This window comes from Streptacidiphilus anmyonensis (assembly GCF_000787855.1).
In the GTDB taxonomy this organism is placed as follows: Bacteria; Actinomycetota; Actinomycetes; order Streptomycetales; family Streptomycetaceae; genus Streptacidiphilus; species Streptacidiphilus anmyonensis.
Window position 1 is genome coordinate 36,604 of sequence record NZ_BBPQ01000036.1, and the last position, 44,398, is coordinate 81,001.

Annotated in this window: 39 protein-coding genes and 1 pseudogene; 26 read left to right on the forward strand and 14 right to left on the reverse strand. The window is 72.5% G+C overall.

What is annotated here, in order from left to right:
• The 9 genes and pseudogenes from TR50_RS26225 to TR50_RS26265 all read left to right on the forward strand — a co-directional run.
• Nucleotides 1-280: pseudogene (locus TR50_RS26225) on the forward strand (hypothetical protein); the annotation flags it as partial.
• A 160-nt stretch (nucleotides 281-440) separates the two neighbouring features.
• Nucleotides 441-2,120 (forward strand): LPXTG cell wall anchor domain-containing protein, encoded by a 1,680-nt coding sequence (locus TR50_RS26230; RefSeq protein WP_042426922.1) that lies wholly within the window; start codon nucleotides 441-443, stop codon nucleotides 2,118-2,120.
• A 275-nt stretch (nucleotides 2,121-2,395) separates the two neighbouring features.
• Nucleotides 2,396-2,758, forward strand: a complete 363-nt coding sequence (locus TR50_RS26235; RefSeq protein WP_042426924.1) for a hypothetical protein — start codon at nucleotides 2,396-2,398, stop codon at nucleotides 2,756-2,758.
• 95 nt (nucleotides 2,759-2,853) lie between these two features.
• Nucleotides 2,854-4,383 (forward strand): bifunctional lysylphosphatidylglycerol synthetase/lysine--tRNA ligase LysX, encoded by a 1,530-nt coding sequence (gene lysX, locus TR50_RS26240; RefSeq protein WP_084700995.1) that lies wholly within the window; start codon nucleotides 2,854-2,856, stop codon nucleotides 4,381-4,383.
• 10 nt (nucleotides 4,384-4,393) lie between these two features.
• Nucleotides 4,394-4,552, forward strand: coding sequence for a hypothetical protein (locus tag TR50_RS47645; protein ID WP_042426933.1), 159 nt, complete (start codon nucleotides 4,394-4,396; stop codon nucleotides 4,550-4,552).
• 84 nt (nucleotides 4,553-4,636) lie between these two features.
• Nucleotides 4,637-5,044 carry a BlaI/MecI/CopY family transcriptional regulator gene (locus tag TR50_RS26250; RefSeq protein WP_042426937.1) on the forward strand — a complete coding sequence of 136 codons (408 nt, stop codon included), beginning with the start codon at nucleotides 4,637-4,639 and terminating at the stop codon, nucleotides 5,042-5,044.
• Between the two features lie 9 nt (nucleotides 5,045-5,053).
• Nucleotides 5,054-5,557, forward strand: a complete 504-nt coding sequence (locus TR50_RS26255) for an amino-acid N-acetyltransferase (protein ID WP_042426940.1) — start codon at nucleotides 5,054-5,056, stop codon at nucleotides 5,555-5,557.
• Nucleotides 5,558-5,648: 91 nt separating this feature from the next.
• A complete protein-coding gene (locus tag TR50_RS26260; protein WP_042426943.1) occupies nucleotides 5,649-5,999 on the forward strand; it encodes a histone-like nucleoid-structuring protein Lsr2 in 351 nt (116 codons plus the stop codon).
• Between the two features lie 810 nt (nucleotides 6,000-6,809).
• Entirely contained in the window at nucleotides 6,810-9,332 is a 2,523-nt protein-coding gene (locus TR50_RS26265) for an ATP-dependent Clp protease ATP-binding subunit (RefSeq protein ID WP_042426945.1), read from the forward strand.
• A gap of 80 nt (nucleotides 9,333-9,412) precedes the next feature.
• Here TR50_RS26265 and TR50_RS26270 read toward each other — a convergent pair whose 3' ends face one another.
• Nucleotides 9,413-12,640 carry a serine protease gene (locus tag TR50_RS26270; RefSeq protein ID WP_052441334.1) on the reverse strand — a complete coding sequence of 1,076 codons (3,228 nt, stop codon included), beginning with the start codon at nucleotides 12,638-12,640 and terminating at the stop codon, nucleotides 9,413-9,415.
• A gap of 8 nt (nucleotides 12,641-12,648) precedes the next feature.
• Nucleotides 12,649-12,966: a trypco2 family protein gene (locus TR50_RS26275; RefSeq protein ID WP_042426948.1), complete on the reverse strand. Its 318-nt coding sequence runs from the start codon at nucleotides 12,964-12,966 to the stop codon at nucleotides 12,649-12,651.
• 154 nt (nucleotides 12,967-13,120) lie between these two features.
• Here TR50_RS26275 and TR50_RS26280 point away from each other — a divergent pair, with 154 nt between their 5' ends.
• Nucleotides 13,121-14,083 carry a hypothetical protein gene (locus TR50_RS26280; RefSeq protein WP_042426951.1) on the forward strand — a complete coding sequence of 321 codons (963 nt, stop codon included), beginning with the start codon at nucleotides 13,121-13,123 and terminating at the stop codon, nucleotides 14,081-14,083.
• 37 nt (nucleotides 14,084-14,120) lie between these two features.
• On the opposite strand, the gene TR50_RS26285 is transcribed toward TR50_RS26280, so the two are convergent.
• The 5 genes from TR50_RS26285 to TR50_RS26305 all read right to left on the reverse strand — a co-directional run bounded on the left by TR50_RS26285 (nucleotide 14,121) and on the right by TR50_RS26305 (nucleotide 19,336).
• Complete coding sequence (locus TR50_RS26285; protein WP_042426953.1) at nucleotides 14,121-15,233, reverse strand: ferritin-like domain-containing protein; 1,113 nt, start codon at nucleotides 15,231-15,233, stop codon at nucleotides 14,121-14,123.
• A gap of 163 nt (nucleotides 15,234-15,396) precedes the next feature.
• Nucleotides 15,397-16,008 carry a TetR/AcrR family transcriptional regulator gene (locus tag TR50_RS26290; protein ID WP_042426956.1) on the reverse strand — a complete coding sequence of 204 codons (612 nt, stop codon included), beginning with the start codon at nucleotides 16,006-16,008 and terminating at the stop codon, nucleotides 15,397-15,399.
• Between the two features lie 112 nt (nucleotides 16,009-16,120).
• The gene (locus TR50_RS26295) at nucleotides 16,121-17,002 is read right to left on the reverse strand and encodes an HhH-GPD family protein (RefSeq protein WP_042426961.1); all 882 of its coding nucleotides are present in this window, start codon (nucleotides 17,000-17,002) and stop codon (nucleotides 16,121-16,123) included.
• A 151-nt stretch (nucleotides 17,003-17,153) separates the two neighbouring features.
• Nucleotides 17,154-18,650 carry a sensor histidine kinase gene (locus TR50_RS26300; RefSeq protein ID WP_236654599.1) on the reverse strand — a complete coding sequence of 499 codons (1,497 nt, stop codon included), beginning with the start codon at nucleotides 18,648-18,650 and terminating at the stop codon, nucleotides 17,154-17,156.
• Nucleotides 18,647-19,336, reverse strand: a complete 690-nt coding sequence (locus TR50_RS26305) for a response regulator transcription factor (RefSeq protein ID WP_042426963.1) — start codon at nucleotides 19,334-19,336, stop codon at nucleotides 18,647-18,649. Before TR50_RS26305 ends, TR50_RS26300 begins: the two co-directional genes overlap by 4 nt.
• A 155-nt stretch (nucleotides 19,337-19,491) precedes the next feature.
• On the opposite strand from TR50_RS26305, the gene TR50_RS47040 reads away from it, so the two are divergent.
• Nucleotides 19,492-20,379 (forward strand): hypothetical protein, encoded by an 888-nt coding sequence (locus TR50_RS47040; protein ID WP_042427045.1) that lies wholly within the window; start codon nucleotides 19,492-19,494, stop codon nucleotides 20,377-20,379.
• A 103-nt stretch (nucleotides 20,380-20,482) separates the two neighbouring features.
• A complete protein-coding gene (locus TR50_RS26315; RefSeq protein WP_084700999.1) occupies nucleotides 20,483-21,883 on the forward strand; it encodes a chloride channel protein in 1,401 nt (466 codons plus the stop codon).
• Here the strand turns inward: TR50_RS26315 and disA are convergent.
• From disA to TR50_RS26330, 3 genes are all read right to left on the reverse strand, one after another.
• Nucleotides 21,874-22,980 carry a DNA integrity scanning diadenylate cyclase DisA gene (gene disA / locus TR50_RS26320; RefSeq protein ID WP_042426969.1) on the reverse strand — a complete coding sequence of 369 codons (1,107 nt, stop codon included), beginning with the start codon at nucleotides 22,978-22,980 and terminating at the stop codon, nucleotides 21,874-21,876. The genes TR50_RS26315 and disA overlap by 10 nt on opposite strands.
• 211 nt (nucleotides 22,981-23,191) lie before the next feature.
• Nucleotides 23,192-24,736: a DNA repair protein RadA gene (radA, locus tag TR50_RS26325; protein ID WP_084701001.1), complete on the reverse strand. Its 1,545-nt coding sequence runs from the start codon at nucleotides 24,734-24,736 to the stop codon at nucleotides 23,192-23,194.
• 61 nt (nucleotides 24,737-24,797) lie between these two features.
• Nucleotides 24,798-26,183 carry a hypothetical protein gene (locus tag TR50_RS26330; RefSeq protein WP_042426973.1) on the reverse strand — a complete coding sequence of 462 codons (1,386 nt, stop codon included), beginning with the start codon at nucleotides 26,181-26,183 and terminating at the stop codon, nucleotides 24,798-24,800.
• A 244-nt stretch (nucleotides 26,184-26,427) separates the two neighbouring features.
• On the opposite strand from TR50_RS26330, the gene TR50_RS26335 reads away from it, so the two are divergent.
• Nucleotides 26,428-28,083, forward strand: a complete 1,656-nt coding sequence (locus TR50_RS26335; protein ID WP_042426976.1) for a BACON domain-containing protein — start codon at nucleotides 26,428-26,430, stop codon at nucleotides 28,081-28,083.
• 43 nt (nucleotides 28,084-28,126) lie between these two features.
• Here the strand turns inward: TR50_RS26335 and TR50_RS26340 are convergent, their stop codons facing one another.
• The gene (locus TR50_RS26340; protein ID WP_042426979.1) at nucleotides 28,127-28,957 is read right to left on the reverse strand and encodes a DUF3109 family protein; all 831 of its coding nucleotides are present in this window, start codon (nucleotides 28,955-28,957) and stop codon (nucleotides 28,127-28,129) included.
• A 105-nt stretch (nucleotides 28,958-29,062) separates the two neighbouring features.
• Between TR50_RS26340 and TR50_RS26345 the strand changes: the two genes are divergently transcribed.
• The 4 genes from TR50_RS26345 (at nucleotide 29,063) to TR50_RS26360 (ending at nucleotide 33,396) form a co-directional block, all read left to right on the forward strand.
• Entirely contained in the window at nucleotides 29,063-29,992 is a 930-nt protein-coding gene (locus TR50_RS26345) for a Ppx/GppA family phosphatase (protein WP_042426982.1), read from the forward strand.
• Nucleotides 29,993-30,091: 99 nt separating this feature from the next.
• Nucleotides 30,092-30,958, forward strand: coding sequence for a sugar phosphate isomerase/epimerase family protein (locus tag TR50_RS26350; protein WP_439654245.1), 867 nt, complete (start codon nucleotides 30,092-30,094; stop codon nucleotides 30,956-30,958).
• A 39-nt stretch (nucleotides 30,959-30,997) separates the two neighbouring features.
• Nucleotides 30,998-32,848: a dihydroxy-acid dehydratase gene (ilvD, locus tag TR50_RS26355; RefSeq protein WP_042426989.1), complete on the forward strand. Its 1,851-nt coding sequence runs from the start codon at nucleotides 30,998-31,000 to the stop codon at nucleotides 32,846-32,848.
• Between the two features lie 35 nt (nucleotides 32,849-32,883).
• A complete protein-coding gene (locus TR50_RS26360; protein WP_042426991.1) occupies nucleotides 32,884-33,396 on the forward strand; it encodes a hypothetical protein in 513 nt (170 codons plus the stop codon).
• Here TR50_RS26360 and TR50_RS26365 read toward each other — a convergent pair whose 3' ends face one another.
• Entirely contained in the window at nucleotides 33,397-34,503 is a 1,107-nt protein-coding gene (locus tag TR50_RS26365) for an SCO2583/SCO2584 N-terminal domain-containing protein (RefSeq protein ID WP_042426994.1), read from the reverse strand. It lies immediately after the preceding gene.
• Between the two features lie 129 nt (nucleotides 34,504-34,632).
• Nucleotides 34,633-35,088, reverse strand: coding sequence for a hypothetical protein (locus tag TR50_RS26370; protein WP_152648648.1), 456 nt, complete (start codon nucleotides 35,086-35,088; stop codon nucleotides 34,633-34,635).
• A gap of 179 nt (nucleotides 35,089-35,267) precedes the next feature.
• On the opposite strand from TR50_RS26370, the gene TR50_RS26375 reads away from it, so the two are divergent.
• The 3 genes from TR50_RS26375 (at nucleotide 35,268) to TR50_RS26385 (ending at nucleotide 37,768) form a co-directional block, all read left to right on the forward strand.
• Nucleotides 35,268-36,197, forward strand: coding sequence for a proline dehydrogenase family protein (locus tag TR50_RS26375; protein ID WP_439654244.1), 930 nt, complete (start codon nucleotides 35,268-35,270; stop codon nucleotides 36,195-36,197).
• 85 nt (nucleotides 36,198-36,282) lie between these two features.
• On the forward strand, nucleotides 36,283-37,092 hold the full coding sequence (gene proC, locus TR50_RS26380; RefSeq protein WP_042427000.1) for a pyrroline-5-carboxylate reductase: 810 nt from the start codon (nucleotides 36,283-36,285) through the stop codon (nucleotides 37,090-37,092).
• A 34-nt stretch (nucleotides 37,093-37,126) separates the two neighbouring features.
• Nucleotides 37,127-37,768: an HAD family hydrolase gene (locus tag TR50_RS26385; RefSeq protein ID WP_042427055.1), complete on the forward strand. Its 642-nt coding sequence runs from the start codon at nucleotides 37,127-37,129 to the stop codon at nucleotides 37,766-37,768.
• Nucleotides 37,769-37,871: 103 nt separating this feature from the next.
• Here TR50_RS26385 and TR50_RS42955 read toward each other — a convergent pair whose 3' ends face one another.
• A complete protein-coding gene (locus TR50_RS42955) occupies nucleotides 37,872-39,425 on the reverse strand; it encodes a M23 family metallopeptidase (RefSeq protein WP_152648649.1) in 1,554 nt (517 codons plus the stop codon).
• Between the two features lie 165 nt (nucleotides 39,426-39,590).
• Here TR50_RS42955 and TR50_RS26395 point away from each other — a divergent pair, with 165 nt between their 5' ends.
• From TR50_RS26395 to TR50_RS26415, 6 genes are all read left to right on the forward strand, one after another.
• Nucleotides 39,591-40,799 (forward strand): MFS transporter, encoded by a 1,209-nt coding sequence (locus tag TR50_RS26395; RefSeq protein ID WP_042427003.1) that lies wholly within the window; start codon nucleotides 39,591-39,593, stop codon nucleotides 40,797-40,799.
• On the forward strand, nucleotides 40,796-41,956 hold the full coding sequence (locus tag TR50_RS26400) for an acetoin utilization protein AcuC (RefSeq protein WP_042427006.1): 1,161 nt from the start codon (nucleotides 40,796-40,798) through the stop codon (nucleotides 41,954-41,956). Before TR50_RS26395 ends, TR50_RS26400 begins: the two co-directional genes overlap by 4 nt.
• Nucleotides 41,953-42,801 carry a phosphatase gene (locus tag TR50_RS26405; protein ID WP_042427008.1) on the forward strand — a complete coding sequence of 283 codons (849 nt, stop codon included), beginning with the start codon at nucleotides 41,953-41,955 and terminating at the stop codon, nucleotides 42,799-42,801. Before TR50_RS26400 ends, TR50_RS26405 begins: the two co-directional genes overlap by 4 nt.
• Before the next feature lie 125 nt (nucleotides 42,802-42,926).
• On the forward strand, nucleotides 42,927-43,136 hold the full coding sequence (locus tag TR50_RS26410) for a helix-turn-helix domain-containing protein (protein WP_037602249.1): 210 nt from the start codon (nucleotides 42,927-42,929) through the stop codon (nucleotides 43,134-43,136).
• A gap of 168 nt (nucleotides 43,137-43,304) precedes the next feature.
• Nucleotides 43,305-43,403: a 30S ribosomal protein bS22 gene (locus TR50_RS44630; RefSeq protein ID WP_003948845.1), complete on the forward strand. Its 99-nt coding sequence runs from the start codon at nucleotides 43,305-43,307 to the stop codon at nucleotides 43,401-43,403.
• A gap of 120 nt (nucleotides 43,404-43,523) precedes the next feature.
• Nucleotides 43,524-44,398 (forward strand): NAD-dependent epimerase/dehydratase family protein (locus TR50_RS26415; RefSeq protein ID WP_042427011.1); only part of this gene is annotated, 875 nt, incomplete at its 3' end.

Below are 44,398 nucleotides of genomic sequence, written 5' to 3' on the forward strand. Positions count from 1 at the left end.
CGCCAACCGCCCGACCAGGCTGCGCGAGCCGGGCTCGGTCGAGCACGGCCGCGTGGAGTCGTATCCCCTGCCCATCCGACGTGGAGGAACGAGCGACATGAGCAGCAGCAACGAGCACCCCGCCCCGGCCCCGGCCGCCGCGCAGGGCAAGCCGAAGCCGAAGCCGAAGCCCGCGGGCGACCGCCCGGTCCGGCCGATCCCCACGCCGGGCGACCTCTTCCCGCGCGGCGTCCGCCCCGCGGGCGGCGAGGACGAGGAGCTCGCCACCGGTACGGGCTGATTGATCCGGTTTCAGGCCGGGGCCGGTCCCGGGCGGTGCGCCGTACGCAGATAACGTTCGGGCCACCGCCGGGGACCGGCCCTAGCCTGTGCGTTTCCCAGGTGCTTGGATCTTGCTCGATTCACACCTCTCGTACTCCGTCCTCACCTGGGAACCACATATGGCCTTCGCCCGTGCGCGAGGGGCGGTCCGTCTCGGAGCCGTCGCCGCTGCCGTCCTGATATCCGGGGGCCTGACCGCCCTTCCCGCCACGGCGTCCGGAGGCAACACCTTCGCCGCGCTGGTCACCACCTCGGACGCGACGCTGCTGCCGCAGACCGACGGCGCCGCAGCGCAGCGCTACCACCAGGTCGGCGTGATGGTGATGGCCGAGGACGCGCCGCTGAGCGGCGTCGTCGTCGCGGTCGACGCGAGCGGCGCGACCGGGGTCGTCGAGCTGTCCCTGCCCAAGGGTTGCACCTACACCGACGCCGCCAAGCTGCACGAGCGCTGCGTCCTCGGCTCGGTGGACTCGATCAGCCAGCTGGACGTCGGCCTGCGCTCGGCGGCCGGCGCGGCGGTCGGCGCCAAGGGGACGGTCCGCTTCACGGTGACCGCCGCGAACGCGACCGCCGACAAGCAGGCCCCGCCGACCGTCACCACCGTCACCGTCGGCTCCGGCCCGGACCTCGCCGTCGGCGCGCTGCCCGCGACCCTGGACGTGAAGCCCGGTCAGGCCACCCCGCTGAACCCCGTCGTGCAGAACGTCGGCGACCAGGCGGCCGCCGACGGCGTCACCCTCATCCTGGACACCATGAGCGGTGGCGAGGGCGGGTACGACCTCGGCGGCGACTTCGGCAACTGCCTCTACGGCGGCAAGGCTGCCGTGGTCTGCCACTTCGACACCGTCATCAAGCCGGGCGAGTCCTACGAGCTGTCCGCCCCGGTGCCGCTGACCGCCGGTCAGCAGGCGACCGACGACGCGCTGGCCTACGGCTGGGACGTCAAGGGCGGCGAGCTCGACACCCAGCTCGGCGGCGGCACGCCGGGCAAGGGCGCTCCGCTGACCCTGGTGCCGGCCCCCGCGTCGCAGCTCGCGCGTACGCCGGTCGACATCAACTACGACAACAACGTCCGCATCTCCGACCTGCACCTGGTGACCCAGGACGACGTGGCGGTCGTGGCCCCGCGCACGATCACCGGCACCGTCGGGCACACCGTCGCGGCCACCTTCGGCGTCCGTAACGCGGGCCCGGTGCCCACGCGTCCCCTCGACGGCGCACCGGGCATCACCGCGGGCGTCCTCGTGATCGTTCCCAAGGGCGTCTCCGTCGGCACGCTGCCCAAGGGCTGCGAGTCCGTCGCACCGCCCACCGTCCAGGGCGGTGCGGCCGGCAACCTGCGCGGGCTGATCGCCCACGGGGGCTTCGGCGCCCACGCCCTCGTCCCCTCCACCACGCAGGAGCCCCCGGCGGCGGACGACGGCACCCCCTACGCCTGCGCCGTCGAGCGTGTGCTGCAGCCGGGCCAGCAGGCCGACTTCACCTTCTCGCTGAAGCCCGTCAAGGCGCTGAAGCAGGCGCCCGGCATCGCCGTCGCCATCGGCCAGGAGGACGACAACACCCCGGACAACAACATCGCGGAGTTCGCCGTCACCGCCACCAAGGCGAGCGCCACGGCGACGCCCACCCCGACCCACTCCGCCCCGGCCACCCCGTCCCCGTCCCCGACGGGCGGCCTGGCCCACACCGGTGGCGGCTCCGACGCGCTCCCGCTCACCGCGGCCGGCCTCGGCGCGGTCCTGCTCGGCGCGGGCGCGGTCCTGCTGACCCGCCGTCGCCGCAAGGGCGTCCACGCCTGACCCGTCGTCACGCACACTCCGAAGGGCGGCCCGCGGGGCCGCCCTTCTCCGGCCCCGCGGCGGCACGACTGAATCCGGTAAGAATCCGCCCCCGTTTGGTGCCGCCGTCCTCCGGTGGCCCATTGGCGCCCCTGGTCCGGCCGTCGCGGCGCTCACCTTCGGCCTCGGCGCGGGTGCCGCCGAGGCGTCGGAGCTGAACCGCCAACGCCGAGCACGTCGACGCTCCGGACGTCACGCTGACCATCGACGCCCGCGGCCTCGCCAAGGTCGCCAAGGTGACGTTCTCCGACAACTGCAGCGTCCACGGGATGATCGCCACCTGCTCGGAGCTGTCCCAGGGCGACTCGACCACGCTGCCGCTGCGCATCGGCAGCGCGAGCGAGATCACGCTCGGTGCGGGCGTGACGGCGAAGAACACCGCCGACTTCGGGACCACCGCCTCCTCGGCGAAGGCGACCGCCGGTCAGCAGGTCACCGTGAAGCTCACCCCTGACCCTGCGCGTGGACAAGATGATCGCCTGCGCCACCGGAACCGCCGGGTGCGCTACTGGCCGAGCGTCCCGGCGGACCGGAACCCGTACACCGTCTGGTACGACGCGGACACCCGCAACGACACCGCGGCGATCCACGTCAACTGACCGCCCGCCACCCCACGTGATCACCGCCGTGCCCCGCCACCCGCGCGCCTTTAACGAGTGGCGGGGCACCGCCGCGCGGTCGATACCCTGGTGGGGTGAGCGATCAGCAGACCCCCGCAGCCCCGGCCGTAGCAGGCGCCGACGACCTTCCCGAGCAGATGCGGGTGAGGCGCGAGAAGCTGGAGCGGCTCAAGGCCGCCGGCGTCGACCCGTACCCCGTCGGCTTCCCGCGCACCAGCACGCTGGCCGACCTGCGGGCCGCCTACCCGGGTCTGGAGCCGGACACCGCCACCGGCGACCGCGCCGGGGTCACCGGCCGCGTCATGCTGAACCGCACCGGCGGCAAGCTCTGCTTCGCGACGCTGCGCGACGGCACCGGCGACCTCCAGGTCATGCTCTCGCTCGACAAGCTCGGCGAGGAGCGCCTCGCGGCCTGGAAGGCGGACGTCGACCTCGGCGACCACGTCGGCGTGGAGGGCGAGGTGATCACCTCCAAGCGCGGCGAGCTGTCGATCATGGTCGACCGCTGGGAGCTCACGTCCAAGTGCCTGCGCCCGCTGCCGGAGAAGCACAAGGGCCTGGCCGACCCGGAGGCCCGCGTGCGCCAGCGCTACGTGGACCTGATCATGAACCCCGAGGCCCGCGAGATGATGCAGCTGCGCGTCCGCGTGCTGCGCTCGCTGCGCGACACCTTCGAGCGCCGCGGCTTCCTCGAGGTCGAGACGCCGATGCTGCAGCCGATCCACGGCGGCGCCAACGCGCGTCCGTTCACCACGCACATCAACGCCTACGACATGACGCTGTACCTGCGCATCGCCACCGAGCTCTACCTCAAGCGGCTCATGGTCGGCGGCGTGGAGAAGGTCTTCGAGATCAACCGGAACTTCCGCAACGAGGGCGCCGACGCGACCCACAACCCGGAGTTCACCGCGATCGAGTCCTACGAGGCCTACGGCGACTACGACACCCAGGCCGAGCTGACCCGCGACCTGATCCTGAACGCGGCCAAGGACGCGCTCGGCACCACCGTGATCCGGGGCCTTGACCAGCACGGCGAGGAGGTCGAGATCGACCTGGCCGAGCCGTGGGAGCAGGTCAGCGTCTACCCCGGCATCAGCGCCCACCTCGGCGTGGAGGTGACCCCGGAGACGTCCGTCGAGGAGCTGCGCAAGCTCGCCGACGAGCACGGCGTGCCCTACGAGAAGAAGTGGGGCCACGGCCAGCTGATCCTGGAGTTCGTGGAGCGCCTGCTGGAGCACAACGCGGTCCGGCCGACCTTCATCCGGGACTACCCGACCGAGGTCTCGCCGCTGACCCGCAAGCACCGCTCGATCGACGGCGTCGCCGAGAAGTGGGACCTGGTGATCTTCGGCAAGGAGATCGCGACCGCCTACTCCGAGCTGATCGACCCGGTCGACCAGCGCGAGCGGCTGACCGCGCAGTCCCTGCTGGCGGCCGGCGGCGACGTCGAGGCGATGCAGGTGGACGAGGACTTCCTGCGGGCGCTCGAGTACGGCATGCCGCCCACCGGCGGCATGGGGCTGGGCGTCGACCGCCTGGTGATGCTGCTCACCAACAAGTCGATCCGGGAGACCCTCCTCTTCCCGCTCGTGAAGCCCGAGTAGAGTCGCCCCCATGCAGTACATCGAGGCTCTGACTCCGCCGGTCGTGATGGCCATCGCCTTCGGCTTCATGATCCGCACGCTCTTCCGCAACCAGGGCGGCGCGAACGCGTCCAAGGAGGACGCGGCGGCCGAGGCGATGACGACCGCGCAGCTGGGCTCCCAGGAGTAACGCGAGCGGACCGGGGTGTGGGGTTTGACCCCACACCCCCTTCTGTCGTGGATTAATTCGGGCAAAAGTGATATTTGCACTGTCATGGTGCGCCCGCTCGGTGAACTCGAGAACGCGGTCATGACCCGGCTCTGGCAGTGGACCCGGCTCGTCACCGTTCGCGAGGTACTGGAGGATCTCCAGCAGGAACGGGAGATCGCATACACCACGGTGATGACCGTGATGGACAAGCTGTTCCAGAAGGGCTGGCTGCGCCGGGAACAGGAAGGGCGCGCGTATCGATATGCGCCCGTCTCCACCCGCGAGGCCTATACCGCGGCGCTGATGAACGACGCGTGGGAGACGAGTGACAACCCGGCGGCGGCTCTGGTGCACTTCTTCGGCATGATGTCGCCGGAGCAGCAGGAGGCGCTGGGCGACGCGCTTCGCATCTTCGCTCCTTCCATCTTCCCGCCCGTTATCGATGCGCAGGACGACGACGAGGCGCGGTAGCGTCTGCGCATGCAGGTCACCATCCGCCGGGCGCGGACCGCCGATGTCCCCTCGATCCGACGTCTGGTGGACGGGTACGCCCGCGAACGGATCCTGCTCAACAAGCCCACGGTGACCCTCTTCGAGTCGCTCCAGGAGTTCTGGATCGCCGAACGCGACGACAACGCGGAGGTCGTGGCGTGCGGCGCGCTGCACGTCATGTGGGAGGACCTGGCCGAGGTCCGCACCCTGGCCGTGGACCGTTCCTGCCGCGGCACCGGCATCGGGCACGCGCTGCTGCGGAAGCTGGTCGACACCGCCCGTTGGATCGGCGTGCGTCGTATTTTCTGCCTGACGTTCGAAGTCGAGTTCTTCGCCAAACACGGCTTCCAGGAGATCGCCTCGACTCCGGTGGACGCTGCCGTGTACGACGAGCTGTTGCGCAGCTACGACGAAGGCGTCGCGGAGTTCCTGGATCTGGAACGCGTCAAGCCGAACACCCTCGGCAACACCCGGATGCTCCTGCATCTGTGAGAGATGAGTTCTCGGGGGCCGGTTGAATTTTTCGCGGAAAGACGGTTTGCTTTCCTACGAGTAATCCAGGCTTTTGAGGAAAGGGACGCCCGTGGCGCAGAAGGTCCAGGTCCTTCTTGTCGACGATCTCGAAGGCGGCGAGGCGGACGAGACGGTGACGTTCGCTCTCGACGGGGTTGCCTACGAGATCGACCTCACCCATGCGAACGCGGGCAAGCTGCGCGAGCTGCTGACCCCGTACACCGACAAGGGCCGCAAGCAGAGCGGTCGCTCCGCCGGCGGTCGCGGCCGCGGTCGGGCCGCCGTCGCGGCCCGTCCGGTCGGCGGCAACCCGGACACCGCCAAGATGCGGGCCTGGGCCAAGGAGCAGGGCTACGAGGTCAACGAGCGCGGCCGTGTGCCGAGCAACATCCGTGAGGCGTACGAGAAGGCCCACGGCTGAGACGCCGCCTCCAGTCGGCCGTCCTCGAGCTGGACGCGGGCGCACGCGTCGGCGCAGGTGTCGAGCAGGCGGGCCAGCGGCTCGGGGCCGGGGTGACCGGCCGGGGCGCAGGAGTCGCCCCGAGCCCCCGCCGGCCCGGGCGTCCAGGACGCCGTGCAGGTGGCCCCAGCCGAGCCAGAGGAGCAGCTCCGGCAGCTCCTCGGCCGCTCCTTGCGGCACCGCCAGCAGCAGGCGGTCGCCGCGCGTCCAGGCGGCGCCGGTCTCGCGGTCGCGCAGGTCCATCCGGGCCAGCGCGAGCAGGCCGCCGGCGAGTGGCATGTCGAGCAGGTCGCAGCTCCCCGGCAGGGGAATCGCGGCCTGCTCTGCTGCGCCGACGGGGAGCGGGGGCACATATCCACCAACCAGAAGACTCTGCTTCCGGTTACGCTCGAGATAGGGAATCGCCGGATTCCTCGGTCAGCGAACACCGGACGACGTCACCCCGGGAGTCACCGAGCTCGGGACGGGGTACGCCACTGGGTATGAATGCCCAAGTGGGAAGCCGGGTGTGCGGTGGTGTCGCGGCGTGTCGGTGACGCCCTTCGGGGGGCGTTCGCCGTCGGCGTAGCGATTCCAGGTGGATCTGCCTGGCCTGCGGGAACACCATCCCGCAGCATTCGGTTTGAGTCATTGTCGGCCGTCGCACGGTCCCCCACCAGCGGGTGTCGACGGTTGGAGTGAGGAGCTGTTCCGGCCTCCGGGACTAGCATGCGGTAGGACAGGGAGGGGATTTTCCCTCACTGCCCCGACCGCTCTGAGGAGCGATTAACGATGTTCGAGAGGTTCACCGACCGCGCGCGGCGGGTTGTCGTCCTGGCTCAGGAAGAAGCCCGGATGCTCAACCACAACTACATCGGCACCGAGCACATCCTCCTGGGCCTGATCCACGAGGGTGAGGGTGTCGCCGCTAAGGCCCTGGAGAGCCTCGGGATCTCGCTCGAGGCGGTTCGCCAGCAGGTCGAGGAGATCATCGGCCAGGGCCAGCAGGCCCCGTCCGGTCACATCCCCTTCACCCCCCGGGCGAAGAAGGTCCTGGAGCTGTCGCTCCGCGAGGCACTTCAGCTGGGCCACAACTACATCGGCACCGAGCACATCCTGCTCGGCCTGATCCGCGAGGGCGAGGGCGTCGCCGCCCAGGTCCTGGTGAAGCTGGGCGCCGATCTCAACCGGGTGCGCCAGCAGGTCATCCAACTGCTCTCCGGTTACCAGACTTCCGGCGGCAAGGAGTCCGCCACGGCCGGGGGCCCGGCCGAGGGCACCCCGTCGACCTCCCTGGTCCTCGACCAGTTCGGCCGCAACCTGACGCAGGCCGCCCGCGAGGCCAAGCTCGACCCGGTCATCGGGCGCGAGAAGGAGATCGAGCGGGTCATGCAGGTGCTGTCCCGCCGCACCAAGAACAACCCGGTCCTGATCGGCGAGCCCGGCGTCGGCAAGACGGCCGTCGTCGAGGGCCTGGCCCAGGCGATCGTCAAGGGCGAGGTGCCCGAGACGATCAAGGACAAGCAGCTCTACACGCTGGACCTCGGCGCCCTGGTCGCCGGCTCCCGCTACCGCGGTGACTTCGAGGAGCGCCTGAAGAAGGTCCTCAAGGAGATCCGCACCCGCGGCGACATCATCCTGTTCATCGACGAGATCCACACCCTGGTGGGTGCGGGCGCCGCCGAGGGCGCGATCGACGCCGCCTCGATCCTCAAGCCGATGCTGGCCCGCGGCGAGCTGCAGACCATCGGCGCCACCACGCTGGACGAGTACCGCAAGCACCTGGAGAAGGACGCGGCCCTGGAGCGCCGCTTCCAGCCGATCCAGGTCGCCGAGCCGTCGCTCGCCCACACCATCGAGATCCTCAAGGGTCTGCGCGACCGCTACGAGGCGCACCACCGCGTCTCCATCACGGACGCCGCCCTGGTCGCCGCCGCCACCCTGGCCGACCGCTACATCTCGGACCGCTTCCTGCCGGACAAGGCGATCGACCTGATCGACGAGGCCGGTTCGCGGATGCGCATCCGCCGGATGACGGCTCCGCCGGACCTCCGCGAGTTCGACGAGAAGATCGCGGACGTGCGGCGCGAGAAGGAGTCCGCGATCGACGCGCAGGACTTCGAGAAGGCCGCGTCGCTGCGTGACAACGAGAAGCAGCTCCTGACCGCCAAGGCCAAGCGCGAGAAGGAGTGGAAGGCCGGCGACATGGACGTCGTGGCCGAGGTCGACGAGGAGCTCATCGCCGAGGTCCTGGCCACCGCCACCGGCATCCCGGTCTTCAAGCTGACCGAGGAGGAGTCCTCGCGTCTGCTGCGCATGGAGGACGAGCTGCACAAGCGCGTCATCGGCCAGAAGGACGCGATCAAGGCCCTGTCGCAGGCCATCCGCCGTACCCGCGCGGGTCTGAAGGACCCGAAGCGTCCCGGTGGCTCGTTCATCTTCGCCGGCCCCTCGGGCGTCGGTAAGACGGAGCTGTCCAAGACGCTCGCCGAGTTCCTCTTCGGCGACGAGGACGCGCTGATCCAGCTCGACATGTCCGAGTTCAGCGAGAAGCACACCGTCTCGCGGCTGTTCGGCTCCCCGCCCGGCTACGTCGGGTACGAGGAGGGCGGCCAGCTGACGGAGAAGGTGCGCCGCAAGCCGTTCTCGGTCGTCCTCTTCGACGAGGTCGAGAAGGCCCACCCGGACATCTTCAACTCGCTGCTGCAGATCCTGGAGGACGGTCGCCTGACCGACTCCCAGGGCCGGGTCGTGGACTTCAAGAACACGGTCATCATCATGACCACCAACCTCGGCACCCGGGACATCTCCAAGGGCTTCAACCTCGGCTTCGCGGCCGCGGGCGACGTCCAGACCGGCTACGAGCGGATGAAGGCCAAGGTCGGCGAGGAGCTCAAGCAGCACTTCCGCCCCGAGTTCCTCAACCGTGTCGACGACATCGTGGTCTTCCACCAGCTCGGCGAGGACGAGATCATCCAGATCGTCGACCTGATGGCCGCCAAGGTGGACGAGCGCCTCAAGGACCGCGACATGGGCCTCGAGCTCCGTCCGGCCGCCAAGGCGCTGCTCGCCAAGCGCGGCTACGACCCGCTGCTGGGCGCGCGCCCGCTGCGTCGCACGATCCAGCGCGAGATCGAGGACACGCTGTCGGAGAAGATCCTCTTCGGCGAGCTGCGCTCCGGCCACATCGTCGTCGTCGACGTCGAGGGCGAGGGCAAGGAAGCCAAGTTCACCTTCCACGGCGCGGACAAGGCCCCGGTGGCCGACGCCCCGCCGGTCGCCGCCGCTGGCGGCCCGACGGACATGACCGCCTGACGGCTGACGGCTGACGGCTGACGCCTGAGTGCGACGGACCGAAAGGGCCCGGCTCCCCACGGGGGGAGCCGGGCCCTTCGTCATGCCTGCCGGACCCGGTACCAGGGGAGCTGGCTCGCCCAGCGGACCTGGGGGGTCGCGACGGGCTCGGTGCGCGCCGGCTGGGCGCCGTCGACGGCCAGGAGCAGGCCGGGTGGCAGACCGCCCGTGGGCAGCCGGGCGCCGTCGACGCCGTACAGCCAGAGCGAGGTGAGCCCGGGGAAGACCCGGGAGAGCTCGGGCAGCAGCTCCACCCGGCGCGGGTTCCGCACCCGCAGCGCGGTGACCTGGGGCAGGGGTTCGAGCGGGAGCAGACTGCCGAGGTCGAGGTCGTCCAGGTCGAGCGCGGTGATCCGGCCGTGCTCTCGGAGCGCGGCCCAGCCCTCGGGCAGGAGGTCCCTGGCCATCACCCGGAGCGAGCCCAGTGCCGGAGCCCGCAGGATCCCCCGCAGCTCCCCGGGCAGGAAGTCGAGGATCGACCCGGCGTCGGCCAGGCTCAGGTGGGTGAGCCGGGGCATCCGCCCCAGCGCGGACCAGGACGCGGTTCCCGGGCAGCCGAGGATGATGACCCGCTCGATCGCCGTGTCCGCGAGCGGCGCCAGGTCCAGTTCGCCCGAGCAGTTGAGCATCATCACCTGCTCCAGCTCCGGCGCGTCACGCAGGAACGACAGGTCGGTCGCCCGCGGGTTCTCGTGCAGCCGCCACTCGACCAGCGCCGCGGCGGGCAGCATCTCGACGACGTCCTGCGGCAGGTCTCCCGAGTACTCCACCCGCCGGACCTCGGACAGGTTCGCGGCGGCGAACTCCGCCTCGGCCCGGCTGCTGATCACCAGTCTGAGGTCGGGGGAGCGGTCCAGTCGTGCGATGACCTCGCGGCCGTACTGCTCGGTGTCGTAGTTCCGCCAGGAGTAGGCCAGCTGGGCGCGCACGTCCAGGTGCGGGTGGTCCGCGTAGGCGGCCAGCAGCGGCAGGGCGCGCTCGTTGAATATGTTGCCCGCGCAGACGACGACGGCGTGGGCCGTCTCGTCGTCCAGGCCCTCCGGGCCGGGCAGCAGCTCCAGGACCACCGGGCCCGCCGAGGCCAGCTGCCGCGCCTCCGTCACGCTGCGCGGCGGCACCAGCGCCGTGGCGGCCGTCGTCACGGCCTCGCGGACGGCGGGGTCGAGTTCGACGGCCGTGTCCAGGCAGGCGGCCGCCAGCAGCCGCAGGCGGTGGGCGTGCTGTGGTTCGTCCTGCGCGCGGCGCAGGACGCGGGTGAGCAGGTCCGCGCGCTCGCGCGGGCGGGCGTGGCCCACGGCGAGGCGGATCACGTCCTCCCACTGGTCCTCGTGGGCGCGCTCGACCAGCAGCGGGACGTCGCCCTCCTCGACCGCCGCCTGCGCGCCGAGGTAGTCCTGGAACGTCCGGTGCACGAAGTCGACCGCCCCCGGCGCCGGTTCGCGCAGCAGCCCGCTGCGGACCAGCAGGTGCCGCAGCACCTGCTCGGCGTCGCCCTGGATCTGCGGCATCTGCGGCAGCGCGTGCTCGATCCGGGCCAGCGCCTGGGACCGGGACAGCTCCGACTGCCCGTTGCGGATCAGCCAGTAGGCGAGCTTCTGCAGCAGCGCCTGCTGCTGCGCCTCGCCCAGGGCGAGGCCCTCCGAGGCGGGGTCGACGCCGCGTTCCTCGTCGCGGCGGACCAGCAGCATCTCCAGGGCCGCGTCGTACAGGGCCATCCGGCCGCTCGGCAGATGCCCCTGGCGGTCGGCGTTGAGCGCGCAGAGCAGGGAGCACATCAGCGGGTTGGTGGCGAGGCGGCCGAGGTCCTGCTTGCGGCCGACGGCCTCCGTCAGCACGCTCCGCCAGCGCATGAGCCGCTCACCCTGCTCCTCGTCGTCGCCTGCCCCCGCCGCGGCCGCCGCGTGCCAGCGGTCGATGAACGACGTCACGTCGGCCCGGCTCATCGGCAGCAGGTCCAGCTCCGCGAAGCCCAGTTCGGCGAGCCAGCCCTCGCGGACGGCGGAGGGGCGGGTGGTGACCAGGCAGCGGATGCCGGGGTAGGCGGCCAGCAGCCCGCTCAGCCACTCCCGCACCCGCCGCCGCTCGCTCGCCGGGGCCTCGTCGATCCCGTCGACGAGCAGCAGCACCCGGCCCTCGGCCATACGGTCGCTGACCCACCCCTCGGACCCGCGCGACCCGGCCAGCGGGTTCCCTGACGCCTTCAGGAACTCCTCGGGCCCCGGCAGCGCCTGCCCGGGCCGGGCCAGCGCGCGCAGCCGCAGCAGGATCGGCGTGCAGCCCTTGAACTGGTGCAGCTGCTCCGGGAGTTCGTCACGGGCGCAGAGCGTGGTGAGCCACTGCAGCAGGGTCGTCTTGCCCGAGCCCGCGTTGCCGCGCAGCAGGATCCGCGGCTGCTGCGCGAGCGCGTCCTCCACGCGCCGTGCCGCCGGCCCGGCGTCCTCGTCGTCCTTGTCCCCGGCCGGGCGCTCGCTGCTGGTCAGTTCGAGGCTCAGGTAGGCGATGTCGAGCCGCCAGGTGCCGTCGCCGCGGCCGGAGCGGGTGACGCCGTAGATCCTGACCTTGTCCCACTCGCGGCCGAGGTAGGCGCGCAGGCGTTCCTCGAAGCTCTCGACGGGCGGCTGGAGGACGGTGTCGAGGAAGGCGACGTCGTTCCGCTCGAAGAGACGCCGGACCTCGACGTCCAGCACAAACTCCTCGCCGAGGGTCAGTTCGAGTCGCGCCTCCCCCCACTGCCGCGGCACCGAACGCACGAGCCCGGCCAGGCAGTTGTCGAGGAAGACCGGCGCGCCGGACATCCCCGCCCAGGGCGAGCCGTCCTCCGAGGCCAGCGGCGCACCGTGCTCGCTGTCCAGCACGGCCCGCCCACTGATCAGTCCGCTGGCGGGCTTCAGCGTGCCGACGATCTGCTCGCTGTCCAGCCGTCGTCCGGCCGATCGCTGCGCCTGGGGGAACCCGATCGCCGTCGCCCCACGCCGCGCGGTGAGGCCGCGCAGAAGCCCCCAGGAGAGCCGCTCGAACCCCTGGGTCACCGCCGTCGGCAGCAGTTCCTCCTCCGCCACCAGCAACGCGGCGTCGCACCGCTTGTCCTGCCGCCGCCAGACCACCCGGCAGGTCTTCGGCCCCCCGAACCCCGGAATCGCCACCTGTGCCGTCGGCTCCTCGCCGACGACGTGCGCCGCCGTCAGCACCATCCACGGGCTCAGCAGGTAACCGCTGCCCTGGCTGTGGCCCAGCACGGCCGCGATGCGCTCGCGTTGAGGATGCGTCACGGCTGACCTCAGAAGCCGTCCAGGTCGGGGGCCTCGTCATTGCCGACGAGGACGTCCGCGCCGCTCGCCCGCCGCTTCGGCCTGAGCGTGACGCTGACCCGCTGCGTCTCGGCGCGCGTCTGGGCCGACTCGTAGCCGGCCGTCAGCACCCACGCCTTCACGCCGCCCTTGGCCGTCCGGTCGTGGCTCAACTGGACGCCGAACTCCAGCTGTATGTCGCCGACTTCGAAGGCGAGCTCGGATCCGGCGCCGCGCTCGGCGGCGTCCACGAGCTGGCCGCGGATCGCCTCGATGGCGTCGGCGAGCTCGACGCGGTGTTCTCCCATGCCGCAATGATCCCCGAAGTCCGCTCCGGGGAACGAGTTTTCGGCTGTTGCGAAGCGGTGACAGGACAGCGATCGGGTGCGAACGGCCGTCGGCGAGGATTTCGGTGTCGCCGGGAGGGCGGCCATCGAAATGCGCGTATGTGGGGGTTGGTTCATGTCCGTTCGCCGCAAGGTTCTCAGCCTGGCCGCCGTTGTCGCCGCGGGCTCCGCGGCCGTCGCCCTGCCGGGGGCGGCGCAGGCCGCTCAGCCCGCGAAGGCGGCCGCCGCGAAGAGCCCGCTGGTGATGACGCTGGGTCGGATCCAGTCCGGCCCGCTGATGCCCGGCGGGGCGGCGAAGGTCTTCGACCTGTCCGTCACCAACACCTCCGGCCGGGCCGTGGCGTTCGGCAGCGAGCTCGGCGGCGGGCCGCACGGGGCGCTCGCGGTCGACGGGACCGACGTGAAGCTGAGCGTCACGCCCGTCCACGCGCCCGCGACGGGCCTGACCTTCGGGGGGCAGGACGGCGGGCTGCTCGGCTCGTTCTTCCCCAAGGGCGGCCAGTTCGGCAGCACCTTCACGCTGCCGGCGCACGCCACCTACACCTGGAAGGTCAGCCTGGCCGCGACCAAGGCGTGGCCGGTCAACGACGACCGCCTCTTCTTCGGCCTCAACGTGGCCACTCCGGACGGCCACGACTCGGCCGGCCGGCAGCTGAACCTCCAGGTCGGCACCGCCCACACGGGCGGTCCGATCGTGCAGACGCTCACCGGCGGCAACGTCGTGGCGCCGGGCAAGCCGCTCGTGCTGCGCTACACGCTGACCAACCGCACCGGCGCCGCGGTCGCGCAGTCGCTGCAGCCGGGCGTGCTCGAGGAGCTGCCGGGCAGTGGCTCGCTGAACGTGACGCTCGCCTACGACGTGTGGCAGAACGGCCGTTGGGTGCAGGTCGGCACCGACGGGGCCGGTCTGCCCAAGCTGCCCGCCCACTGGGCGAACGGTGCGAGCGCCGGCTACACGATCCGGGTGCGTGTGACCCACTGGGACGCCGGGGCGCCGACGTCCCAGAAGGTGATCGTCTCGGCCTCCTACGACCCGTTCGAGACCTCCGCCGACCGCACGGTGACGGTCACCCACTGACCGGGGACGGCTGAGGCGGTCGCTCAGGACCGCGTGTTCAGGACTCCGCGCCCTGGGCGATCGCCTCGGCCACCTCCTCGACGCGGGCGTTCTCCTCGGCGGCGAAGCGCTCCGCGTCGAGCTGTTCGGCGATCTCCTCGTCCTGCTGCATCAGCGCGTCGAGGTTGGAGTCGCCCATGTCGAAGACGCCCATGTCGAGGTAGGCCTGCTGGAGCTTCGGCCCCCACAGGCCGATGTCCTTGACGCAGGGCACGATCCGCGAGAACAGCAGCTTGCGGAAGAACTGCAGGTACTCGCTGTTCTCGCTGAGCTCCTCCGCGTCCTTCCTCGGGATGCCGAAGTTCTCCAGCACCTCGACGCCGCGCAGCCGGTCGCGCATCAGGTAGCAGCCCTCGATGACGAACTCCTCGCGCTCGGCGAGCTCCGTCGCCGAGAGCTCGGAGTAGTAGTCGCGCAGCGCCATCCGGCCGAAGGCGACATGGCGGGCCTCGTCCTGCATCACGTAGGCGAGCAGCTGCTTGGGCAGCGGCTTGCTGGTGGTGTCGCGCAGCATGCCGAACGCGGCCAGGGCCAGGCCCTCGATCAGCACCTGCATGCCGAGGTAGGGCATGTCCCAGCGGGAGTCGCGCAGGGTGTCGCCGAGGAGCGACTGCAGGTTGTCGTTGATCGGGTAGAGCATGCCGATCTTCTCGTGCAGGAAGCGCGAGTACAGCTCGACATGGCGGGCCTCGTCCATGGTCTGGGTGGCCGAGTAGAACTTCGCGTCCATGTCCGGCACCGACTCCACGATGCGGGCCGCGCAGACCATCGCGCCCTGCTCACCGTGGAGGAACTGGCTGAACTGCCAGGAGGCGTAGTGCCGGCGCAGGTCGGCGCGGTCGGCCTCGCTCATCTTGTCCCAGTACCGCGAGCCGTAGAGGGTCATCGCCTCGTCGGGGACGCCCAGCGGGTCGTACGGGTCCACCTCGAGGGACCAGTCGATGCGCTTGACCTGGTCCCACTGCTTGTCCTTGCCCTTCTGGTACAGGTTCAGCAGTCGTTCGCGGCCCTCGTCGTACTCCCAGTTGAACCGGGCGGAGCCGGAGGCCGGGACGGTCCACTGACCGCCCTCCCCCGCGGGCTTGGTGGTGTACAGGTCGTACGTCGACATTGACTCGCTCCTTGGACGCCGGAAGGGCTCCTCAGGAGCGTCACATGGCAATACCAACCGGTCAACGGCGACCGGGCACAGGGAGCGGGCACTGTGCACCGCAGGTTCCTTGTGGCACCCGAGTATTGACTCGGTGTCAATACCGGGCGTAAGGGCGCGCCCGCTACGCCTCGGTGGCGATCTTGCCGATACGGTCGGCCACGTCGAGCGCGATCCTCAGCGCCGTCTCCCGGCGGGTCGCCTCGTCGGGGGCCTCGGGCAGGTCGCGCATCTCCTCCTCGCGCTCGTGCGCGTCGGCGACGAAGGCGGCGACGTTGATCGTCATCAGTGCGACGGTGGCGCGGACCCGGTCCTCGAAGGAGGGGCTGGGGCCCTGCATCAGCCGGGTGAGCACGATGATCCGGTCCTTGAAGGCGTTGCCGACCTCCAGCTCCCGGATCGCGGGCTGGTTCTCATGGAAGAACCGCAGGATCGGCTGCCGGTCGGCCATGCCCTCGGCGAAACGGCGAAGGATCTCGTCCCGGACGGCCGGGCTGTACTCCTGCTGCTGCCCCCAGGCGATGGTCTGCTCGATCGGCTCGGAGATCCGCGCGACGATGCCCGCGAGGATGTCCTCCTTGGTGCGGAAGTGGTAGTACAGCGCGGCCTTGGTGACCCCCAGCTGGTCGGCGATCTCGCGGAGCGAGGTCTTCTCGTAGCCGTGCTCCACGAAGAGCTCCAGAGCCACGTCGAGAATGCGCTCCCGGGTGTCCCCGCGGGGGGTCTGGGTGGTCATCGCTGTCTACTCGCTCCGCCGGATCAGCTGCGCTCCTCGCGCAGGACTAGCACGAGCTTAGCGTGCTCCGATCAGCGCTACTAGCCGGTCGGCAAGCAAGGTGGGGTCCGGATCACGCCGGGAGCCGGTACACGCCCGCCGCGACCGGCTCCACGAGCCCGTCCGCGACCAGACCGTCCAGCGCCCGCGCCCGCTGCACGCCGTCCGACCACACCGCGTCCAGCTGCGCCTGCGTCACCGTCCCCGGCGCCTCCCGCAGCACGGCCAGCAGCTTCCCCCGCACCTGCCGGTCCGTCCCCTCGTAGCTCTGCCCGCGCCGCGCCGGCCCCTCCCACGGCGGCGATCCCGCCTGCCGCCAGGCGCAGCCGCGCGCCACCGGGCAGCGCGCGCAGTCCGGCGTCCGCGCCGTGCAGACCAGCGCGCCCAGCTCCATCACGGCCACGGCCCAGGTCGCTGCGGTCTCCGGATCGTCCGGCAGCAGCGCGGTCGCCGTCCGGCGCTCGGCGGCGGTGGTGGCGTTCGCCGGGTACTCCTGCCCCGAGACGGCACGGGCGAAGACGCGCCGCACGTTCGTGTCCAGGACCGCGTGCCGTTGACGGAACGCGAAGGAGGCGACGGCGGCGGCGGTGTACTCGCCGACCCCCGGCAGTGCGAGCAGCCGCGCGTGGTCGGCGGGGACCTCACCGCCGTGCTGCTCGGTGATCGCGGTCGCGGCGGCGTGCAGCCGCAGGGCCCTGCGGGGGTAGCCCAACCTCCCCCACGCCCGCACGGCCTCACCGGCCGGCTCCTTTGCGAGCGCCTTCGGCGTGGGCCAACGGCGCAGCCACTCCTCGTAGACGGGGAGCACCCGCTTGACGGGGGTCTGCTGCAGCATGAACTCGCTGACCATCACCGCCCACGGCGAGGCGTCCTCCCGCCGCCACGGCAGATCCCGCGCGGAGACGGAGTACCAGGCGAGAACGGGACGGTGGAGGGAGTCAACGGCGCTATCCATGGCAACGGCGAGTCTAGTTGCACGACGCCGGCCCCGGGACGCCTCCACCTCAGCCCTCGGCCCGGGGGCCCACCCGTCTTGCCCCGTCCACCCGCGGACCGACCGTCTCGGCCTGCGGCAGGTCGGGCCGGGACAGGAAAGGCGTCGTTGGTCAGCCGCGCGTCTGGAGGTGGAGGTTGAGGGTCTGGGTCAACCAGTTGCGCTGGGTGGGCTCGTGGAACGGGGTGCCGCTCAGGGGTAGGCGGACCAGGAAGCGGGTGCCGGCGCCGCCGGGGGCGTCGGAGACGGAGACGGTGCCGCCGTGCAGCGCGGCCTGCTGGGCGACGAGGGTCAGCCCCAGCCCGGAGCCCGGGCTCTCCGCGCCTCGGACGAACCGTTCGAAGACCTCCGCCCGCCGCTGCGGCGGGATGCCGGGCCCGCGGTCGTCCACCGTCAGTACCGCCTCCGGCCCGACGACGACCAGCCCGACCGAGACCTGGGCCGGCCGGCCCGGCAGGTGCCCGTGCACGGCCGCGTTGGTCAGCAGATTGGTCACCAGGATCTTCAGGCCCGGCTCCCACGCCCGCACCCGCACGCCGTAGCCGCCCGAGAAGCTCAGGAACGCCTCCGGCCTCGCCCGGCCCACGGCCGCCACGCACGAGTCGACCAGTTCGCCCAGGTCCAGCTCCGTGAACGCGTCGGCCTCGACCAGGTCGCCGCGGGCCAGCGTGCGCAGTGCGGTCAGCAGTTCCAGCAGCCGCCCGTGCTCCACGCGCAGATCGGTGACGACCTCCGCCCGCTCGCCGACCGGGAGGTCGGGATGCGCGGCGAGGACGTCGAGGTTGGTCTGCATCGACATCAGCGGCGTGCGCAGCTCGTGGGAGGCCGCGGAGGCGAACGCGCGGGCCGTCTCCAGCGCCTCGCCCGTCCGCGTGGCCTGCTCGTCGTAGCGGGCGAGGACGGTGCGCAGCGCCGTCGCGAGGTCGTCGACCTCGGTGACGCCGGAGGCGTCGTGCCGGAAGGCGGCCGCGCCGCCGCTCGGGTCGAGCGCGGACGCCTGGGCTGCGAGCGTGCGCAGCGAGCGGGTGGCGCGGCGGGCGAGCGCCAGCGTCAGCAGGCCCGCCAGCGGGACCGCCGCCAAGGCGGCGAACAGCACGTTGGTGCGGACGGTCGCGAGCTGGGTGTTGACCGAGCTGTCGGGGGAGAAGACCCAGAGCGTGCCGCCGGCGCCGGGGAGGGAGACGCCGACGGCCCGGAAGCCGGGCAGGCTGACGGGCGTGCCGGTGGGCTGCGGGAGCGGGACGTTCGCGCCCGGCCTCGGTCCGCCGTCCAGGGCGACGCCGCCCTGGTTGTCCAGTACCAGCACGCCCGCGTCCAGCGCGGCGGACAGGACCTGCCGGTTGCGGAGCCGCTCGACGTTCGGCCGCCCGTTCTGCGCGGCGTTGAGGACGCTGCGGACGTCCGGCTGGAGGGCGACCGCGAGGGTGCGCAGCCGGGAGTTCTGCTGCTGCCGCAGGTCGTGGCCGACGAGGCCGACCAGCAGCGCGCCGAGTGCCAGCACCACCAGCGGCACGGTCAGCGCCACCCACAGGGCCAGCCGCGTCGAGAGCTTCATCTGCCTGCCCTGCTTCGGATGCTTCAACTGCTTCATCTGCTTCGGCTGCCTCATCTGACCGGCTCCTCCCGCAGCACGAACCCGACGCCGCGCACGGTGTGCAGCAGCCGCGGCCGACCGCCCTCCTCCAGCTTGCGGCGCAGGTAGCTGACGAAGGTGTCCACGGCGTCGGTCCGCACGTCGAAGTCGTAGCCCCAGACGCGGTCGAGCAACTGGTCGCGGGTGAGCACGATGCCCGGGTTGCGGACGAACTGCTCCAGCAGCGCGAACTCGCGACGGGTCAGCTTCAGTTCCACCCCGTCGCGGAAGGCCTGTCGCGTGGTCGGGTTGACCACCAGCGGGCCGGCCTGGAGGACCTCCGTCGGCGCGGGGGCGGGGCGGCGACGCAGCAGGGCGTGCAGCCGCAGTACCAGCTCCTCCAGGGCGAAGGGCTTGATCAGGTAGTCGTCGGCGCCCGCCTGGAGCCCGGCGACCCGGTCGGCCAGCTCGTCCAGGGCGGAGAGCATCAGCACCGGCGTCTCGTCGCCCTGGGCCCGGATCCGGCGGCAGACCTCGATCCCGGACAGGCCCGGCATCGACACGTCCAGCACGAGCACGTCCGGCGAGGCGGTCGCCGCCAGGTCCAGCGCCGCGGAGCCGTCCGCGGCGACCAGCACGGTGAACCCGCTCAGCCGCAGCCCCCGCTCCAACGAGCGGCGGATCGCCGCATCGTCGTCGACGACCAGTACGCGTCCCGACATCACGCCTCCGCGTCTATTCGAGGATCGAGCCAAAGCCAGCCGGGCGGCCCATCGCTGACCACCAGTCGGCCGAACAGGACGATGATGTGAAAGAAGAAGCAGCAGGTACGGCGGTGTTGCACTGAGGAGGGGTGGAACTCTCGTAAGGTTTGCTCGTGCCTTCCTTGCGCAATCCTGTCGGACCGCTGCCCGCGTCAATCTACTGGCGGCGCCGCATCGTCGTGCTCGCGGCCCTGGCGGCCGCGGTCGTGCTGGTCGGCGTGCTCGCCTTCGGCGGGGGCGGTTCAGGCGGCAAGGCGAGCGCGGGCAGCGTCGGAACCCCGGCGAGTTCGCTGACGCCCGGCCCGACGCGCGGTGGCTCCAACGACGGCGCGGTCGGCGGCAGCGGCGGCTCCTCCGCCTCGCCGAGCGCGGGCGGCTCGGCCTCCGGTACGCCCACGAGCCCGCCGAGCGGCGCCCCGGTCGTGACGGGCCCCGGCGGCTCCGGCTCGGGCTCCGGCTCGGGCTCCGGCTCGGGCTCCGGCTCGGGCGGCGCGGGCGCGACCTCCGGCGGCTCGGGCGGCACGGGGGGCACAGGGGGTTCCGGCTCGACGCTGACGCCGAACGAGCCCGGCACGAAGAACCTGCCCACCTGCGCGGCGACCGACCTCGACCTGTCGCTGACCAGTACCGCGCAGACCTACCGCCCCTCGCAGTTCCCGGGGTTCCAGCTCGGGATCACCAACACCGGCGGCTCGGCCTGCAAGGTGGACCTGGGGGCGAAGTCGGCGGTGCTGACGATCACCTCCGACACCGGCGCGACGGTCTGGTCCTCCAGCTTCTGCCCGAAGGACACCTCGTCCCAGTGGTACGCCGTCCCGGCGGCGGGGGACGGTCCGCTGACCGCCCTCTTCGGCTGGGGCCGCACGACCTCGAAGCCCGGCTGCACCCCGGGAGACGGCGGCAGCGGCGCCCCGGCCGGGACGTACGTCGCCCACATCGGCATCGGCGGGGTCTCGGCGCAGCCGCAGCACTGGTTCAAGCTGGCGCCGTTCGGCAGCTGACCCCCGCGGCAACGCCCGGGGGAGCTCGCCCGAACGGGTGAGTCGTCAGATTGTCCGGTATGTCCGGCCGATCGTCCGACGTCGCGCGCCCGAAGCTGGGCCCATGGCGTCGGACCAGGCAGGCAGGGAAGCACCGCCGGCTCCCCAGCAGGAGTCCCCCGGAGCGGTGCAGCTCAAGGCCGTGCTGCTGAGCCCCGGGTACCTGAAGCTGCTGCTGCTCGCCGCCCTGGTCGGCATTCCGGTCTCCCTGGTGGCCTTCGGCTTCGTCGTCCTGGAACACCAGATGCAGCACTGGGTCTGGACGTCGCTCCCCTTCGAGCTCGGCTTCCACCAGCCGCCGTGGTGGTGGCCGCTGCCGACGCTCGCGCTGGCCGGGGTGCTGATCGTGCCCGTGCTCACCCGGATGCCCGGCAAGGGCGGCCATCTGCCGGTGCGGGGTCTGGGCGGGCCGCCGGTGCCGCCGAAGGCGCTGCCCTCGGTCGTCATCGCCGCCCTGGTCGCGCTGCCGCTCGGCGCCTCCCTGGGGCCCGAGGCGCCACTGATGGCGCTCGGCGGTGGTCTGGCGCTGCTCGGCGTGGCCCGGGCCAAGCGCGAGGCGCAGCCGAAGGCCGCGGCGATCGTCGGGACGGCCGGCTCCTCGGCCGCCATCGCGACGATCTTCGGCAACCCGGTGATCGGCTGCGTCATGGTGCTGGAGGCGGCCGGACTGGGCGGTCCCCAGCTGCTGCTGCTCGTGGTGCCGTGTCTGCTGGCGAGCGGCGTCGGCGCGCTGGTGTTCACCGGCTTCGGCCACTGGACCGGGCTCGACATCGGTGCGCTGACCCTGCAGAGCGTGCCCAGGAGCGAGGTCCCGACCGCCCCCGACTACCTCTGGGGGATTCCGCTGGCCGCGCTGATCGCGGTCGTGGTCGTGGCCGTGCAGACACTCGGCTGGACCACCTACGACTTCACCACGCGCCGGACCGGCGCGCACATCATCGCCTGTGCGGTCGGCGTCGGCGTCTGCACCGCGGCCTATGCCCTGCTCACCGGGCGCTCCCCGGAGGAGGCCGCTCTCTCCGGCCAGGAGACGCTCAGTCAACTGGCCGCGAACCCGCAGTCCTGGGGTGTCGCCACACTGGTGCTGCTGGCGCTCTTCAAAGGGCTCGCCTACGGCATCTGTCTCGGCTCACTGCGCGGCGGCCCGATCTTTCCGGCGGTCACGATCGGCGCGGCCCTGGGGATCGCCTGTGCGGGCCTGCCCGGCTTCGGGGCGGCCGCCGGCCTCTCCGTCGGCCTGGCCGCCTCGGGCGCGGCGATCACCGGCCTGCCGGTCACCGCGAGCCTGCTGGCGATCCTGCTGGTGGGAGCGAACGCGCGGGACGCGGCACCGCTGATGCTCGTCGCCGCCGTGGTGAGCTTCGTCGTCGCGACGAAGCTCAGGCCCAAGCCGTCCGAGCAGGCTCCCGGGCCCGTGCAGGGCCCCGCGTCCGCCGGGGCGGACCCGGGGACGGCTCAGACGTAGCGCTCGAGGATGGACGACTCGGCCAGACGGGAGAGCCCCTCGCGGACCGAGCGGGCCCGGGACTCGCCGACGCCCTCGACCGTCTGCAGGTCGTCGATGCTGGCGGCGAGCAGCTTCTGCAGCCCGCCGAAGTGCTCGACCAGGCGCTCGATCACCGTGTTCGGCAGGCGCGGCACCTTGGCCAGCAGACGGTAGCCGCGCGGGCTGACCGCCGAGTCCAGCGCCTCGGGCGTGCCCGGGTAGCCGAGCGCCTTGGCGACCGTCTGGATCTCCAGCAGCTCGGAGTGGGTCAGCGCCTCCAGGTCGGTCAGTACGTCCTGGACGGTGCGGCCGCGCTTGGCGGCACGCTCCGGGAAGTAGTCGCGGGCGACCAGCTCGCGGTCCGGCTCCACGCCCGCGATCAGCTCGTCGAGCTGGAGCGAGAGCAGGCGGCCGTCGGTGCCCAACTCCACCACGTAGCCCGCGATCTCACTGGCGATCAGGCGGACCATCTCCTGTCGCTGCGCCACCGCCGCCACATCACGAACCGTCACCAGGTCCTCGATCTCCAGCGCGGAGAGCGTGCCGGAGACCTCGTCCAGGCGCAGCTTGTAGCGCTCCAGCGTGGCCAGCGCCTGGTTGGCGCGGGAGAGGATGGCGGCCGAGTCCTCGATGACGCGGCGGGCGCCGTTGACGTAGAGGGCGATCAGCCGCATCGACTGGCTGACCGAGACCACCGGGTACCCGGTCTGCTTGTTGACCCGCTCGGCGGTGCGGTGGCGGGTGCCGGTCTCCTCGGTGGGGATGTCCGCGTCCGGGACCAGCTGCACGCCCGCGCGCACGATCTTGGTGATGTCCTTGTCGAGCACCACCGCGCCGTCGAGCTTGCACAGCTCGCGCAGGCGCGTCGCGGAGAACTCGACGTCGAGGACGAAACCACCGGTGCACAGCGCCTCGACCTGCTTGTCGAAGCCCATGACGATCAGGCCGCCCGTTCGGCCGCGCAGCACACGCTCGAGGCCGTCCCGCAGGGCGGTGCCGGGGGCGACTGCGCTGAGGGAAGCCCGGAGCAGGGCCTCCTCGCGGGAGGAACGATCCGCCCGGTCGTTGGCTGCCACGGCGGCGACTCCTCCGGTGGGGTGCGGTGTGCGCGTACGAGTTTACCGGTGACCGCCTGTGAGTGTGCCCCGATATTACGGAGGTCGGGGAATCGGTGTTATTTCGTCACTTCACTCACACAGGTCACAGGGGGCGCTTCGCACACCCACAGCGAAGCCCCGCGAGGGCCCGCGGTACCCGTGGTGCCCGCTCGCGAGGGAATCCACCGGGTCAGTCCGGCTCGATCTCCTCCCAGCCGGCCATCAGCTCGTCCGCGCTGTCGGGAATGTCGAGGTAGTTCGGCACGGCCCGCTGCCGCTCGTCCGTCAGATCGACCCGACCGCGGCGGTTCTCCGCGCCGTCCGTCTCCCGCCCCTGACGCGGAGTGCGCCGCGCGCCGCGCCCCGGACGGCCCGGGATCGCGGCCAGCGCGTCACCGATGGTGGCGACCTCGACCACCCGCATGCCCTTCGGCGCCTTGCCCGGCTCCGGCGGCACCAGCGCGTGGGTGAAGCCGAGCCGCGCGGCCTCCGCCAGCCGCCGCTCCACGCCCGTCACCCGGCGCACCTCGCCCGCGAGACCCACCTCGCCGATGGCCACCATCCCCTGCGGCAGCGGCGTGTCCGCGGCGGAGGAGGCCAGCGCCAGCGCGATCGCCAGATCCGCGGACGGCTCGGAGAGCTTCACCCCGCCGACCGTGGCCGCGTAGATGTCCATCTTGCCGAGCCGGACCCCGCCGTGGCGCTCCAGCATCGCCAGGATCATCGCGATGCGCGGCGAGTCCAGGCCCGAGGTGGCGCGGCGCGGGGAGGGGATCACCGAATCCACCAGCAGCGCCTGCACCTCCGCCACCAGCGGTCGCCGTCCCTCCAGGGTGACGGTCAGGCAGGTGCCGGGGACGGGCTCGGCCCTCTTGGTCAGGAACAGGCCGGACGGATCCGGCAGGCCGACGATGCCTGAGTCGTGCAGCTCGAAGCAGCCGACCTCGTCGGTCGCGCCGTAGCGGTTCTTGACGCCGCGGATCAGCCGCAGCCGCGCGTGCCGGTCGCCCTCGAAGTGCAGCACGACGTCGACGAGATGCTCCAGCAGGCGTGGGCCCGCGATGGCCCCCTCCTTGGTGACGTGGCCTACCAGCAGCGTCGACATGGCCCGCGTCTTGGACTCGCGGATCAGCGCGGCCGCGACCTCCCGGATCTGCGCCGGACCGCCCGGCGCGCCGTCCAGCTCGGCGGAGGCGACGGTCTGCACGGAGTCCAGGATCAGCAGCGACGGCTGCACCTGCTGGATGTGCCCGAGCACGGCCGCGAGATCCGTCTCGGCGGCCAGGTACAGATGCGGGGAGAGCGCGTTGATCCGGTCCGCGCGCAGGCGCACCTGCGAGGCGGACTCCTCCCCGGTGATGTAGAGCGTCCGCTGCTGCGGCCCCGCCGCCTTTGCGGCGACGTCCAGCAGCAGCGTCGACTTGCCGACACCCGGCTCCCCGGCCAGCAGCACCACGGCGCCCGGCACCAGCCCGCCGCCGAGCACCCGGTCCAGCTCGTCGATGTTCGTCGGCCGCGAGACCGCGACCGTCGCGTCCACCTGCCCGATCGGCCGCGCGGGCGAGGACACCGGCCCGGCCGCGGTGGTGCGCACCGACGGCGACCCGCCGACCTCCTCCACCGTGCCCCAGGCGTTGCACTCGGTGCACCGCCCCGTCCACTTGGGGGGCGTGGCACCGCACTCGGTGCACCGGTAGGTGCTGCGTGCCTTCGAGGTACTGGATCGCGCGGCCATGCGGGGAACGCTACAGGGGACCACTGACAGGCAGCGGTCCCCTGCGTCGTGCGGTCGGAGGTCAGTTCACGGTGAACATGTAGTAGTACGGCGCCAGCGCCACGCCGTCCTGCGTGGTCGCGTTGACGGTCAGCATGTACCAGCCGCTCGCCGGCGGGGTCCAGCTGATCTGCGCGGGGTTCGGGCCGTCGGCCTTGACCGTCGTGGCCGGGCCGTCGTTGACGGTGTAGGTGTAACTCGCCACACCCTTCACCTTCGGGGCGAACGTGAAGGTGCCGGCGACGCCCGCGCCGCCGCCCGACCCGTCCTCCGGGTAGACGGTCGACGTCACGGTCGGAGTCGTGTCGGTGTAGCCGTCACTCCACCACTGCTGCTCGCTGATCCAACCGTCGGCGCTCGTGGTGGAGACCTGGAGTACGTCTCCGTACTGCCCGTCCAGCGGCAGGGAGTACTCGGCAGTGCCGTTCGCGTCCGCCTTGACCGTCGCCTTCGACTGCGACGGGGAGCTGAGGTCGGTGATCGTGAAGCTGGTCACCGGGCTCGCCGCCTGCAGACCCGGGTCGGCCGTGAGCTTGAACGAGGCCTGCTTGCCGTACACCGGATTGTTCGAAAGCTTCACGACCTGAGGGGCGTTCGGCTTGATCCAGATCCAGTAGTCGACCGTGGGCGACTGGTTGAGGGCCCGGTCCAGGCTGGCCACGGTGAGCCGGTAGAGGCCGCCGCCGCTCGGGGGGACCAGGTCCACCGTGGCGGAACCGCCGAGACTGCTCGCGCGGACGGCGTAGCGCGGGTCGCTGTACGGGTCCTCCCACGTCGGGATGCCGTGGGCTCCGATCGTGGCCCCCGGGACCGAGAAGTCACCCGACCAGGTGTACTCGTACCCGGCGACGTCGCCGACGCCGTTCGCGCCGAGCGAGAGGTGGATCGGCGCGCCGCTCTGGCTCGGCTGCCACTGCGGGTAGTTCGACGAAGTGACCGTCGGCGCCTGGGTGGGGGCGGTGTCGTCGTCGGTGATGTAGCAGGCCGTCGACCAGTCCGAGGTGGCGCCGTTCTGGTCCACGGTCTGCGCCTGCCAGGCGTAGGTCTGGCCGTCGCCGAAGGCCGAGACGTTGACCGCCGCCTCGTTCCCGGGAACGGCCCAGGTGTCCGCGGCCGTGGTGATCCGGGTCGGGTCCGTGACCGGCCAGACCCGGAACTGCACGGTCAGCCCCGACACGCTGGGGTCGCTGTCGTCCCCGATGCCCTCGAGCGTGATCCCGCCGCGCCCGGCCAGGTAGAGCGGTGCGTTCGGGTCGGTGGAGCAGCTCTGGTACGCGTTGAACAGTTCGGTGGGCGTCGTCGGCGTCCCGGTGGCCGCGTGCGCGGGGCCGGCGGCGAGCAGGGCCAGCGCGAAGGCGGCCGCGCCGGCGAGAGCGGTGCGCAGGCGTCCGCCCGTGGGTCTGTGCATCTGTGTGTCCTCCCCCTTGGGCCCTCTCCGGCATCCGGTCGGATGCCGGGCCGAGGGCGCGAGGGAATGCTAGGAGAGAGAGGGCGCACCGGCAGGTGAATATCCCGGACGGCCATCAAGCCGAGACCGCACGTATACCGACGCCCTCCCGGGGCTGCACGGCCGCCCCTTCCGCCTCACCCGAAAGGGTGGATGGGCGTGGCTTCCCCGGAGGGGGTGGCGCTCCGTCTCTACCGTCGGGGAGGTGGAGACCCTGCAGGACCAACTCGCCGACGCCCTGTTCAGCTACTGCCTGTCGGTGCTGTGCGACCAGGACGCCGCCGTGGCCGCCGTGCGGCAGACGCGGCGGCTCGCCGCGCGCCACCGGCGCCGGCTGCGGCGGCCGGAGTCGGAGCGCGCCTGGCTGTACGCGCTCGCCCGGCACGTCTGCCTGGGGCGGCTGGAGGCACGGGCGGAGGCGGGCGGCACGCGGCCGGTGGCGACGGCCGGTTCGGGGCCGGGCTCGGGGCTGGGCTCGGCCGCGGCGCGCTCCCGGCTGGCACGGCTGGCCTGGCCGGAGGCGGCCGGGACGACGCCCGCCCAGCGCGAGGCGCTGGAGCTGGCGGGCCGGCACTCCCTGGAGAACGAGGAGATCGCCGCCGTGCTCGGGGTCCGGCCAGAGGCGGCCGGTGCGCTGCTGACGCAGGGCGTCTGCGAGGTGGAGCGCACCGCCGCCGCGCTCGCGGTGCTCGCCGCCGACGCCTGCCCGGAGCTGACCAGGCTCGGGCGCGGACGCGGCCCCGTCCTCGGCAGGGCGCTGCGCAACGAGCTGGTCCGGCACCTGGACGACTGCCCCACCTGCCGGGGCACCGCGGAGCGCGGCGCGGCCGAGGGGCCGTGGCCGGGCGCCTTCCGGGCGACGGGGTCGCTGCCGCTGGTGCACCTGCCCCGGGCCGCGCTGCGCACGGCCGGCAGCGAGGCGGAGGACCTGCCCGAGCCGCGCTTCGACCGGCACGGCTTCCCGCTGCACCCGGCCCCGACGCGGACCCGCGATCGGGCGGGCGACCGCGAGCGGGAGCGGACGCGGACGGGGACGGGGGAACGCGAGCAGGTCGCAGTGGTGCGGCAGCGGGCCGTCCTCGGATCGGTCGCGGCGGCGGTCGTCGCGGGCCCGGCGGTGGCGCTCTGGGCGGTGCACGCCGGGGGCGGGCCCAGCAGTCCGGCCGCGCAGGTCACCTCGGTGCGGGTGTCCGACGGCACACCGGGCACGCAGGGCACGCCGGGCCCGTCGACCGGGGCGCCCGGGGGCGCGGGCGACGCGGGCGGCGCCGTCGGAGCTCCGCCTTCCGCCGGTGTCAGCGCGGGCGGCGGCCACCTGGGCGAGAACGTCTCCTTCACCGTCACCTCGCCGGGTCCGTCGGCGAGTTCGGCGTCCGGCGGATCCTCGGGCGCCGGTCCGGGCGGCGGCGCGTCGCCGGGACAGCTCCAGGTGGGCGCGGCGCAGTCCGGCGACCGTACGGTGATCACCTTGACCAACACCGGGGGCAGCGCGCTCCTGTGGACGGCGACCACGGACGCCTCCTGGCTGCGCCTGAGCCGCGACGGCGGCACGCTGGCGCCGGGCGCGCAGTTGACGGTGCTGGTCAGCCTGGACGAGTCGACGGCCCCGGCGGACCCGTGGTCCGCGCGGATCGTCTTCCAGCCCTCGGGCGCGGTGGTGACCTTGTCCGGTCCGGGCACCCGGCGCGGAGTCCCGAGCCCGAGCCCGAGTCAGACGCCGACGTCCGGCCCCACGTCGGCCTCACCGACCCCGACCCCGACACAGACGCCGACCCCGACCCCCACGCCGACCCCGAGCCGCACCGCGACCCCGAGCCCGTCAGCCAGCCCGTCCTCGGCGCCCGTCACGGCCTCGCCCTGAATCTGCAGAAAGGTTCAGCCAGCAGGTTCAGCCGGCAGATCCGTCAGCAGGCCCCGTCAGCGGGGTGCGGGGCCACCGGGCCGGCCGGGCTGTCGAGGCGGCGCTCGCAGTGGCGGACCAGTTCGGCGTAGCCGGCCGGGCCCATCAGCTCGGTGAGCTCGGCCCGGTAGCTGATGTAGACCGGGTCCGCGCCGACATGGGCGTCGGGGCTGCCGGTGCACCACCATTGGAGGTCGTGGCCGCCCGGCCCCCAGCCGCGGCGGTCGTACTCGCCGATGGTGACCTGGAGGTAGCGGGTCTCGTCGGGGCGGTCGATCCAGTCGTAGCCGCGGCGGATCGGCAGTTGCCAGCAGACGTCCGGCTTGGTCTCCAGCGGCTCGCGGCCCTCGGCGAGCGCGAGCGTGTGCAGGGCGCAGCCCTCGCCGCCCGCGAAGCCGGGGCGGTTGAGGAAGATGCACGCGCCGTCGACGCGGCGGGTGCGCTGCTCGCCGTCCTCGTCCGGCTCGCTGATGCCCTTGGGACCGGTGCCCTGCTTGTGGAACTGCCAGGTCTCGGGCGTGAGCCGGGCGGCGTGGCCGAGGACGCGCTCACGGTCGTCGTCGTCGGACCAGTGCGCGCCCAGCGTGCAGCAGCCGTCGCTGGCGCGGCCGGGGCGGATGCCGTGGCAGCCGCGTCCGAAGACGCAGGTCCAGCTTGAGGTGAGCCAGGTCAGGTCGCACCGGAAGACCTGTTCGTTGTCGTCCGGGTCGGCGAACTCCACCCAGGCACGGGGGAAGTCGAGCGGAACCTCGCGCTTGCGCGCGGCCTTGGCCGCCTTCTTCGCGGCCTTCTCGGCCGCCCTGACCTCGGCGGTGCTGCTGATCGTCACGTCCACTGCTGCCACCCATACAGCCTATGACGCCGCGGGACCGCCCCCGCCGACCACCTCGCTGACGCGCCGGGAGATGGGGGCGTTCGGCATCGCGTAGCGTGGTCCCTCATGCGACTAGGCGTTCTCGACGTGGGATCCAACACCGTCCACTTCCTCGTGGTGGACGCGCACCCCGGTGCGGCACCGTTGCCTGCGTACTCGCACAAGATAGAGCTGCGCCTGGCCGAACTCCTCGACGGCGAGGGCGCGATCCGCGAGGACGGCGTGCGCCAGCTGATCGACATGGTCGTCTCCTCGATGCGGGTCGCCGAGGACAAGGGCGTCGAGGAGGTCCTGCCGTTCGCCACCAGCGCGGTCCGCGAGGCCGCGAACGGCGAGGCGGTGCTCCGACGCGTCCAGGAGGAGACGGGCGTGGAACTGCGCGTCCTTTCCGGTGGCGACGAGGCCCGCCTCACCTTCCTCGCCGCCCGTCGCTGGTACGGCTGGTCCAGCGGCCGCCTGCTGCTGCTCGACATCGGCGGCGGCTCGCTGGAGATCGCCTGCGGTCTGGACGAGGAGCCGGACACGGCCGTCTCCCTGCCGCTGGGCGCCGGCCGGCTGACGGCGGGCTGGCTGCCGGGCGACCCGCCGGGCCCCGAGCGGGTTCGCGAGCTGCGCAAGCACGTCCGCGCCGAGATCGCCCGCACCGTGGCGGAGGTCTCCCGCCTCGGGCCGCCGGACCACGTGGTGGGCACCTCCAAGACCTTCAAGCAGCTCGCCCGGATCACGGGCGCGGCCCGCGAGTCGGAGGGTCCGCTGGTGCCCCGCAGACTGCCGCGCGGCGCGCTGGAGGACTGGGTGCCGCGCCTGGCCGCGATGACCACCGAGCAGCGGGTGCTGCTGCCGGGGGTCTCGGCCGGCCGCGCCCGCCAGCTGCTGGCCGGGGCGCTGGTCGCCGAGGCGGCGATGGACCTGTACCGGGTGGACGAGCTGGACATCTGCCCGTGGGCGCTGCGCGAGGGCGTCATCCTGCGGCGGCTGGACCGGATGTCGACCTGAGGCGGCCGCGCACCGGTAGGCAGCCGCGCCGCTGTGGCGGGCGCCACCTCGGGTCCCGGCAAAAGGGTCCCTAAGCTGTAGAGCGTGGCGAAAGAGTGCATTGTCGTGCCGAAAGCCAAAGTCGCGCTGTCGACCGCCTCCGTCTACCCCGAGAACACCGCCGCCGCGTTCGAGATCGCCGGACGGCTCGGGTACGACGGAGTCGAGGTCATGGTCTGGACGGACCCGGTCAGCCAGGACATCGAGGCACTGCGGCGGCTCTCCGACTACCACCAGGTGCCGATCCTGGCCGTGCACGCGCCCTGTCTGCTGATCACGCAGCGCGTGTGGAGCACGGACCCGTGGCAGAAGCTGCAGAAGGCGCGCGCCGCCGCCGAGAAGCTCGGGGCGCAGACCGTCGTGGTCCACCCGCCGTTCCGCTGGCAGCGCCAGTACGCCCGGGACTTCGTCCAGGGGGTCTGGCAGATGGCGAACGAGACGGACGTCCGCTTCGCCGTGGAGAACATGTACCCCTGGCGCTACCGCGACCGCGAGGTCGCCGCCTACGCGCCGGACTGGGACCCGACCGGCGAGGACTACCGCCACTTCACCATCGACCTGTCCCACGTCGCGACCTCCCGCGCCGACGCCCTGGCCATGCTGGACCGGATGGGGGACCGGCTCGGGCACGTCCACCTCGCGGACGGGTCCGGCTCGGCCAAGGACGAGCACCTGATCCCCGGGCGCGGCACGCAGCCCTGCGCGGAGCTGCTGGAGCGGCTGGCCCGGAACGGCTTCGACGGGCACGTGGTGCTGGAGGTCAACACCCGCCGCTCGCCGGGTCCCGTCGAACGCGAGGCCGACCTCGCCGAGGCCCTCGCGTTCACCCGCCTGAATCTGGCGGCCGCCAGCCAGGAGACCGCCCCCTCTGCCGCCCCCTCCGCCGGTGCTCGCATGCCGGACAGCGTGTCCGACAGGCGGTCATAGGGCGTACCCTCGACGGCACGAGCGAAGGAGTTGGTTCACGTGCCGCAGCTGAGGTCCCGCACCGTCACACACGGTCGCAACATGGCGGGCGCGCGCGCTCTCATGCGCGCGTCCGGTGTAGCAGGTGAGGACATCGGCAAGCCGATCGTCGCGGTGGCGAACTCCTTCACCGAGTTCGTGCCCGGCCACACCCACCTGGCCCCGGTCGGCCGGATCGTCTCCGAGGCGATCAAGGCCGCGGGCGCCGTCCCCCGCGAGTTCAACACCATCGCGGTCGACGACGGCATCGCCATGGGCCACGGCGGCATGCTCTACTCGCTGCCCTCGCGCGACCTGATCGCGGACAGCGTCGAGTACATGGTCGAGGCGCACTGTGCCGACGCGCTGATCTGCATCTCGAACTGCGACAAGATCACCCCGGGCATGCTGATGGCCGCGCTGCGGCTCAACATCCCCACCGTCTTCGTCTCGGGCGGCCCCATGGAGGCCGGCCGGGCCGTGCTCGTGGACGGCACCGTCCGCAAGCTGGACCTGATCAACGCCATCGCGGACGCGGTCAACGAGAACGTCTCCGACGAGGACATCCGCCGGATCGAGGAGAACGCCTGCCCGACCTGCGGCTCCTGTTCCGGGATGTTCACCGCCAACTCGATGAACTGCCTGACCGAGGCCATCGGCCTGTCGCTGCCGGGCAACGGCTCCGTGCTGGCCACCCACACCGCCCGCCGCGGCCTGTACGAGGACGCCGGCCGCACGGTCGTGGAGCTGACCCGCCGCTACTACGAGCAGGACGACGCGTCCGTGCTGCCGCGCTCGGTCGCCACCAAGGCGGCGTTCGAGAACGCGATGGCGCTGGACATCGCCATGGGCGGCTCGACCAACACGATCCTGCACCTGCTGGCCGCCGCGCAGGAGGCCGAGGTCGACTTCACCGTCCACGACATCGACCGGCTCTCCCGCCACGTGCCGTGCCTGGCCAAGGTCGCCCCGAACGTCGCGCCGCAGGGCACGTACTACATGGAGGACGTGCACCGCGCCGGCGGCATCCCCGCCATCCTGGGCGAGCTGTACCGCGGCGGCCTGCTGAACGAGGACGTCCACACGGTCCACTCCGCCTCGATCGAGGAGTGGCTGAAGACCTGGGACGTGCGCGGGGGCTCCCCGTCCGACGCGGCCGTCGAGCTGTGGCACGCCGCCCCCGGCGGGCAGCGCTCCGCCACGGCCTTCTCGCAGTCCGAGCGCTGGGAGTCGCTGGACACCGACGCCGCCGGCGGCTGCATCCGCTCCGCCGAGCACGCGTACAGCAAGGACGGCGGCCTGGCCGTGCTGCACGGCAACCTGGCCGAGGACGGCTGCGTCGTGAAGACGGCGGGCGTCGACGAGTCGATCTGGACCTTCGAGGGTCCGGCCGTGGTCTGCGAGTCGCAGGACGAGGCCGTCGAGAAGATCCTGAACAAGCAGGTCAAGGAGGGCGACGTCGTCGTCATCCGCTACGAGGGCCCCAAGGGCGGCCCCGGCATGCAGGAGATGCTCTACCCGACCTCCTTCCTCAAGGGCCGGGGCCTGGGCAAGGCCTGCGCGCTGATCACCGACGGGCGCTTCTCCGGCGGCACCAGCGGCCTCTCCATCGGCCACGTCTCGCCCGAGGCGGCCTCCGGCGGTGTCATCGCGCTGGTCCGCGACGGCGACCGGATCCGCATCGACATCCCGAACCGCGGCGTCGAGCTGCTGGTCGGCGAGGACGAGCTGGCGGCCCGCCGCGCCGAGCTGGGTGGCGTCTACGCGCCGAGGAACCGCGAGCGCAAGGTCTCGGCCGCGCTGCGCGCCTACGCCGCGATGGCCACCAGCGCGGACAAGGGCGCCGTGCGCGACGTCACCAGGCTGGGCTGATCCGGCAGGGGCCACCGCCCCCGCATAATCGAAGAATGCCCGACAGCAACGCCCTCGCCCCCGCCGCCCCCACGTCCGTGGAGGCGGCACCCATCCGCTGGTTCGGAACCACCTGGGTGGACCGGGGTCCCGACTACTGGCTGCGCCGCGTCGCCGTCGGCGTGGGCGCGCTGGTCGCGGCCGCGGCGGGGGCGTTCGTCATGCAGCTGGCCGTGCAGGGCGTCGTCGTCGCCAACACCGGCGCGTTCGTGGAGATCCTGCTCGTGCTGGCCATCGCGGTGTGCAGCTGCGTGGCGGCGCTGCGCACCTGGAGCGTGCTCACCCGGGGCAAGGACTCGCTGACCGGCTGGATGGCCGACGAGAAGTCCCTCGGCGTGATGCTGGCCGTCGGCTTCGTCGGCTCGCTCGTCTCCTACTTCCTGCGCAGCCTCGTCGAGGCCCCGGGCGAGAGCGTGCAGCGCTCCCGCTACGAGCTCGCCGTCGCCGCAGCCGCCCGCCGCAAGGCCGGCGCGGGGCGGCCGGCCAAGGCGGCGAAGCGGAGGCGCTGATCAGTTACGGCTGTCGAGGGAGCAGGCGGCCTTGCTGTCGGGCACCGTGGACAGGTCGTACGGGTCCATCGGCTTGCCGCTCGGGGCCGCCGTGGCGGAGCTGCTCGGGTCGGCGCTGCTCTGGAAGTAGGGCACCAGGTACCCGCTGGTGAAGCCGCACAGCTGGTCGCCCGTGTACCCGTCGACGTTCTCGATCCAGACCGTTCCCGCCGGCAGCGCCTGGTAGCGGTTGGGGTCGTAGAACCGGAAGGTCAGGATCCTGCGGGCGATCGTCCGTTCCACCTCGTCCGAACCGAGCGGGTGCGAGGCGTAGACGAAGTCGAAGTCCGTCCTGATGCGCAGACCGTTGTCGCCGTCGCCGGCGAGGGAGACCTCGCCCTGGACCCGCACGTCGCCGACCGGGACGGCGACCTTGGGGTCGAAGCGGCTGGCGAGCATGATCGCGTCCGCCTTGGGGGTCGGATGGTCGACCATCTTGCGCATCCAGGACGCGCTGTCGGGGGCCAGCAGGTCCAGCGCCGCCTGCGGGTAGGCGCCCGCGATCGTCTTCGGGTCCAGGTAGGCGGCCGTCAGAAAGCCCTTGACCAGTTGCTCGTCCTTGGCCACGGTCCGGGCCGAGAAGATGCCGACCGGCTTGGCCGTCGGCAGGGCGATGCCGGCCGCGCCCGAGGGCCACTTGTCGGCGGGAGAGCCCGCGAACGGGTGCTGGAGATCCGGGGACTGGTCGGCGAACGGGGTCGGCGGAGCCGCCGTGGGGCTCGCGGTGAGCGGTGGCGCGGCGGGCTTCGTCGCAGCGGGTTCCGTCGCGGCGGCGCCCGGAGCCTTGCTGAAGGCCCAGTCGTGGATCTTCCCGGCGTTCATGCTGGCCATGACCAGGCCGGCGGCGAGCACGACGAACAGCGGCAGCTGCCAGCGCCGACGGCGGCGGGGCTTCAGCGGGACGACCGGTGCCCGCCAGGAGGTGTCCTTCGGTGGGTTCTTCCTCCACCGGGAGGCGAGCATCCGAGAACGCGCGGACGCCTCCTTGTGCTCGGCGGCTTTGACGAAGCCCTCGTCGAGCACAAGGTTCTCGAACGGGTCGTCCTGGTGATCGTCGATCTTCGGCACCGCGCCAGTCTGACCAGCGCGTAAACACAGGCACAGGAGTGATCGAGTAAGAACTCGGCAAGAGGGCGCGTGTCACGCGCCCTTCTGCCCAGGTCGCCCCCTATGTCCGACGCGTACGTCCGTCGCGCGTCAGCTCCCGGAGCGCTTGCGCGCCCCCGCGACGCTGCTGACCACGCCGACGACCGCGTACAGCACCGCGGCGTGCCACAGGCCCGTCCATATGCTCGCGAAGAGGCCGCTGGAGCTCAGGAAGAACTGCGTGATGGTGTTCGTGACCGCGAGCGCTGCTGCGGGCGCGCCCGCTGCCTGCCAGGGGTGCTCCTGCGCCCACCGGCGCAGGCGGCGGTCCCCGCCCTTCTTCTGGAGCGCCGCACCGGCGCCGCCGACCAGGAAGAAGAGGAACAGACCGATGCTGGCCGGGCCCGCCAGGATGCCCAGCGACCAGTGCAGGGTGATCAGGTCGATGCCGACGGCCGCCCCGGCACCCACCAGACCGACGACCCCCGCCGTGCGCCACGGCCCGTGCGAGGCCGAGGCCACGGCCATCGTGCCGGACTCGCGCGGGCTGATCTCACTACGACTCATGCTTCCAAGGTGCGCCTGTGTCGCCGCAGAAGCCATAGGGGACGTCCCTGAGTTTGCCCCTAGTCCACCCCTCATCCCCGCGTAGGAGCGCGTAGGAGCCCGACCGTCCCGGCGGACGACCGCCGGACACCGCTGCCTCCTCCGCCCGCCCGCGGCCACCGGGCCCCTAAGCTGACGCCATGCTGACCCGACGCCTCCTCCTCGCCGCCGCCGACAGCCCGAGGGCCCGGCAGGCCGTGCTGGCCGCGCCGGGAGGGCGGGCCGTGGTGGCCAGGTTCGTGGCCGGGGAGACGCGGGCCGACGCCGTCGTGGCGACGGACAGCCTGGTGGCGCGCGGCCTCGGCGTCACCCTCGACCACCTCGGCGAGGACACCCGTGACGCCGCGCGGGCCGAGGCCGTCGCCGACGAGTACGTCGGCCTGCTCGCCGCGCTGGACCGGGCGGGGCTGGCCCGGCGCGCGGAGGTGTCGGTCAAGCTGTCCGCGCTCGGCTCCGGCCTCGGCGCCGACGGCCCCGCGCTCGCCCGCGGGCACCTGCGCGCGATCTGCCGCGCCGCCGACGCGGCCGCCACCACCGTCACCGTCGACATGGAGGACCACGCCGCGACCGAGGCCACCCTCGCCGCCGTGGCCGAGCTGCGCAACGACCACCCCGCTCTCGGCGTCGTGCTCCAGTCCTACCTGCGCCGTACCGAGTCCGACTGCCGCGCCCTGCTCGGGGCCGGGTCCCGGGTCCGCCTGGTCAAGGGGGCCTACGCGGAGCCCGGGTCCGTCGCCTACCGCGACCGCGCCGACGTCGACCGCTCCTACGTGCGCTGCCTGCGGCTGCTGATGGAGGGTCAGGGCTATCCCATGGTCGCCACCCACGACCAGCGCCTGATCGAGATCGCCGGCGCTCTCGCCGTCCGGGCCGGGCGGCCCCAGGACAGCTACGAGTTCCAGATGCTCTACGGCATCCGCACCGACGAGCAGCGGCGTCTCGCCGAGGCGGGGGAGACCGTCCGCGTCTACGTCCCCTACGGCGCGGACTGGTACGCCTACTTCATGCGCCGCCTCGCCGAGCGCCCCGCCAACCTGGGCTTCTTCGCCCGCTCCCTGGCCGGACACTGACCCCGGCGGGCGGCCTCCGCCCTGGACCTGCCCGGGTTTCGGACACTCCCCGCGCCACGCGCGTGCCCGGTGCCACACTGGGCCCATGACGCAACGAGTCGCCGTCCTCGGCACCGGGAAGATCGGCGAGGCACTGGTCTCCGGCCTGCTGCGGGCCGGGAAGTCCCCCGCCGACGTGCTGGTCACCGCCCGCCGCCCCGAGCGGGCCGAGGAGCTGCGCACCCGCTACGGCGTCGAGGTCGTCGGCAACGAGGACGCCGTCAAGGCCGCGGACACGGTGATCCTCACCGTGAAGCCGCAGGACATGGGCGCGCTCCTGGACGAGCTCGCGCCCGCGCTTCCCGCCGACCGGCTCGTGATCTCCGGCGCCGCCGGCATCCCCACCGCCTGGTTCGAGGAGCGCCTGACGCTCGGCACCCCCGTGGTCCGCGTCATGACCAACACCCCCGTCCTCGTCGACGAGGCGATGAGCGTCATCTCGGCCGGCTCCCACGCCACCGAGGCGCACCTGCTGCGCACCGAGGAGATCTTCCGCCAGGTCGGCAAGACGCTGCGCGTCCCGGAGTCCCAGCAGGACGCGGCCACCGCGCTCTCCGGCTCCGGCCCCGCCTACTTCTTCTACCTCGTCGAGGCGATGACCGACGCCGGCCTCCTGCTGGGCCTGCCCCGCACGGTCGCCCACGACCTGATCGTGCAGGCCGCGGTCGGCGCGTCGGTCATGCTGCGGGACTCCGGCGAGCACCCGGTCAAGCTCCGCGAGGCGGTCACCTCCCCGGCCGGGACGACGATCGCGGCCATCCGCGAACTGGAGAACCACGGTGTCCGCGCCGCCCTGCTGGCCGCGCTGGAGGCCGCCCGCGACCGCTCCCAGGAGCTGGCCTCCGGGGGCAAGTAGGCCCGCGCGCGGGCCAAGTAGGGTTGACCGGGTGCTGCGATACGACCTGGTGATCTTCGACAACGACGGCGTCCTGGTGGACAGCGAGCCGCTCTCCAACCGCCTCCTGGCGGACTATCTCACCGAGCTCGGCTTTCCCACCACCATCGAGGACTCGTACCGCGACTTCATGGGCGCCGCGGCGCACACGGTCCACGACGTCATAGCCGAGCGCTACGACGGCGCCCGCCTGCCCGCGACCTTCGACGACGACTTCCACGGCCGCGTGTTCGCCTCGTTCCGCGAGCGGCTGACGGCCGTCGCGGGCGCGGCGGAGCTGCTGGAGTTCGTCGCGGACCGCGTTCCCTACTGCGTCGCCTCCTCCGCCCACCACTCGTGGATCCGCACGGCCCACGAGGTCACCGGGCTCGGCCCGTTCTTCACGGACACGCAGCTGTTCAGCGCGCAGGACGTGGGCCGCGGCAAGCCCGCGCCCGACCTCTTCCTGCACGCCGCCGAGCGGATGGGCGTGGCGCCGGAGCGGTGCGTCGTCATCGAGGACAGCCCCCTGGGCGTCGCGGCGGCCCGCGCGGCCGGCATGGACGTCTACGGCTACGCGGCCCTCACACCGCGGGAACGGCTGGCGGACGCGACGGGGATCATCGACGACCTGGGCCTGCTGCCCGCCCTGCTGTAGTCGCCGCGCTCAGCCGGCCCCAGCCCCACAGCCAGCTCCACAGCCGGCTCCACCGGCAGCCCGACAGCCGGCTCCACAGGCGGCCCGACAGCCGGCTTCTCGGTCAGTCCCCGACCGCGAGTCGCCTCCCGCGGTGCAGGTCCCCCCGGACCTCCGTCAGGCGGAACGGCAGCCCCAACCCCACGCTGCTCTCCGCCCGCATCCGCAGGGCCGGCTCCGGCCCTGCCGCGCTGTTGCCGACCGAGCCGAGCGGGGTCCCGACGGCGACGTGCTGGCCGCGCCGGACCTGGACGGAGTCCTCCCGCAGGCCGCTCAGGACCACGACGCCGCGGTCGGTGCCGATGCGGACGTGGTTGCCGTCCGGGTGGCTCGTGCGGGAGGCCAGCGGCGGGTGGTCGGGCAGGCCGTCGACGGCCGCCAGCACCACGCCGTCGACGGGGCTGACGACCGGGTGGCCGAACACCGCGTACCGCTCGTTCGTCGCGGGGGCCAGCCCGAGCGCGCGGCGTCCGCGCCACTGCGGGCCCTCGCCGAGCTGCACCAGATCGGCCGCGTAGCGGGAGGCCCGGTCGCCGCCGGGGGAGAGCGACGCCTCGGCGTGGCGGTTGACGGCCGGGCCTCCGGCCTCCGTGCAGACGAAGACGCCGCCGCGCAGCGGGGAGCGCAGTTGGAGGGGGTGCGCGGTCGGCGCGCCGGGGACCGGACGGGACCGCTGCCACGTCCACGCGGCGAGTCCGGCCACGCCGACGAACAGACCGGTCTCGGGCAGGCCGGGCGCGCCCCAGCCGAGGCCCGCGCCGAGGACGTGGCCGAAGGCCAGCACCGAGACCACCGCCGGGGCGAGCGGCAGCGAGCGGAACCACGGCGGCAGCGCCCACGTCGGCGCGGTGCGCAGCACGTACCAGGCGAAGGCCGGCGTCTGCGCCAGGATCAGCAGCCAGCCCGTCGCGCCGCCGGCCAGCCAGGGGAACGTCAGTTCCGCTGCCGTGGCGGCCGCGTAGGCGAGCACGGTGCGCTGCAGCCGCGTCACGGCAGCGGGTTTGGGGCCGGCCGTGGGCACGGGCACGGGCACGGGCGCGCGCACGGGCGCCACGGGCGGCGGCGCTACGGGCGCCGGGGCCGTGGGCGGCTCCGGAGGCGGGTCCAGCGCCACGCTCGCGGGCTCCGGCCCGGCCGCGCCTCTGCCCGCGTCCGCGCCTCTGCCCGCGTCGTCCGCCACCGCCGCTGGAACCGCCGCCCCCGTCACCGTCCCGGTCACCGTCCCCGTCTCGACCGTGCCGCGCGGGACCGGGACGGTGGCGGTCCGGGCCGCGAGGCGCGCGGTCAGGGCGGCGGGGCCGGTGACGAAGGAGGCCAGTCGGTCGGCCTCGTCCAGGCGAGCCCAGACCAGCTCCGCGCCGGTGGCGAAGACCAGCAGGTGCAGGTCCTTCTGCCGTCGTACGCTCCGCAGCTCGCCGTGGCGCTCGCGCAGGGCGTCGACGGCCTCCTGAAGCCGGTGCACCGGCACCCGCTCCAGCAGCCGCTCTCCGATCAGCGTCGGCTCCACCTCCGCCGCGCCGAACAGTGCGACGAGCGTCTGCGCGACCGGGTCCGTCGCCCCTGGGGCGCGACCGGCCGACCGGACGGAACGGAGACGGAGACGCGTTGGCATTCCCATGCGCTCCACCGTAGGGAACGAGGGCCGTTCTGCCCGGGAACGACGTGCTTCGGCACGGGTTGCCTTCCGGGATCAGATGTCGGACGGGGGTTCCGCTGCCGCCCGTGAGTCCGTACGCTCGCGCCAACCTGTTCGGATACCGGCCGGTAGGGTAGGGACCCCCGCATGACCACAGCAGCCCTCGAGATCACGCCGAGACTTCGGCAGGCGCGCAGCTCCCTGCTGTTCAGCTACGTCGCCCAGGGCGCCGTCTTCGCGCTGTTGGTGACCCGCATTCCGGGCATCCAGACCCAGTACGGGATCAGCGACGGGATGCTGCCGGTGTTCCTCGCCGCCGTGCCGATCCTGGCCGGCGTCGGCTCCATCTCGATGGAGCATCTGGTGAAGAGGACCTCGCCGCGCGCCGTGCTGCGCGTGGTGCAGCCACTGGTCTGCCTCACGCTGCTCGGCGTCGGACTCGGCGACCGGATGTGGGAGGCAGCCGTCGCGCTCGCCGCCTTCGGCCTCGCCGTCGGCGGCCTGGACGCCAGTCAGGCCATGTCCGCCGTCGCGCTCCAGCACCGCTACGGGCGCAGCATCATGCAGACCTTCTACGCCGCGTTCAGCCTCGGCGGCATCATCGGCGCCTCCTTGGCCTGGGCGCAGGTGCACTTCAAGCTGAGCCTGCTGTCCATGTTCGGCACCGTCGGCCTCGTCGTGGCGGCCTCCGTGCTGGTGGCCGGGCGCTGGTACGCGGGCCCGGCGGAGCTCGGCCGGGCCGTCGAGGAGGCCACGGAGGCCGCGAACCGCTCCATCCCGTGGAAGCCGCTGCTGCCGCTCTGCCTGGCCATGTGCGTCGCCTACATCGGTGACGCCACGGTCTCCAACTGGGCCGCCAAGTACCTCCAGGAGGGCCTGCACAGCTCCGACCAGATGACCACCGTCCCCTACAACGCGTACATGGTGGTCATGCTGATCGGCCGTCTGCTCGGCGACGCGCGCGTGCAGAGCTGGGGCAGCGTGCGGACCGTCCGGTTGGGCGCGGCGGTCTGCGCCGCCGGCTTCCTGCTGGTGGCGCTCTCGCCGAGCTCCTGGATCGCGGTCGCCGCCTTCGCGGTCGTCGGCCTCGGCATCTCCGTGATCGTCCCGCAGGTCTTCGCCGCGGGCGGGCGGCTCTTCCCCAAGGACTCGGACGCGGCCGTGGCCCGGCTCAACATCTTCAACTACGCCGGCTTCCTGGTCGGCGCGCCGCTGGTCGGCGGTCTCGCCGGGGCGATGGGCTACCGCGTCGCCATGCTGGTGCCCATGGTGCTGATCCTGTCGGTCTTCGCCGTCAGCAAGGCGTTCGGGCCGAGCGTCGTCGAGGAGCCGCAGGCCGATACCGTGGCGGTATGACCGTCACGCGGCTGTACTGGGACGACGCCCTCACGACGTACGACTTCGGGCCGGGCCATCCGATGGACCCGGTCCGGCTCCGGCTGACGATGGAGCTGGTGCGGGCCTTCGGCCTGGACGCGCTCCCCGAGGTCCGCGTGCTCGCGGCGCCGGCCGCGGGGGAGTCGACCCTGCGGCTGGTGCACGACCCCGGCTACATCACCGCGGTCGAGGCGGTCGCCGCGACGGGTGTCCCCAATCCGGCGCGCGGCCTCGGCACCGAGGACAACCCCGCGTTCGCGGCCATCCACGCCGCCTCCGCGCTGATCGCCGGGCAGTCCGTCGCCGGGGCGGAGGCGGTCTGGGCCGAGGGCGGGCACGCCGTCAACTTCGCGGGCGGCCTGCACCACGCGATGCCCGGCCAGGCGTCCGGTTTCTGCGTCTACAACGACGCCGCGCTGGCCATCGCCCGCCTGCTGGAGCTCGGAGCGGAGCGCGTCGTCTACATCGACGTCGACGTCCACCACGGCGACGGGGTGGAGAGAGTCTTCTGGGACGATCCGCGGGTGCTCACGATCTCCCTGCACGAGCACCCCCGCACCCTCTTCCCGCAGACCGGCTGGCCCGAGGAGACGGGTGGCGCGGCCGGCTCCGCGGTCAACGTCGCCCTCCCGGCGGGCACCGGCGACGCCGGCTGGCTGCGCGCCTTCCACGCGATCGTCCCGCCGCTGGTGGCGGCGTTCGACCCGCAGGTGATCGTCTCCCAGCACGGCGCCGACACCCACGTCGAGGACCCGCTGGCGCATCTCGCGATCAGCCTGGACGCGCAGCGCGCCGTCATGTCGTCCGTCCGCGACCTCGCCGCGGCGCACACCGGGGACCGGTGGCTGGCCCTCGGGGGCGGCGGCTACGCCGTGGTCGACGTCGTCCCGCGCTCCTGGTCCCACCTCGTCGCGCTGTCCGCCGGACACCCGATCGCGCCGGAGACGGAGACCCCCGAGGCGTGGCGGGCCATGGTCCGCGCCCTCACCCGCACCACCGCCCCGCAGCGGATGACCGACGGCTCCACGGCCACCTGGAAGGACTTCGAGTCCGGCTACGACCCGGCCGACCGGGTGGACCAGGCGATCATCGCCACCCGCAAGGCGGTCTTCCCCCACCACGGACTGCTGTTGTGACGGCCCCCGTCTCCCGCGACGAGCTCGTCTCCCACCTGGTCGCCACCCGGCTCGCGGGCGACGTCGCCACCTCCCGTGAGGGGAACCTCCGCAACTACGCCAGGTTCGCGCGGCGGGATCCGGACGTCCTGCTCGGCCTGGACCCGCTCGGCGACCGGACCGAGGCGGAGCTCCTCGCCCTCATGGCGCGCCGGTGCGGGGTGAGCCCCGATCCGTTCCACCGGCACGGCCAGGACACCATCGACCCCGAGCTCACCGCCGACGCCCTGGAACGGCTCGCCGCCGTCCTCGGCGAGACCGCCGCCGGACGCGTCGGCGTGCTGCTCGGGACGGGGCACCCCGGCCCCCTGCAACCGATGTACGCCGCCTTCGGCCGCGCGCTGCGCGCCGCCGGATGCGCGACGCGCACGCCCGCGCGTGGGCAGCGCTTCTCGATGCATTCGGGTGAGGGCACGCGCCGGTGCGGCCTTGACTACCGCGAGCGGGTGGGCGTGCTGGTGGTGTATGAAGGGGGCGCGTCAAGCAACGGACGGGAAGGCTCCCTCGCCCCCGGCGAGCCGGTCCACACGCACTCGCCGCAGCCCGTCCGCATCGCCCTCGCGGCCCTCGCCGAGCGCTCCGAACCGGCCCCCGACCTGGTCCTGGGCGACCACGGGTGGGTGTGCGCGGCCGGACGGCTGGGTCTGCGCGCGGCCGGCTTCGCGGACAGCAACGACCCGGCGGTCTTCGTCGCGGCGGAGGAGGGGCAGGTCGAGGTGGCCGTCCCGATCGACGACGGACTGTATCCGGACTGCTACAGACTGCCGACCGCCTACGTACTGCAACTGGCCGATCTGTCTCGGTAATCCCGAGGCCCTTCTCCCCCTTCCCACCCGTACCACCCGCAACTACTCTGGGGATACGCGTGTGCTGGCTTAAGTCACCGGAGGGGAAGCCGGTGCCCGTCACACGGAGAAGGTGCGGTGTTGTCATGGCGTCTGGAGAGCGGCCTCTGAACGAGGTCAACTTCCTCACCGTGGCGGAAGTCGCCTCGGTGATGCGAGTGTCGAAGATGACCGTGTACCGCCTGGTGCACAGCAGCGAACTGCCGGCCATCCGGGTCGGGCGGTCGTTCCGGGTGCCCGAGCAGGCGGTGCACGACTACCTCCGCGACTCCTACGTGGGACGGGAGACCGCGTAGGAGACCGACAGCACGATCTGGTGAGAAATCCGGCCCGGCACCCCGCGCTCGTCGCGGGCGCCGGGCCGAATTACGTTTCGCGGGCAGACTTCGGTAGTCTGTTGGCCTCCATCAACGTTTGGACCCGGTTGCCCGCACTCGCGGGTTAGTCCAGTGAGTGAGGTTCCCATGGGTTCCGTCATCAAGAAGCGCCGCAAGCGTATGGCCAAGAAGAAGCACCGCAAGCTTCTCAAGCGCACGCGCGTTCAGCGTCGTAACAAGAAGTAACACCACTCGGCCACGCCGAAGGTGTTCTGCCGCCCGCACCGACGTTACTGTCTGGTGCGGGCGGCTTTCGTATGTCCGGCTGTCGTTGGTCCGAGTGCAGCGGAGAGGGGCTGAGGCGTCGTGGGGAACGTCGTTCTCGTCACCGGGGTGGGTCGTCATCTGGGCAGTCGCTTCGCGCGGGTGATCAGAGACCAGCCCGGTGTCGACCACGTCGTCGGCGTCGACGTGCAGCCCCCCTCCCGGCCGATCGAGGGGGCCGCGCCGTACAGCTTCGTCAGCGCCGACATCCGCAGGCCCGTCGTGGCCCGGGTGATAGCCGAGCACGGCGTCACCACCGTGGTCCACCTCAACGTCAGCACCACCACCCTGGGCTCCACCAGCCGCGGCGCGGTCAAGGAGACCAACGTCATCGGCACCATGCAGCTGCTCGCCGCGGTGCAGAAGGCCCCCAGCGTCTCCCGGCTCGTGGTGAAGTCCACGACCAGCGTCTACGGCTCCGCCCCGCGCGACCCCGCCGTCTTCCACGAGCGCATGCAGCCCAAGCTGCTGCCGACCGGCGGCTTCGCCAAGGACGCGGTGGAGGTCGAGGGCTACGTCCGCGGCTTCTCCAGGCGGCGTCCCGACGTCGCGGTCGGCGTGCTGCGCTTCGCCAACATCCTCGGCCCGGACGCCGACACCCCGCTGAACGAGTACTTCGCGCTGCCCGTCCTGCCGACCGTCCTCGGCTTCGACCCGCGGCTGCAGTTCGTCCACGAGGACGACGCCGTCGAGGTGCTGCGGCTGGCCGCGCTGGAGCCGCGGCGCGGCACCACCAACAGCGGCACCTTCAACGTGGCCGGCGACGGCGTCATGCTGCTCTCCCAGGCCGCGCGGCGCCTCGGCAAGCCGACGGTCCCGATGCTGCTCCAGGCCGTCAGCTTCATGGCGGGCCTGGCCCGCCAGACACGGATGCTGGACTTTTCCCCCCACGCAGCTGCGGCTGCTGTCCACGGCCG

What these genes read in the sequence shown, in the direction of transcription:
- radA (WP_084701001.1), bottom strand. Translation starts at nt 24,736, where the DNA reads ATGGCCGCGCGATCCAGTACCTCGAAGGCACGCAGCACCTACCGGTGC.
- TR50_RS26275 (WP_042426948.1), bottom strand. Translation starts at nt 12,966, where the DNA reads ATGGGAGAACACCGCGTCGAGCTCGCCGACGCCATCGAGGCGATCCGC.
- TR50_RS26265 (WP_042426945.1), top strand. Translation starts at nt 6,810, where the DNA reads ATGTTCGAGAGGTTCACCGACCGCGCGCGGCGGGTTGTCGTCCTGGCT.
- TR50_RS26255 (WP_042426940.1), top strand. Translation starts at nt 5,054, where the DNA reads ATGCAGGTCACCATCCGCCGGGCGCGGACCGCCGATGTCCCCTCGATC.
- TR50_RS26410 (WP_037602249.1), top strand. Translation starts at nt 42,927, where the DNA reads ATGGCGTCTGGAGAGCGGCCTCTGAACGAGGTCAACTTCCTCACCGTG.
- TR50_RS47645 (WP_042426933.1), top strand. Translation starts at nt 4,394, where the DNA reads ATGCAGTACATCGAGGCTCTGACTCCGCCGGTCGTGATGGCCATCGCC.
- TR50_RS26375 (WP_439654244.1), top strand. Translation starts at nt 35,268, where the DNA reads ATGCTGACCCGACGCCTCCTCCTCGCCGCCGCCGACAGCCCGAGGGCC.
- TR50_RS26330 (WP_042426973.1), bottom strand. Translation starts at nt 26,183, where the DNA reads ATGCACAGACCCACGGGCGGACGCCTGCGCACCGCTCTCGCCGGCGCG.
- TR50_RS26230 (WP_042426922.1), top strand. Translation starts at nt 441, where the DNA reads ATGGCCTTCGCCCGTGCGCGAGGGGCGGTCCGTCTCGGAGCCGTCGCC.
- TR50_RS26285 (WP_042426953.1), bottom strand. Translation starts at nt 15,233, where the DNA reads ATGTCGACGTACGACCTGTACACCACCAAGCCCGCGGGGGAGGGCGGT.
- TR50_RS26295 (WP_042426961.1), bottom strand. Translation starts at nt 17,002, where the DNA reads ATGGATAGCGCCGTTGACTCCCTCCACCGTCCCGTTCTCGCCTGGTAC.
- TR50_RS44630 (WP_003948845.1), top strand. Translation starts at nt 43,305, where the DNA reads ATGGGTTCCGTCATCAAGAAGCGCCGCAAGCGTATGGCCAAGAAGAAG.
- TR50_RS26395 (WP_042427003.1), top strand. Translation starts at nt 39,591, where the DNA reads ATGACCACAGCAGCCCTCGAGATCACGCCGAGACTTCGGCAGGCGCGC.
- proC (WP_042427000.1), top strand. Translation starts at nt 36,283, where the DNA reads ATGACGCAACGAGTCGCCGTCCTCGGCACCGGGAAGATCGGCGAGGCA.
- TR50_RS26300 (WP_236654599.1), bottom strand. Translation starts at nt 18,650, where the DNA reads ATGAGGCAGCCGAAGCAGATGAAGCAGTTGAAGCATCCGAAGCAGGGC.
- TR50_RS26315 (WP_084700999.1), top strand. Translation starts at nt 20,483, where the DNA reads ATGGCGTCGGACCAGGCAGGCAGGGAAGCACCGCCGGCTCCCCAGCAG.
- TR50_RS26290 (WP_042426956.1), bottom strand. Translation starts at nt 16,008, where the DNA reads ATGACCACCCAGACCCCCCGCGGGGACACCCGGGAGCGCATTCTCGAC.
- TR50_RS26280 (WP_042426951.1), top strand. Translation starts at nt 13,121, where the DNA reads ATGTCCGTTCGCCGCAAGGTTCTCAGCCTGGCCGCCGTTGTCGCCGCG.
- TR50_RS26305 (WP_042426963.1), bottom strand. Translation starts at nt 19,336, where the DNA reads ATGTCGGGACGCGTACTGGTCGTCGACGACGATGCGGCGATCCGCCGC.
- TR50_RS42955 (WP_152648649.1), bottom strand. Translation starts at nt 39,425, where the DNA reads ATGGGAATGCCAACGCGTCTCCGTCTCCGTTCCGTCCGGTCGGCCGGT.
- TR50_RS26360 (WP_042426991.1), top strand. Translation starts at nt 32,884, where the DNA reads ATGCCCGACAGCAACGCCCTCGCCCCCGCCGCCCCCACGTCCGTGGAG.
- TR50_RS26345 (WP_042426982.1), top strand. Translation starts at nt 29,063, where the DNA reads ATGCGACTAGGCGTTCTCGACGTGGGATCCAACACCGTCCACTTCCTC.
- TR50_RS26370 (WP_152648648.1), bottom strand. Translation starts at nt 35,088, where the DNA reads ATGAGTCGTAGTGAGATCAGCCCGCGCGAGTCCGGCACGATGGCCGTG.
- TR50_RS26400 (WP_042427006.1), top strand. Translation starts at nt 40,796, where the DNA reads ATGACCGTCACGCGGCTGTACTGGGACGACGCCCTCACGACGTACGAC.
- TR50_RS26250 (WP_042426937.1), top strand. Translation starts at nt 4,637, where the DNA reads ATGGTGCGCCCGCTCGGTGAACTCGAGAACGCGGTCATGACCCGGCTC.